This window comes from Pseudomonas poae RE*1-1-14 (genome assembly GCF_000336465.1).
Lineage (GTDB): Bacteria > Pseudomonadota > Gammaproteobacteria > Pseudomonadales > Pseudomonadaceae > Aquipseudomonas > Aquipseudomonas poae.
Window position 1 is genome coordinate 3,957,195 of the sequence record NC_020209.1, and the last position, 56,545, is coordinate 4,013,739.

The 56,545-nt window shown below is 62.6% G+C and carries 53 protein-coding genes and 1 pseudogene (2 of these 54 only partly in view); 26 read left to right on the forward strand and 28 right to left on the reverse strand.

The features are described from left to right. Both H045_RS17230 and quiC read right to left on the reverse strand, forming a co-directional pair. A protein-coding gene (locus H045_RS17230) for a TetR/AcrR family transcriptional regulator (protein ID WP_003236928.1) crosses the window boundary here: on the reverse strand, window positions 1-376 show its 5' portion. It extends 290 nt beyond the left edge of the window; only the first 376 of its 666 coding nucleotides appear in the window; it begins with the start codon at window positions 374-376; the stop codon falls past the left edge of the window. A gap of 79 nt (window positions 377-455) precedes the next feature. Continuing rightward, window positions 456-2,357, reverse strand: a complete 1,902-nt coding sequence (gene quiC, locus H045_RS17235) for a 3-dehydroshikimate dehydratase QuiC (protein ID WP_003236930.1) — start codon at window positions 2,355-2,357, stop codon at window positions 456-458. Between the two features lie 213 nt (window positions 2,358-2,570). On the opposite strand from quiC, the gene H045_RS17240 reads away from it, so the two are divergent. Next, the gene (locus tag H045_RS17240) at window positions 2,571-3,905 is read left to right on the forward strand and encodes an MFS transporter (protein WP_015373008.1); all 1,335 of its coding nucleotides are present in this window, start codon (window positions 2,571-2,573) and stop codon (window positions 3,903-3,905) included. A 1-nt stretch (window position 3,906) separates the two neighbouring features. Here the strand turns inward: H045_RS17240 and H045_RS17245 are convergent, their stop codons facing one another. Further along, on the reverse strand, window positions 3,907-4,785 hold the full coding sequence (locus tag H045_RS17245; protein ID WP_003236935.1) for a DMT family transporter: 879 nt from the start codon (window positions 4,783-4,785) through the stop codon (window positions 3,907-3,909). A 185-nt stretch (window positions 4,786-4,970) separates the two neighbouring features. Here H045_RS17245 and H045_RS17250 point away from each other — a divergent pair, with 185 nt between their 5' ends. From H045_RS17250 to H045_RS17260, 3 genes are read left to right on the forward strand one after another with little or no spacing between them, the layout of a single operon-like run. Next, complete coding sequence (locus H045_RS17250; RefSeq protein ID WP_015373009.1) at window positions 4,971-5,387, forward strand: lipoprotein; 417 nt, start codon at window positions 4,971-4,973, stop codon at window positions 5,385-5,387. A 52-nt stretch (window positions 5,388-5,439) separates the two neighbouring features. After that, window positions 5,440-6,327, forward strand: a complete 888-nt coding sequence (ypfJ, locus tag H045_RS17255) for a KPN_02809 family neutral zinc metallopeptidase (protein WP_015373010.1) — start codon at window positions 5,440-5,442, stop codon at window positions 6,325-6,327. Next, window positions 6,328-7,299 carry a hypothetical protein gene (locus tag H045_RS17260; protein WP_015373011.1) on the forward strand — a complete coding sequence of 324 codons (972 nt, stop codon included), beginning with the start codon at window positions 6,328-6,330 and terminating at the stop codon, window positions 7,297-7,299. A gap of 53 nt (window positions 7,300-7,352) precedes the next feature. Here H045_RS17260 and H045_RS17265 read toward each other — a convergent pair whose 3' ends face one another. Genes H045_RS17265 through H045_RS17275 form a run of 3 tightly spaced genes read right to left on the reverse strand, consistent with a single transcriptional unit; the run spans window position 7,353 to window position 9,426 of the window. After that, complete coding sequence (locus H045_RS17265; protein ID WP_015373012.1) at window positions 7,353-7,952, reverse strand: HAD family hydrolase; 600 nt, start codon at window positions 7,950-7,952, stop codon at window positions 7,353-7,355. Further along, entirely contained in the window at window positions 7,949-8,818 is an 870-nt protein-coding gene (gene tesB / locus H045_RS17270; protein ID WP_015373013.1) for an acyl-CoA thioesterase II, read from the reverse strand. Before tesB ends, H045_RS17265 begins: the two co-directional genes overlap by 4 nt. Before the next feature lie 38 nt (window positions 8,819-8,856). Beyond that, on the reverse strand, window positions 8,857-9,426 hold the full coding sequence (locus H045_RS17275) for a GNAT family N-acetyltransferase (protein ID WP_015373014.1): 570 nt from the start codon (window positions 9,424-9,426) through the stop codon (window positions 8,857-8,859). A gap of 91 nt (window positions 9,427-9,517) precedes the next feature. Between H045_RS17275 and H045_RS17280 the strand changes: the two genes are divergently transcribed. Both H045_RS17280 and H045_RS17285 read left to right on the forward strand, forming a co-directional pair. Next, window positions 9,518-10,438 carry a histone deacetylase family protein gene (locus H045_RS17280; RefSeq protein WP_003236948.1) on the forward strand — a complete coding sequence of 307 codons (921 nt, stop codon included), beginning with the start codon at window positions 9,518-9,520 and terminating at the stop codon, window positions 10,436-10,438. A gap of 171 nt (window positions 10,439-10,609) precedes the next feature. After that, window positions 10,610-11,836 carry a TIGR03862 family flavoprotein gene (locus tag H045_RS17285; protein ID WP_003236950.1) on the forward strand — a complete coding sequence of 409 codons (1,227 nt, stop codon included), beginning with the start codon at window positions 10,610-10,612 and terminating at the stop codon, window positions 11,834-11,836. A 119-nt stretch (window positions 11,837-11,955) separates the two neighbouring features. Here the strand turns inward: H045_RS17285 and rhlE1 are convergent, their stop codons facing one another. Together rhlE1 and yedA are read right to left on the reverse strand one after the other, a co-directional pair. Further along, the gene (gene rhlE1 / locus H045_RS17290) at window positions 11,956-13,293 is read right to left on the reverse strand and encodes an RNA helicase RhlE1 (protein WP_015373015.1); all 1,338 of its coding nucleotides are present in this window, start codon (window positions 13,291-13,293) and stop codon (window positions 11,956-11,958) included. A 48-nt stretch (window positions 13,294-13,341) separates the two neighbouring features. Then, window positions 13,342-14,238: a drug/metabolite exporter YedA gene (gene yedA / locus H045_RS17295; protein WP_003236955.1), complete on the reverse strand. Its 897-nt coding sequence runs from the start codon at window positions 14,236-14,238 to the stop codon at window positions 13,342-13,344. Between the two features lie 367 nt (window positions 14,239-14,605). Here yedA and H045_RS25535 point away from each other — a divergent pair. Then, window positions 14,606-14,692, forward strand: a pseudogene (locus H045_RS25535) (DUF3077 domain-containing protein); the annotation flags it as partial. Window positions 14,693-14,940: 248 nt separating this feature from the next. Here H045_RS25535 and H045_RS17300 read toward each other — a convergent pair. The 3 genes from H045_RS17300 to H045_RS17310 all read right to left on the reverse strand — a co-directional run bounded on the left by H045_RS17300 (window position 14,941) and on the right by H045_RS17310 (window position 16,896). Continuing rightward, window positions 14,941-15,552 (reverse strand): 3'-5' exonuclease, encoded by a 612-nt coding sequence (locus H045_RS17300; RefSeq protein ID WP_003236958.1) that lies wholly within the window; start codon window positions 15,550-15,552, stop codon window positions 14,941-14,943. 21 nt (window positions 15,553-15,573) lie between these two features. Beyond that, window positions 15,574-16,050, reverse strand: a complete 477-nt coding sequence (locus H045_RS17305) for a LabA-like NYN domain-containing protein (RefSeq protein ID WP_003236960.1) — start codon at window positions 16,048-16,050, stop codon at window positions 15,574-15,576. A gap of 117 nt (window positions 16,051-16,167) precedes the next feature. After that, window positions 16,168-16,896, reverse strand: a complete 729-nt coding sequence (locus tag H045_RS17310) for a DUF2076 domain-containing protein (protein ID WP_015373016.1) — start codon at window positions 16,894-16,896, stop codon at window positions 16,168-16,170. A 180-nt stretch (window positions 16,897-17,076) separates the two neighbouring features. On the opposite strand from H045_RS17310, the gene H045_RS17315 reads away from it, so the two are divergent. Both H045_RS17315 and H045_RS17320 read left to right on the forward strand, forming a co-directional pair. Beyond that, a complete protein-coding gene (locus tag H045_RS17315; protein ID WP_015373017.1) occupies window positions 17,077-17,736 on the forward strand; it encodes a YciC family protein in 660 nt (219 codons plus the stop codon). 40 nt (window positions 17,737-17,776) lie between these two features. Next, window positions 17,777-18,865, forward strand: coding sequence for an endonuclease/exonuclease/phosphatase family protein (locus H045_RS17320; protein WP_015373018.1), 1,089 nt, complete (start codon window positions 17,777-17,779; stop codon window positions 18,863-18,865). A 65-nt stretch (window positions 18,866-18,930) separates the two neighbouring features. On the opposite strand, the gene hrpB is transcribed toward H045_RS17320, so the two are convergent. Continuing rightward, the gene (gene hrpB / locus H045_RS17325; protein WP_015373019.1) at window positions 18,931-21,441 is read right to left on the reverse strand and encodes an ATP-dependent helicase HrpB; all 2,511 of its coding nucleotides are present in this window, start codon (window positions 21,439-21,441) and stop codon (window positions 18,931-18,933) included. A gap of 191 nt (window positions 21,442-21,632) precedes the next feature. Between hrpB and H045_RS17330 the strand changes: the two genes are divergently transcribed. Both H045_RS17330 and H045_RS17335 read left to right on the forward strand, forming a co-directional pair. Continuing rightward, window positions 21,633-22,052 (forward strand): hypothetical protein, encoded by a 420-nt coding sequence (locus H045_RS17330; RefSeq protein WP_003236969.1) that lies wholly within the window; start codon window positions 21,633-21,635, stop codon window positions 22,050-22,052. A gap of 9 nt (window positions 22,053-22,061) precedes the next feature. Then, window positions 22,062-22,955 (forward strand): cation diffusion facilitator family transporter, encoded by an 894-nt coding sequence (locus H045_RS17335; protein WP_015373020.1) that lies wholly within the window; start codon window positions 22,062-22,064, stop codon window positions 22,953-22,955. Here the strand turns inward: H045_RS17335 and H045_RS17340 are convergent. Continuing rightward, the gene (locus H045_RS17340) at window positions 22,952-23,962 is read right to left on the reverse strand and encodes a DUF6515 family protein (RefSeq protein WP_015373021.1); all 1,011 of its coding nucleotides are present in this window, start codon (window positions 23,960-23,962) and stop codon (window positions 22,952-22,954) included. The genes H045_RS17335 and H045_RS17340 overlap by 4 nt on opposite strands. Window positions 23,963-24,389: 427 nt before the next feature. Between H045_RS17340 and H045_RS17345 the strand changes: the two genes are divergently transcribed. Continuing rightward, a complete protein-coding gene (locus H045_RS17345) occupies window positions 24,390-24,869 on the forward strand; it encodes an Lrp/AsnC family transcriptional regulator (protein ID WP_003194418.1) in 480 nt (159 codons plus the stop codon). Window positions 24,870-25,015: 146 nt separating this feature from the next. Here the strand turns inward: H045_RS17345 and H045_RS17350 are convergent, their stop codons facing one another. From H045_RS17350 to H045_RS17365, 4 genes are all read right to left on the reverse strand, one after another. Continuing rightward, window positions 25,016-25,651, reverse strand: coding sequence for a pseudouridine synthase (locus tag H045_RS17350; protein ID WP_003236977.1), 636 nt, complete (start codon window positions 25,649-25,651; stop codon window positions 25,016-25,018). A gap of 71 nt (window positions 25,652-25,722) precedes the next feature. Next, window positions 25,723-27,195: an AMP nucleosidase gene (gene amn, locus H045_RS17355; RefSeq protein WP_162276120.1), complete on the reverse strand. Its 1,473-nt coding sequence runs from the start codon at window positions 27,193-27,195 to the stop codon at window positions 25,723-25,725. Window positions 27,196-27,377: 182 nt separating this feature from the next. Then, window positions 27,378-29,030 (reverse strand): acyl-CoA dehydrogenase family protein, encoded by a 1,653-nt coding sequence (locus H045_RS17360; RefSeq protein WP_015373022.1) that lies wholly within the window; start codon window positions 29,028-29,030, stop codon window positions 27,378-27,380. Between the two features lie 105 nt (window positions 29,031-29,135). After that, the gene (locus H045_RS17365; protein WP_015373023.1) at window positions 29,136-31,529 is read right to left on the reverse strand and encodes a hybrid sensor histidine kinase/response regulator; all 2,394 of its coding nucleotides are present in this window, start codon (window positions 31,527-31,529) and stop codon (window positions 29,136-29,138) included. Between the two features lie 273 nt (window positions 31,530-31,802). Here H045_RS17365 and H045_RS17370 point away from each other — a divergent pair, with 273 nt between their 5' ends. The 4 genes from H045_RS17370 (at window position 31,803) to H045_RS17385 (ending at window position 35,349) form a co-directional block, all read left to right on the forward strand. After that, window positions 31,803-32,600, forward strand: a complete 798-nt coding sequence (locus tag H045_RS17370) for a hydroxymethylpyrimidine/phosphomethylpyrimidine kinase (protein WP_003236985.1) — start codon at window positions 31,803-31,805, stop codon at window positions 32,598-32,600. 44 nt (window positions 32,601-32,644) lie between these two features. After that, window positions 32,645-33,268 carry a thiamine phosphate synthase gene (gene thiE, locus H045_RS17375; protein ID WP_015373024.1) on the forward strand — a complete coding sequence of 208 codons (624 nt, stop codon included), beginning with the start codon at window positions 32,645-32,647 and terminating at the stop codon, window positions 33,266-33,268. A gap of 17 nt (window positions 33,269-33,285) precedes the next feature. Continuing rightward, a complete protein-coding gene (hemL, locus tag H045_RS17380; RefSeq protein ID WP_015373025.1) occupies window positions 33,286-34,569 on the forward strand; it encodes a glutamate-1-semialdehyde 2,1-aminomutase in 1,284 nt (427 codons plus the stop codon). Between the two features lie 225 nt (window positions 34,570-34,794). After that, window positions 34,795-35,349 carry a tetratricopeptide repeat protein gene (locus H045_RS17385; protein ID WP_015373026.1) on the forward strand — a complete coding sequence of 185 codons (555 nt, stop codon included), beginning with the start codon at window positions 34,795-34,797 and terminating at the stop codon, window positions 35,347-35,349. 128 nt (window positions 35,350-35,477) lie between these two features. On the opposite strand, the gene H045_RS17390 is transcribed toward H045_RS17385, so the two are convergent. Beyond that, window positions 35,478-35,804: a DUF1820 family protein gene (locus H045_RS17390; RefSeq protein ID WP_003236992.1), complete on the reverse strand. Its 327-nt coding sequence runs from the start codon at window positions 35,802-35,804 to the stop codon at window positions 35,478-35,480. Between the two features lie 131 nt (window positions 35,805-35,935). Here H045_RS17390 and miaB point away from each other — a divergent pair, with 131 nt between their 5' ends. From miaB to lnt, 5 genes are all read left to right on the forward strand, one after another. Continuing rightward, the gene (miaB, locus tag H045_RS17395; protein ID WP_003236994.1) at window positions 35,936-37,264 is read left to right on the forward strand and encodes a tRNA (N6-isopentenyl adenosine(37)-C2)-methylthiotransferase MiaB; all 1,329 of its coding nucleotides are present in this window, start codon (window positions 35,936-35,938) and stop codon (window positions 37,262-37,264) included. Window positions 37,265-37,493: 229 nt separating this feature from the next. Beyond that, complete coding sequence (locus tag H045_RS17400; RefSeq protein ID WP_003236996.1) at window positions 37,494-38,498, forward strand: PhoH family protein; 1,005 nt, start codon at window positions 37,494-37,496, stop codon at window positions 38,496-38,498. Continuing rightward, a complete protein-coding gene (gene ybeY, locus H045_RS17405) occupies window positions 38,491-38,949 on the forward strand; it encodes an rRNA maturation RNase YbeY (RefSeq protein WP_003236998.1) in 459 nt (152 codons plus the stop codon). The genes H045_RS17400 and ybeY overlap by 8 nt, the downstream gene beginning before the upstream one ends. A 45-nt stretch (window positions 38,950-38,994) precedes the next feature. Then, window positions 38,995-39,834: an HlyC/CorC family transporter gene (locus tag H045_RS17410; RefSeq protein ID WP_015373027.1), complete on the forward strand. Its 840-nt coding sequence runs from the start codon at window positions 38,995-38,997 to the stop codon at window positions 39,832-39,834. A gap of 8 nt (window positions 39,835-39,842) precedes the next feature. Then, the gene (gene lnt, locus H045_RS17415) at window positions 39,843-41,366 is read left to right on the forward strand and encodes an apolipoprotein N-acyltransferase (protein ID WP_015373028.1); all 1,524 of its coding nucleotides are present in this window, start codon (window positions 39,843-39,845) and stop codon (window positions 41,364-41,366) included. Between the two features lie 63 nt (window positions 41,367-41,429). Here the strand turns inward: lnt and H045_RS17420 are convergent, their stop codons facing one another. Both H045_RS17420 and H045_RS17425 read right to left on the reverse strand, forming a co-directional pair. After that, the gene (locus H045_RS17420; RefSeq protein ID WP_003237007.1) at window positions 41,430-42,191 is read right to left on the reverse strand and encodes a YdcF family protein; all 762 of its coding nucleotides are present in this window, start codon (window positions 42,189-42,191) and stop codon (window positions 41,430-41,432) included. 72 nt (window positions 42,192-42,263) lie between these two features. After that, entirely contained in the window at window positions 42,264-42,581 is a 318-nt protein-coding gene (locus H045_RS17425; RefSeq protein WP_003237009.1) for a hypothetical protein, read from the reverse strand. A 262-nt stretch (window positions 42,582-42,843) separates the two neighbouring features. Here H045_RS17425 and leuS point away from each other — a divergent pair, with 262 nt between their 5' ends. The 5 genes from leuS (at window position 42,844) to H045_RS17450 (ending at window position 48,876) form a co-directional block, all read left to right on the forward strand. Beyond that, window positions 42,844-45,450 carry a leucine--tRNA ligase gene (gene leuS / locus H045_RS17430; RefSeq protein ID WP_015373029.1) on the forward strand — a complete coding sequence of 869 codons (2,607 nt, stop codon included), beginning with the start codon at window positions 42,844-42,846 and terminating at the stop codon, window positions 45,448-45,450. 90 nt (window positions 45,451-45,540) lie between these two features. Beyond that, a complete protein-coding gene (locus tag H045_RS17435) occupies window positions 45,541-46,146 on the forward strand; it encodes an LPS-assembly lipoprotein LptE (RefSeq protein ID WP_003237012.1) in 606 nt (201 codons plus the stop codon). 39 nt (window positions 46,147-46,185) lie between these two features. Beyond that, the gene (holA, locus tag H045_RS17440) at window positions 46,186-47,223 is read left to right on the forward strand and encodes a DNA polymerase III subunit delta (RefSeq protein ID WP_003237014.1); all 1,038 of its coding nucleotides are present in this window, start codon (window positions 46,186-46,188) and stop codon (window positions 47,221-47,223) included. A 101-nt stretch (window positions 47,224-47,324) separates the two neighbouring features. Further along, the gene (gene arfA, locus H045_RS17445) at window positions 47,325-47,489 is read left to right on the forward strand and encodes an alternative ribosome rescue factor ArfA (RefSeq protein WP_003237016.1); all 165 of its coding nucleotides are present in this window, start codon (window positions 47,325-47,327) and stop codon (window positions 47,487-47,489) included. Window positions 47,490-47,550: 61 nt separating this feature from the next. Beyond that, window positions 47,551-48,876: a lytic murein transglycosylase gene (locus tag H045_RS17450; RefSeq protein WP_003237018.1), complete on the forward strand. Its 1,326-nt coding sequence runs from the start codon at window positions 47,551-47,553 to the stop codon at window positions 48,874-48,876. A 110-nt stretch (window positions 48,877-48,986) separates the two neighbouring features. Here the strand turns inward: H045_RS17450 and H045_RS17455 are convergent, their stop codons facing one another. From H045_RS17455 to rodA, 8 genes are all read right to left on the reverse strand, one after another. Continuing rightward, a complete protein-coding gene (locus H045_RS17455; RefSeq protein WP_015373030.1) occupies window positions 48,987-49,904 on the reverse strand; it encodes a S66 peptidase family protein in 918 nt (305 codons plus the stop codon). A gap of 152 nt (window positions 49,905-50,056) precedes the next feature. Next, a complete protein-coding gene (gene lipA, locus H045_RS17460) occupies window positions 50,057-51,061 on the reverse strand; it encodes a lipoyl synthase (protein ID WP_015373031.1) in 1,005 nt (334 codons plus the stop codon). Between the two features lie 26 nt (window positions 51,062-51,087). Then, a complete protein-coding gene (gene lipB / locus H045_RS17465) occupies window positions 51,088-51,735 on the reverse strand; it encodes a lipoyl(octanoyl) transferase LipB (protein WP_003237025.1) in 648 nt (215 codons plus the stop codon). Then, on the reverse strand, window positions 51,735-52,010 hold the full coding sequence (locus H045_RS17470) for a DUF493 domain-containing protein (protein WP_003237028.1): 276 nt from the start codon (window positions 52,008-52,010) through the stop codon (window positions 51,735-51,737). Before H045_RS17470 ends, lipB begins: the two co-directional genes overlap by 1 nt. 85 nt (window positions 52,011-52,095) lie before the next feature. Then, window positions 52,096-53,253, reverse strand: coding sequence for a D-alanyl-D-alanine carboxypeptidase family protein (locus H045_RS17475; RefSeq protein ID WP_003237030.1), 1,158 nt, complete (start codon window positions 53,251-53,253; stop codon window positions 52,096-52,098). 177 nt (window positions 53,254-53,430) lie between these two features. Then, window positions 53,431-54,441, reverse strand: coding sequence for a septal ring lytic transglycosylase RlpA family protein (locus H045_RS17480; protein ID WP_003237032.1), 1,011 nt, complete (start codon window positions 54,439-54,441; stop codon window positions 53,431-53,433). Continuing rightward, the gene (mltB, locus tag H045_RS17485) at window positions 54,441-55,451 is read right to left on the reverse strand and encodes a lytic murein transglycosylase B (protein WP_003237033.1); all 1,011 of its coding nucleotides are present in this window, start codon (window positions 55,449-55,451) and stop codon (window positions 54,441-54,443) included. The genes H045_RS17480 and mltB overlap by 1 nt, the downstream gene beginning before the upstream one ends. A gap of 17 nt (window positions 55,452-55,468) precedes the next feature. Further along, window positions 55,469-56,545, reverse strand: partial view of a rod shape-determining protein RodA gene (rodA, locus tag H045_RS17490; protein WP_049818608.1) — the 3' portion only. It continues 27 nt past the right edge of the window; only the last 1,077 of its 1,104 coding nucleotides appear in the window; the start codon falls outside the window, past its right edge — the gene reads right to left on this strand; it ends in the stop codon at window positions 55,469-55,471.

A 56,545-nucleotide genomic window follows, 5' to 3' on the forward strand; every position in this document is an offset into this window, starting at 1 on the left:
TTTCGATGCTCACAATGCGCACAAAATCCACATTCTGATCATGGTGATCAAAGGTGAACTCCACCAGCCGCCGGATCGCTTCGCGCGGCTCCAGGGCGGTGAGGTTCATGCGGGTTTCGGTGTTGCGGATGTCGCCGTAGAGTTTTTCAAGCACCTCGACGTACAACTGCTCCTTGCTGCCGAAGTAGTAATAGATCATGCGTTTGGAGGTGTGGATGCGCTCGGCGATGGCGTCCACGCGGGCGCCGGACAGGCCCTGCTGAACAAACTCGACGATGGCTTCCTGGAGAATATTCTCGCGGGTCTTTTCCGGATTGTTCTTGCGACTCTTGCGCGGTGCGTCTGACACGGCGGAGAGATCGGGAGTCAGGGTCATGGTGCGCTCATGGCGGAGTGTTATGCAGGCTGCGATTATGGGGCGCGGCGCCTCCCGAAGGAAGCACCGCCCCCGTGTATCACAAGCGCGCCTGACGAACCGCGCCGCTGCGCGACTTGGCCATCGCCGCCAGGCGCACTGCCACATTTGCCGCGCCATAACCGGCATAGCCGTTCTTGCGCTGCAAAATCTCGAAGAAAAACCGGCCCTCGAACGCTTCGGTGTACACGTGAAACAGCTCACCGCCCTGGGCGTCGCGGTCGTACAGCACGTTGTAATACGCCAACTCGCTGAGAAACTCGTCGTCGAAATCAAAACGGGCGGCGAGGTCGTCGTAGTAATTGAGCGGGATATCCAGCAGCGGCACCCCGGCGTCCTTGGCTCGGCGCACCTCTGCGAAAATATCTGCGCAGTCGAAGGCAATGTGGTGCACGCCCGAGCCGCGATAGCTCGACAGCGCGTGGGAAATGGCCGTGTTGCGGTTCTCGGAGATATTCAGCGGCAGGCGAATCGAGCTGCAACGGCTGCGCAGCGCCCGGCTTTTCACCAAGCCATAAGGGTCAGGCAGCACCACTTCATCATCGGCTTCGAAATCCAGCAGGCTCTTGTAGAACAGCACCCAGCTGTCGAGACTGTCGGCCGGCAACGCCATGGCCATATGGTCGATGCGCAGCAGCCCGCCACTGGCGGACGGCGCCGATTGCAGGTTGAAATCAGTGTCGTACAGGCCGCCTTCGCTCGGGTCCACCAAGTAGATAAGGCTGCCATCCGGGGCACGCACGGCCGCCAGTTCCAGTTCATTGGGCCCGACCAGGCCGCGATAGGGCTGGCCCTTGTAGGCCACTGCCCGTTGCAGTGCCTTGGCGCTGTCCTTGACCCGAATCGCCGTGGCACACAACGACGGCCCATGGGCCTCGAAGAAGTTGTGGGCGAAAGAATAGGGTTCGCAATTAAGGATCAGGTTGATATCGCCCTGGCGCAGCAGGCTCACATTTTTCGAGCGGTGCTGCCCGGCCTTGGCAAAACCCAGGCGTTCCAGCCAGTGGGTGAGCTTGGCACCAAGGCTTTCATCCACGGCGAATTCGAGGAACTCAATGCCGTCGTACTCGCTGGCGGCAGGCGTTTCAAAGAGGATATCGACTGGCGCCGCAGGCGCTTGCTCAGCCAGACGCTGGCGGGTTTTCTCTTCCAGGTACAGCAACGAGCGCAGGCCATCGGCCGCATTCGCGCGCGTGGGGGCGGCGCGAAAACCATCGTTGAAAATTTCCAGGGACAACGGCCCGCTGTAGCCGCTTTGGATGATCGGCGCGAGAAACCCCGCCAGGTCGAACTCGCCCTGGCCCGGGAAACAGCGAAAATGCCGGCTCCACTCCAGCACGTCCATGGCCAGGATCGGCGCGTCGGCCATTTGCACAAAGAAAATCTTGTCGCCGGGTATCTGGGCGATGCCACTCGGGTCGCCCTTGAGCGACAGCGTGTGGAAACTGTCGAGCAGCACACCCAGGGCAGGATGATCGACCTGGCGCACCAGGTTCCACACCTGCTGCCAGGTGTTCACATGCTTGCCCCAGGCCAGCGCTTCATAGCCGATGCGCAAGCCACGACGACCGGCGTGTTCGGCCAAAAGGCTGAGGTCATCGAGCAGGATGCGTTCATCGCCCACGCAATCGGCGGACGCGTTGCTGCACACCAGCACCAGGTCGGTGCCCAGCTCCTGCATCAGGTCAAACTTGCGTTCGGCGCGCTCCAGGTTGCGCGCCAGACGGTCGCGGCGGCAGCCTTCAAAGTCGCGGAATGGCTGGAACAAGGTGATGGCAATCCCCAGGTCGGCACACATTTGCCTAACTTCGCGCGGGCTGCCGTCGTAATACAACAGGTCGTTCTCGAAGATCTCAACCCCATCAAAACCGGCGGCGGCAATGGCTTCGAGCTTTTCCGGCAGGGTGCCGCTCAAGGAAACGGTAGCGATGGATCGTTGCATGGAGTTCTCCCGGCACGTGTTGTTTGTGGCAAATTATTCGCCCCCAGCCAACACGCAGCAATCATAATGTACGAACCGGTTAGTTTTTGGTGCGATTATCGAACACTAGCCGATTTGGCGAATTGACGATTTTTTAACCGCTGCGCACCATCGATCTCGTAAGAAAAGACCCAGAACACACCATAAAAATTTCAAAAAAACGGGTACGACCTCATGCCTTTGCAAAACCCTACCCTGGCCACGCGCCCGGGCACCCCGCACGCCGGCATCGGCGACAAGATCCGCGGCGCCCTGGCCGTGGGTAAAACTCGCTGGGGCATGTTGGCCCTGGTATTCTTCGCCACCACCCTCAACTACATCGACCGCGCCGCCCTGGGCGTGATGCAACCGATCCTCGCCAAGGAAATGAGCTGGACGGCGATGGACTACGCCAACATCAACTTCTGGTTTCAGGTGGGCTACGCCGTCGGCTTCGTGCTGCAGGGCCGCCTGATCGACCGGGTGGGTGTCAAACGCGTGTTCTTCTGCGCCGTGCTGTTGTGGAGCCTGGCCACCGGCGCCCATGGCCTGGCCACCTCGGCAGTGGGCTTTATGGTGTGCCGCTTTATCCTGGGCCTGACCGAAGCCGCCAACTACCCGGCCTGCGTCAAGACCACCCGCCTGTGGTTCCCGGCCGGTGAGCGCGCCGTGGCCACCGGCATTTTCAACGCCGGCACCAACGTCGGGGCAATGATGACGCCGATGCTGCTGCCGTTGATCCTGCACGTGTGGGGCTGGCAGGCGGCGTTCCTGTGCATGGCATCACTCGGCGCAATCTGGCTGGTGTTCTGGGGTTTGAAGTACTACAACCCGGAAGACCATCCGAGCGTTAAACAATCGGAACTGGACTACGTGCAACGGGAAGTCGAGCCGGAACAACCCGGCGTACCGTTCAGCCGCATCCTGCGCATGCGCGGCACCTGGGCCTTCGCCATCGCCTATGCCCTGACCGCCCCGGTGTTCTGGTTCTACCTGTACTGGCCGCCACCGTTCCTGAACCAGCAATACAGTCTGGGCATCAACGTGACGCAGATGGGCATCCCGCTGATCATCATCTACCTCACCGCCGACTTCGGCAGCGTGGGCGGTGGCATCCTGTCGTCATTCCTGATCGGCCGTGGCATGAACTCGATCAAGGCGCGGCTGCTGTCGATGCTGCTGTTCGCCTGCTGCATCGTTGGCGTGATCATGGCCGCCGGCTCCAGCCAGCTGTGGGTCGCAGTGTTTGCCATCTCCCTGGCCATCGGCGCGCACCAGGCCTGGACCGCCAACATCTGGAGCCTGGTGATGGACTACACGCCCAAGCACATGATGAGCACAGTGTTCGGGTTCGGCGGAATGTGCGCGGCCATCGGCGGCATGTTCATGACTCAGATCGTCGGCCACATCCTCACGGTGACCAACAACAACTACACGGTGCTGTTCACCCTGATCCCGGCGATGTACTTCATTGCGCTGACCTGGATGTACTTCATGGCCCCGCGCAAGATCCCGACGGTAGACGTGTAACTCAACGACGCCGCTGCTGCCAGGCAGCGGCCAGCCCACTCATGCAGATCACCCCGATGCCGACCACCGTGGTCATGTCGGGGGTATGACTGAACACCAGCCAGCCCAACAACCCCGCAAACACGATCTGGCAATAGCCGAACGGCGCCAGCAATGCCGGCGCCGCGAAGCGGAACGCCTGGGTCAGCATCAGGTGGGCGGTCATGCCGCAAGTGCCAAGCGCCAGCATCATCACCCCATGCCACAGGCTCGGCACATGCCAGAAGAACGGCACCATCGCACTCATCACCAGGGTGTTGCACAGCCCGGCGAAAAAATTGCTGGTGGTGGGCGTGTCGTATTGGCTGAGGATGCGCGTGAGCAACTGGTAGAAGCAGAAGAACAGCGCCGAGCACAACGGCAGCAGCACCGCCGGGGTAAACAGTTCACCGCCGGGGTGGATGATGATCACCACGCCGATAAACCCGCAGATCACCGCCAGCCACTGGCCCCGCGTAACGTGCTCGCCCAGCAGCGGCACCGACAGCGCGGTCACCAGGATGGGCGCGAGGAAGTTCACCGCCGTGGCTTCTGCCAGCGGGATGTAATGCAGCGCCGTGGTGAAAAACAGGCTGGTGCCCAACAGGCACAATGCCCGCACCACCTGCATGCCGGGGCGTTTGCTGCGCAGTACGCGCAGGCCCGACTGCGGGAGGAAGATCCCGGCCATCAGCAAGGTGTGCACCAGGTAGCGCGCCCACACCACCATCACGATCGGGTAGAACCCGGCCAGGTATTTGGACAGCGCGTCGTGGCTGGAGAACAGGAACGTCGCCACCACGATCAACAGGATGCCTTTGAACGGATGGTTGACGCCGGAAAGCGGGGTACTGACAGTCATTGAATTCTCTTGTGTGGCGAGTCAAATGCGATGGCACTCAACCAAATAATCTAGCAGCCGGGCAGGCGTCTGCCCCACGAGCATAACCAAACACCGGGCGAACAGCGCACTAAATCACCGGCTTTGGGTCCAACCCTGCACGTTCACGCCCGTATTGCGCATTTTTTAACCAAGGCCTGCCTGCCATGAAAAAAACCTTGTTTCTACTCTCCACCCTGGCCTTGCTCGCCGCCTGTAACCAGGAACACAAGGCACCCACCAAACCCGCGCCGCCATCGGTGCAAGCGACCCTGGTGCCACCAACCCCGCCCACCGACCAATGGGTGGGCAAATGGATCGGCGTCGAGGGCCTGAACCTCACCATCGCCAAAGACGACGCCGTTGGCCGCGGGCACTACCTGTTGACCATGCAATATGGTCTGGATGCCGAGGACGCCGGCACCTTCAAGGGTGAAGAAGCCGACAACGGTATCGCCTTCACCCGTCCGGACGGCCTGCAGATGCTGCGCGCCGGTGACGGTGAGGCCACTGGCCTTAAATGGCTGGCGGATAAAAAAGACTGCCTGATCGTCGCCACCGGCGAAGGGTATTGCCGCCAATAAGGCCATACTCCATCAATATTTTTGTAGGACCTTTCATCAAGAGGATTGCACCATGCTATGGAAAAAAGGCCGACGCAGCGACAACGTGGTGGATGCCCGGGATGACAGTGGCGGCGGTGGTGGCGGCATGCGCTTCGGCGGTGGCAAGGGCCTGAGCCTCACGGCGATTGTGCTGATCGTCGGCATTGGCTGGCTGACCGGCCAGAACCCGATGGAGATCCTCGGCCAGTTGACCGGCCAGGCCGAGCAGGCGCCTTCGGTGAGCCCGCAAACGCGCCAGGCACCACCGGCCAATGATCAGCAGGCTGACTTCGTGCGTGCCGTGCTGGGCGACACCGAAGACACCTGGGGCCAAGTGTTCCAGGAGAACGGCCTGACCTACACCAACCCGAAACTGATTCTGTTCCGTGGCCGGGTGAATTCCGCCTGCGGTGGCGCCACCTCGGCCAGCGGCCCGTTCTATTGCCCGGCCGACCAGCAGGTGTACCTGGACCTGGATTTCTTCCGCGAAATGTCGCAACGTTTCCAGGCCGCCGGCGACTTCGCCCAGGCCTACGTGATCGCCCATGAAGTCGGGCATCACGTGCAGACGCTGCTCGGCATCTCGGCCAAGATTCAGACCGCTCGTCAACAGGGCCGTCCGATGGAAGGCGACGGCGGCCTGCTGGTGCGCCAGGAGCTACAAGCCGACTGCTTCGCCGGGGTATGGGCCAACCGCGCGCAAAAGCGCCTGAACTGGCTGGAACCGGGCGATATCGAAGAAGCGTTGAATGCGGCCAATGCGATTGGCGACGATCGCTTGCAGCAACAGGGTCAAGGCCGCGTGGTGCCTGACTCGTTTACGCACGGCACCTCGGCGCAAAGGGTTCGCTGGTTCAAGACCGGCTTTGCAGGGGGCCAGATCACTCAATGCGACACCTTTGCCGCCAAGAGTCTTTGAATGAATAAACGATGGGGTGTGCTACTGGGTTTACTGGTGTGCTGTTCAACCCTGGCGGCCGAACACGGCGTCAAGGAGGTCAGCCCTGAGCGCTTTCACCTGCAGGCCGGCGACCTGAGTGTGGGCTTGAGCCAGGACTGGCGCCAGCCGATGCCCCAGGTCACGCGCGCGCTGATCATCGTGCATGGTCGCCTGCGCAACGCGCAGACCTACCTGCACAGCGGGGTCGACGCTGCCCGCCAGGCCGGCGTCGGCGCTGAAACGCTGGTGATCGCGCCGCAGTTTCTCAACCAGGCGGACGTGAAACGCAACCACTTGAGCGATCAGGTGCTGCGCTGGCATGGCAATGACTGGATGGGCGGCGCATCATCCACCGGCCCAGGCCAGATCAGCTCGTTTGGCGCACTGGATCAGATCATCAAGCACCTGAGCGACCGTAAACTGTTCCCGGCGCTGAAACAGATCGTGGTCGCTGGCCACTCCGGCGGCGGCCAAGTGGTGCAGCGCTTCGCCCTCACCGGCCATGCTCATCCGACCCTGCAAACCGAAGGCATCAGCCTGCGTTACGTGGTGGCCAACCCCTCGTCCTACGCGTACTTCAGCCCGCAACGCCCGGTGAAGTTCGACGCTGCCCGCTGCCCGGACTTCAACGACTGGAAATACGGCATGCAAAACCTGCCCGACTACGCCAAGGGCCAGGGCCCCCAGCAGTTGGAACAGGCCTATGTGTCGCGGGATATCACCTACTTGCTGGGCCAGCAGGACACCGACCCCAACCACCCGGCGCTGGATAAAAGCTGCGAAGCTGAAACCCAGGGCGCGTATCGGTTGATTCGTGGACACAACTACTTTGACTACCTCAAGCTGCGCCATCCGCAGTTGAGCCACAGGCTGGTGGAAGTACCCGGCGTGGGGCATGACGGCGACAAGATGTTTACCTCGCCTGAGGGCCAGAAAGCCCTGTTCAACTGACGAAACCGGATAAAAAAGGTGGGAGGGGCTTACCCCCTCCCACCTGTTGATTTCTATTGACTGGCCTGGATCATCCGGCGCAAAGCCGTGCAATCCTGGGCATGCCAATCCGCCAGCTCCGGCCACGGATTCTGCGGCAGGTTCACCAATACCGTGCGCGTCCCCGCCGCCCGTCCGCAGTCCAGGTCGAAGCGGTAATCCCCCACCATCACCATCTCGCTCGGCGCCACGCCCCAGGCGGCCGCCAGCTTCAACAACCCACCCGGCTCGGGCTTGGGCGGTGCGTCTTCACGGCCCAGCACATCCGCTACCGCAAAGCAGTCCGCCAGGCCAATCGCCGCCAACGTGACATGGGCCAACTCCCGCGCGTTGCGGGTGAGAATGCCCAGGCGATAGCCGCGCGCAGCCAGTTCGCGCACCAGCGCCACGGCACCCTCCGCTGCCGTCGAGCCCAGCGCCAGATCGCGCTCGTGCTCCAACAGCCAGGCATGTTTGGCCGCCGCGATATCGGCCGGCAACGCGGCCAGATGGGTAAGGATGTCGTCTTCGGGCGGTATGTCCAGGGCCACGCGGATGGCCGCAAAGTCGTGCACTGCCACGGTGAGGGTGCCGTCCATATCGAACACCCAGTGCTTAACCTCTGCCAGGCTCATGCCCAATCCTTGCGATGGCGAATCAGGCCTTCCTGGGTCACCGACGCCACCAGTTGCCCGGCGCGGTTGTACACGCTGCCCCGCGAAAACCCACGGGAATTGCCGGCCCACGGGCTGTCCATGGCGTAGAGCAGCCAATCGTCGGCGCGCAGATCGGCGTGGAACCACAGCGCGTGATCGAGGCTTGCGACCTGCATATCTTTTTGCCACACGGTCTTGCCATGAGGCAGCAACGAGGTGGTCAGCAGGCCGAAGTCCGAGGCGTAGGCCAACAGGTACTTGTGCAGCGCCGGCGCATCCGCCAGGGCACCATCGGCGCGAAACCACACGTATTTGACCGGGTCGGACGGCTGCGGATTGAACGGGTCCCGCTCGGTGACCGGGCGCACTTCGATGGGCTTGGGGCACAGCAGCTTGTCGCGCATGTGCTCGGGGATCAGGTGCGCGCGCTGCTGGGTCAGCTCCAGCTCCGACGGCAGGTTTTCCGGCCCCACCACAACGGGCATGGTGGTCTGGTGTTCGAAGCCTTGCTCGTCATACTGGAATGACGCGCTGCAGGTGAAAATCGGGTTGCCTTTCTGGATCGCCGTCACGCGACGCGTGCTGAAACTGCCGCCGTCACGCACGCGGTCCACCGAATACACCACCGGCAGGGCCGCGTCGCCGGGGCGCAGGAAATAGCCGTGCAGGGAATGCACATGGCGCGCTTCTTCAACGGTCTGGCTCGCGGCAGACAACGACTGGCCGAGCACCTGGCCGCCGAACAACTGGCGAAAACCCAGGTCCTGGCTGCGGCCGCGAAAGAGGTTTTCCTCAATCGGCTCCAGGGTCAGCAAGTCCACCAGATCTTCCAATACTTGGCTCATAGAGCAACTCCTACAATCTTAGGGGCATTCCGGGCTGCTTATCCGTGCAGCGTGTCCAACCATTGGGCGCGGGTGATGCGATACAAAACATGTGGCCGCAGCGGATCATCGGCTGCGACCTTGGGGTGTTCAAAATCTGCCTGGGGATCGTAATGCATACCGATGGCCTGCATGACTTTTTGTGATGGCAGATTGGCCTCGGTGGTGAAGGCGACGATGTCATCCAGCTGCAAGCGGTCGAACCCACAGCGCAGCGCGGTCCAGGCCGCCTCACTGGCATAGCCCAGGCCCCAATGTTCACGGGCCAGGCGCCAGCCGATTTCCACCGCAGGGGTAAAGCCCGCCGCAAAGCTGACAGGCTGCAACCCGGTGAGGCCGATGAACTCGCCGCTGTCCTTGCGTTGCAGCGCCCACAGGCCAAAGCCGTATTCAGCGAAATGGCCGCGAATACGGCCGATCAACGCGGCGCTTTCGAGGTGGCTCAAGGTCGCCGGGAAATAGCGCATCACCTGTGGGTCGGCGCACATGCGCGCAAATTCCGGCAGGTCGCTGTCACGCCATTGGCGCATGATCAGGCGTGCGCTGTGCAGTTCGAGTATCGGCTCCATGGGTCCCCTTCCCTTGCCATGTGCGTGAGGCATGTGTTTGTGAGTGTACAGCGCTGGTAAGATCCTTCGCAGGTTCCCGTCAGAAAATCCCATGCCTTTGCCACTGATCTACCACGATGACTACAGCCCTGAGTTCCCGGCAGACCATCGGTTTCCCATGGACAAGTTTCGCCTGCTGCGCGACCACCTGGTGTCCACCGGGCTGACCGAAGACAGCCGCCTGCTGCGCCCGGAGTTGTGCCCGCCGCAGATTCTGGCCCTGGCCCACGAACCTGGCTATATCGCACGCTACATGAGCGGCGAACTGTCCCGCGAAGACCAGCGCCGTCTGGGCCTGCCCTGGAGCGAAGCCCTGGCCAGGCGCACCGTGCGGGCGGTTGGCGGTTCCCTGCTCGCCGCCGAGCAAGCCCTCGAACACGGCCTGGCTTGCCACCTGGCCGGCGGCACCCACCATGCCCACTACGATTACCCGGCAGGCTTCTGCATCTTCAACGACCTGGCCGTGATCAGCCATTACCTGCTGGCCAGCGGGCGCGTCAACCGCGTACTGATCTTCGACTGCGACGTGCACCAGGGCGACGGCACCGCACGCATCCTCCACGACACGCCGGACGCCATCACCGTGTCGCTGCACTGCGAAAAGAACTTTCCCGCGCGCAAGGCCCAAAGCGACTGGGACATTGCGCTGCCCATGGGCATGGGCGACGCCGATTACCTCAAGGTCGTCGACGATGCCCTCAACTATCTGCTGCCGCTGTACCAGCCCGACCTGGTGCTGTACGACGCCGGCGTGGATGTGCACAAGGACGACGCGCTCGGCTACCTCAAGCTGACAGACTCAGGCGTCGCCGCCCGCGATGAAGCCGTGATGCGCCACTGCCTGGGCCGCGACATTCCAGTGATGGGCGTGATCGGCGGCGGCTACAGCAAGGACCGCCCTGCCCTCGCGCGCCGCCACGGCATCCTGCACCACAGCGCGCAGCGGGTGTGGACGTCATCAGGGTGTCACTGAATGCTGGGCGTTACCCACAATGGCTGTGGAACGGCCTGTGGATAACTTGAGCGTAAGCGCCTGTAGGCATTTATCCATAAGGCCTACAGGAAAGTGTACGTTTTTTGATCAGGCAGCCGGCGTCGCGTCCGGTAGAATGCCAGGCTTATTCACAGCACCGTAGCCCTGCCCATGCCTCAGACCCCACCTCACCACGTCACCCTCATCGGCGGCGGCCCAGCCGGGCTGATGGCCGCCGAAGTTCTGAGCCAGGCCGGCGTGCGCGTGGACCTGTACGACGGCATGCCTTCAGTGGGGCGCAAATTCCTGTTGGCAGGCGTGGGCGGCATGAACATCACCCATTCCGAAGCGTACCCGGCCTTCGTGGCACGCTATGCCGAACGCGCGCCGCACCTGGCGCCGTTGCTGCGTGAATTTGGTGCCCAGGCGTTGTGCGAATGGATCCATGGCCTGGGCATCCAGACCTTTATCGGCACCTCCGGCCGGGTATTTCCTACCGACATGAAAGCCGCGCCGTTGCTGCGCGCCTGGCTCAAGCGCCTGCGTGAGCAGGGCGTGGTTATCCACACCCGGCACCGTTGGCTGGGCTGGAACAGTGAGGGCGATTTACTTATCCACAGCCCGGACGGCGAGAAAACCGTGCGCAGCGATGCCGTGCTGCTGGCACTGGGCGGCGGCAGCTGGTCGCGCCTGGGCTCCGATGGCGCCTGGCTCAACGTGCTGGAAGACATGGGCGTGCCCTATGTTCGTCTGCAACCGAGCAACTGTGGGTTTGAGGTGTCGGCCTGGAGCGACTTGATGGTCAACAAATTCGCTGGCGCGCCGTTGAAGAATATCGCCATCGGGCTGGGCGACGACAAACCCCGGCTGGGCGAATGCGTGATCACCGCCACGGGCATCGAGGGCAGCCTGATCTACGCGCTGTCGGCGCCGATTCGTGAGGCCATCAACCGTGACGGCGCGGCCACCGTGCATATTGATCTGCTGCCGAGCAGGCCGCTGCACACCGTACAGGCGGCACTGGCCAAGCCGCGCGGTTCGCGCTCGATGAGCAAGCATTTGCACAGTCAACTGGGAATCGACGGCGTCAAGGCGGCGCTGTTGCGCGAGTTGACCCCGACTGAGCACTTCAATGACCCCGCGCAGTTGGCCGTGGATATCAAGGCGTTGCCGTTGACCCTGGTGAGGACGCGCCCACTCGATGAGGCCATCAGCACCGCAGGCGGTGTGCCGTTTGAGGCGCTGGATGAGCGCTTGATGCTCAAGCAATTGCCGGGCGTGTTTTGTGCCGGGGAGATGCTGGATTGGGAGGCGCCGACCGGAGGGTATTTGCTGACCGGATGTTTCGCCAGTGGCAGAGCGGCTGGGTTTGGCCTGTTGGAATGGCTTAAGCGCTGAGATTTGTGGTGAATTCAGGCCGCCTTCGCAGGCAAGCCAGCTCCCACATTTTGATGGGTGAACACCGTCAATGTGGGAGCTGGCTTGCCTGCGATGAGGCCATCAGCAGCGCCACAAAATCACTTCTTCTTGCGCGGCCCGGTATTGAACACCGGCACCTTGCGCACGGGCTTGATCGACGGCTCAACCGGCGCCGAGTCTCCGCTCTCCACCCACTTGCCCAAATTGCGCTTGCCACCACCACCGCCGGAAGCCTTGGGCTTCTTCGGTTTTTTCGGTTTCTTCACCACCTGCCCGCTGGCATCGGTGTCCGGCACGCGGTGCTCGGGTTCGAAATCCGGCTCCATCGTGCGGGTCAGCGTCTGACGCGTGAGCATCTCGATGGCTGACAGCATGTTCACCTCATCGGCGCACACCAGGGAAATCGCTTCCCCGGTATTGCCCGCACGCCCGGTACGGCCGATGCGGTGAATGTAGTCTTCGGCAACGATCGGCAGGTCGAAATTGACCACCAGTGGCAAGTCTTCGATGTCCAGGCCACGGGCCGCCACGTCGGTGGCCACCAGGATCTGCACGTCGCTGCTCTTGAAGCGGTCCAGCGCACGCTGGCGCGTGGCCTGGGGTTTGTCGCCATGAATGCCGTCGGCGTTGATGCCCAACCCTTGCAGCTTGTCCACCAGCGCATCCACGCCGTTGCGGGTCTTGGCGAACACCAGTACCTGCTTCCAGCGGCCCTTGCGCATCAGGTGCACAAACAGTTCCGGCTTGCGCTTTTTGTCCACCGGCACCACCCACTGCTTGACGGTGTTGGCGGCGACGTTGCGTGGGCTGACCTCGATACTCAGCGGGTCGTTGAGCATCTGCCCGGCCAGCGTGCGAATCTCATCGGAGAAGGTCGCGGAGAACAGCAGGGTCTGACGCTTTTTCGGCAGCATGCGGTAGATATTCGCCAGCTCTTCGGAGAAGCCCAGGTCGAGCATGCGGTCGGCTTCATCCAGCACGAGGGTTTGCAACTGGTTGAGTTTCAGCGCGTTCTGGCGGAACAGATCGATCAGGCGGCCGGGCGTGGCGACCAGAATGTCGACGCCCTTGCGCAGCTTCATCATCTGCGGGTTGATGCTCACGCCGCCGTACACCGCGTAGGTGGTGAGCGGCAGGTTCTGCGCGTACTCGGCAACGCTGGCGTGAACCTGCTCGGCCAGCTCGCGGGTTGGGCACAGGATCAGCGCGCGCGCCGAGTTGGCAGCGACTTTCGGCCCCTCCATCATCAGCAGTTGCAACAGCGGCAGGGCGAACCCTGCGGTCTTGCCGGTGCCGGTCTGGGCGGCTGCCATCAGGTCGCGGCCGGCCAGCACCGCTGGAATGGCTTGCGCCTGCACCGGCGTCGGGGTCTGGTAGCCAAGCGTCTCAAGGGCGCGCAGCAAGGGTTCGATCAGGCCAAGGGTGGCGAAAGTCATGTAGTTACCGTAGGAAAAATTCAGCGCAAGGGCGTAATGCGCGGCAGTTTACCTTATTTCCGGTTTGGGCTTGCGCCATTGGGGCAGGCTGATCAGCAACACGGCGCTGATGATCACCAGCATCGCAAAGGCCTCTTCCAGGCCGATGGTTTCACCCACGAAGACAATCCCCAGCAGCACGGCGACGGCCGGGTTCACATAGGCATAGCTGGTGGCTGCCGCCGGGCGCACGTTCTTGAGCAGGTACATATAGGCATTGAAGGCGATGATCGAACCGAACACAGTCAGGTAAGCCAGGGCCAGCCAACCTTCCAGAGGCGGCAGGGCGTTGAGGTGCTCGCCGGACAGCGCGCTGACGAGCAACAGCGCCACACCCGCCACCAGCATTTCCGCCGCACTGGCCATGGCACCCTGGGGCAGCGACAGTTGCCGGCTCCACACCGAGCCAAACGCCCAGGAGGCCGCTGCCATCAGCAGCAGCACTGCGCCCATGGGGCTTGATTGCAGCGTGCTGCCCATGTTGAGCATGGCAATGCCGATAATCCCCAGAATCACCCCTGCCCACTCCAGCCGGGTATTGCGCGCGCCCCAGAAGTAGCCGCACAGCAAGGTGAACAGCGGCACCGTCGCCACCGCCAGCGCGGCCACCCCGGACGACACGCCCATATGCTCCGCCACACTGACGCCGCCATTGCCCACCGTAAGCAGCAACAGGCCGATCATGCCGGCGGCCTTCCACTGCGGCCAGGTCGGCGCCGGCACGCCACGCCATCTGAGAAAGCCATACATCAACGCGCCCGCCGTGCAGAACCGAATGCCCGCCAGCAGCAACGGCGGCCAGTACTCCACGCCGATGCGAATCACCAGGTAAGTGGAGCCCCAGATAACGTACAGCGCGAAAAAGGCAGCGATCAAGGGCAAGGGAAAGCGACGGGGGCCAGGCATGGGGCGGCTCTATGGCAGGAGAGGGAGGCTTATTTTAGGAAGGCGGATTGTTAAACATAAGTTACAAAACCTGTTTAAACGGGCCGTACACTTTTCGGAAGGGGGGCGGCTGGTCTACTGAATAGCCGAGCGCAGAACGATTAAATCGATAACCTGCCCGATCGTTGTGATGTGATCCCAATCATCCTGAGTCGCGCGCAGCTTTTGCTTGGTGCTTGCCAGTTATGGCAGCTGTGCGTGGGAGACCTTCGGGTCTGCTGGGTTTTACTTCTTGCCCCGGTCTTGCACACCTACGCACAGTTGCCACCCTCTTCGCGTGCAAGCGGACGGTGCCAACTTCTTCCAGCAAGGAGTTTCACCATGGTCAAAGTCACCACAGCGGGCAGTGATGCATTCGGTGGAAATGGCGAAAGGGGTGGTGGATCAGGCGTTGGAGTGTGTGCAACCGCGGTAGGCGCAAGCGCACACATGTGTGATGAAGCGGCTTGTTGTGGCGAGCGGGCTTGCCCCGCGTTGGGGTGCGAAGCGCCCCCAATCAAGGAAAACGCACTGTACCTGATACTCCTCGGAGCCTGGTTTTGGGGCTGCTGCGCAGCCCAGCGCAGGACAAGCCTGCTCGCCACAGGGAATCTGCGCTTAACTGAACGCCATTAGGACAAGCCCGCTCGCCACAGTGTCCTCAGACTAAACAGATTCTCTGGCTCAAAACCCGCGATGTTTCTTCAGGTGCTCATTGATCTTCGCCGCCGGCACTTTCTGCAAGGTGCACAGCAAATCATGGGACAGTTCGCGCAAGCCGTGGGTGCGCCTTAACTCCTGGGCCAGATGCGCCGTGAGGTTCGCCGCCATCTCCGCATCCGCCAGCGCCCGGTGAGCCTTGCCGGTGTGGGGCAGTTGCGCGTAGCTGTTGAGGGTGCCGAGTTTGTGGTTCGGTGCAGCCGGCAGCAGGCGCCGGGCCAGCAGCAGGGAGCAGGCGAATTTTTGCAGGCGGGTGCGGCGTATCAAGCCCAGCTCGAAGTCCCAGAACTTCTGGTCGAACGCGGCGTTGTGGGCCAGCAGCGGCGTGGTGCCGACGAATTCGTTGACTTCATTCATCACGCGCTCGGCCGGCGGTGCGCTGCGCAGCATGGCATTGCTGATGCCGGTGAGTTGTTCGATAAAGCCGGGCACGCGCACGCCGGCGTTCATCAGGCTCTGATAACGGTCGACGATTTGCCCACGTTCAAGAATGACCACGCCGATTTCCGTCGCGCGGCAATGGCTGCTCGGCGTGATGCCGGTGGTTTCAAAGTCGATGACCGCTATACGTTCCAAACCTGTTTGCACTCCGTCTATTTATTTGAGCAGCAACGCGCCTTCAATCGGCACGTAGCGGCTGGCGGCGCGTATCAGCGAATTGGCGGTCAGGCCGGGTACGCCGTAGGCCACGGCCTCAACGCCATGTTTATTGATGACGCGGTCGAGCAGCATGTCGAAGTCGCCGTCACCGGAGGCCAGCACGATTTCGTCGACGTGGTCGGCGGCGTCCATGATATCGAGGGTAATACCCACGTCCCAGTCGCCCTTGGCCGAGCCGTCGCTGCGCTGGATGTAGGGTTTGAGTTTTACCGTAAAGCCCAGGTTGCGCAGGATCTGCTGGAATTGCTGCTGCTTGCTGTCGCCACGGTCGATGGCATACGCATACGCCTCGACGATCTGCCCGCGCGCGCTGATGTCAGCCCACAGCGCGGCATAGTTGAAATGGCAACCATAGGCCTGGCGCACGGTGTAGTAGAGGTTTTGTACATCGGCGAACACTGCAATTTTCTTCACCGCACTTCCTCATGGCAGCCAGGCGTCAGGGCCCGGAAAGGGTGCCAGTATGCCAGCCACAGGAAAATTTCCGGAAAAAATCAGACCGGGGCGACAGCGCGCCCCGGCTCCGGCGTGTCAGACGAAGGTATCGTCGTCGCCAAAGGAAGAGGAGTCGTCGACATAATCGTTGTCGGCGAAGCTGTCCGCGTTGTTGCCACCCCAGCTGTCATTGCCGGCGAATTTCTGGTCGTCGTTGCCCCAGTTGCCTTGATCGCCGGCCGGCGCCGGTTGTTCGATGATTTCTTCCACCACCTGCGGCTGCTGGTTGTGGTGGAACAGGCTGCTGATGCCTTCGGCCAGCAATACACCACCGGCCACGCCAGCGGCGGTTTTCATCGCGCCGCCCAGAAAACCGCTGCCCACGGGTGCGGCAGCCGCCGCCTGGGGCGGTTGCTGGTAGTTCTGCTGTGGCGCAGGTTGGCCGAACGCAGGCCGCGCCGGTTCACGCCAGCCACCGCCGGTGCTGGACGGCGCAGGCTGGGTATCCCGCGAGCTGCCGCCAAAGATGCTCGACAGGAAACCGCCGCCGCTCGCCGGCGCCGGTTGCGCGGATTTGGCCCGCTGCAACTCGTCCTGCAGTTGCTGGATCTGCTGCGCCTGTTGCTTGTTCTGCGCATCCAGGCTTTTCAGCGCCTGCTCCTGCACCAGGATCGACTGGGTCATGTAGTACCCGGCGGCCGGTTGGCGAGTCATGTGCTCCTTGATCCGCGCTTCGGCCTGGGCGTCGCGGGGGGCTGAGTCCGTTTCGGCTTGTTGCAACCGTGAAAACAGTCCATCGATCAGGGTTTGCTCTTCGCTGTTCATGGCGACCTCGTTAGATTGCCGGTAGAAATCAGGGTCCTGCCTGTGATCAGGCCAGGTGCGTGCTAGTTATGGGGGTGTTACGAGTTGTTTCAATGGTCTTTACGCAAGGTTTACGTTTGCGTCGCTGCGAGTCTGATCGGTTAAAGTGTTGCCTTTATTTACAGGCCTGCGATAAACCTGATGAATCCGTTAGACGTACTGCGCGACTCTTTCCGCTTTACCCGGCATAACCTCGGCGCCATCGTGCAATTGTGTTTGCCGCTGGTGATCCTCGAAGCCTTGCTGCAACAGATACTCGACCACACACTGGGCGCGGATGCGTTTGCCGGTTACAGCGTGGTGGTGGGTTTATTGGTGTACCCGCTGTACACCGGGGCGCTGATCCTGTTTCTCGACGCCCGCACCCGTGGCGAGTCGCCGCGCACCCGCGATGTGTGGGCCATGGCCCTGGCCTTGTGGCCGCGTTTCGCCCTGCTGACCGCCATGAGCACGCTGCTGATACTGGCGGGGCTGTCGTTGTATTTCCTGCCGGGGCTGTGGCTGATGGTGGTGCTGGCATTCGCGGAATACCTGCTGGTGTTGCGCGGAATGTCGGCACTGGAGGCGATGAAGGAAAGCCTGCGCCTGACCCGTGGGCATTTCTGGCGGATCCTGGTGTGCCTGCTGTGCGTGATGACGCCGCTGTGGCTGCTCAAGGGCGCAAGCGTGGCGGCCTACCCTGAGCCGGCGCCGCTGCTGGGGCTGTTGATGGACAGCGCGCACAGCTTTCTGCAGCTGTTTACCAGTGTGGTGCTGTTCCGTTTATTCATGTTGATCGGTGGCGATGCCGACGCGCGGTGATATGCTCACGGCCACTTCTGAAACGCCATAAGCCGAGCCGATGACCCGTTTATTGCGCATCACCCTGCTGGGCCTGCTGATCGTTGCCGGCCTGCTCACCGCCCTGATCTACCACCTCACCTGGCGCCCGGCCGCCAGGCAGACCCTGCCCGTCAGTTGCGTCGCGCCCCGTGCGCCGACCCTGCTGCCTGGGCAGGCGCTCAAGGTGATGACCTGGAACGTGCAATACCTGGCCGGCAAGAACTACGTGTTCTGGTACGACCGCAGCGACGGCAACGGCCCGGACGAGCGCCCCACCGTCGAAGACATGGCCTTCAGCCTCGACGAAGTGGCACGGGTCATCCGCGACGAACAACCCGACCTTCTGCTGTTGCAGGAAATCGACGAAAACGCCAAGCCCTCCCATTACCAGGACCAACTGGCCCTGCTACAGGAACGTCTGGCCGATCTCTACCCCTGCAGCGCCCAGGCCTTCGACTGGAAGGCCGACTTCGTCCCCAGCCTGCACGTCTTTGGCAGCGTTGGCCGCAAGCTCGCCACCCTCAGCCGCTACCAGATCGAACACGCCGAACGTCTGCAGCTGCCCACCTCGGACGCCAACTTCATCAGCCGCCAGTTCCAGCCCAGGCCCGCCTTGCTGCTGACCTACCTGCCCCTGAGCGACGGCGGCCAACTGGCGGTGCTCAACACCCGTCTGGACGGCGATACACCCGGGCAGAGTGCGGTGCAGGCGCAGGCCAAGGCCACCGTGAAGTTGCTGGATAAATTTGAAGGCCGGGGCACACCCTGGTTGATCGGCGGGGATTTCAACCTGTTGCCGCTGGGGCAATACCTGCGTCTGGACGCGGGCAAACGCGGGCAGTATTCGCCAGACAGCGAGCTGCATCTGCTGTGGGACAAATACCCGATGATCCCGAGCAACAGCGAATCCAGCGGCATCGACCGTGAAAAATGGCTGACGCACTTCCCCAACGACCCAGGCATCGACGGCCCGGACCGTACACTCGATTACCTGTTTTACAGCCCACGGATCAAGCGAGTGGAGGCGAAGGTACGACAGGCGGATACGTTGCGTATCTCCAATCATTTACCGGTGATTGCCCGCTTTCTACTGCCCGCCTCGCCATAACAACCCCAACAAAACCCAATGTGGGAGGGAGCAAGCCTCCTCCCACATTTTTTTGATCCTCAGCGTTAAGGCTTGCGAGGCTTGATGCGGGCCGTAGCCTCAGCCACCAACGGATCATCCGGCCAGTAATGCTTCGGATACCGCCCCTTCAAATCCTTCTTCACCTCGGCGTACGTACTGCGCCAGAAGTTTGCCAGGTCCTGGGTCACCTGCACCGGACGCCGCGCGGGGGACAGCAGGTGCAGCTTGACCGCCTGGCGCCCGCCGGCAATGCGCGGTGTGTCCGCCAACCCGAACAACTCCTGTAAGCGCACCGCCAGAATCGGCGGCTGTTCGCTGTAGTCCAGGCGCACCGACGACCCCGAGGGCACCTTTACATGCTGCGGCGCCAGCTCGTCCAGGCGTTGCGGCAGCGGCCAGGGCAACAGGTTGTGCAGGTAGCTGGAGATGTCCAGATGGGCGAAATGGCTCAGCCGCGAGACTTTGCCCAGATAGGGCATCAGCCAGTGTTCCAGGCTGGCGAGCAAGGCCTTGTCGCTGATGTCCGGCCATTCGCTGGGCGCTCCCTTGTCCAGCTCGCGCAGCAGCATGACGCGGGCCTGCCACTGGCGCAGCTCCGGGGTAAAGGGCAACAACTCCAGGCCTTTGCGCCGCACCAGATTGACCAGCGCCTGGCTGCGCGCGCCTTCATCCAGGCCGGTGAGCGGCTCGCGGCTGAGCACCAGCTCGCCGACCTTGCGCTGGCGTTCGGCGCGCAGCACGCCTTCGCGTTCGTCCCAGTCCAGTTGATCGAACGTGCGCACCTGCTCGGCGAGCACCGTGTCGAACAGCGCCGGATCGAAGTCCGCCGCCAGGTAGATGCGTTCCTCGCGCTGGCCCTGACGGCTGCCCAGGTCGGCGATCACCAGCCAGGGCTGTTTCATCAGGCTGTCGGCCTCGGCGAACAGCGCAGCACGGCCATTGGCCAGGCGGTATTCGGCGCCACCGGCACGGCGTTGCTGGGCGACACGGTCCGGGTAGGCCAGCGCCAGCAAGGCGCCGAGCCAGCGCGGATGGTCGGGATCGGCCACGGCGTGGGTCGCCTTGCCCCTTAAGTAGCCACGATACTGCCGCGCCAGTTGCCGGGCCCGTTGCACGCCGCCCTGGGTGCCACGGGCGCGTTCTTCGCCAGACAGCAGCGCCAGGCGGCTGTGCAGGTCCGCACCGGCGCCGCGCAGGATATCGCGCTCGCCCAGCAGCGCGGCGACATGGCAGGCGGTATCCGCCAGCCCCAGGTCCTGCCCGCGCAACAGCAGGTGGGCGATGCGCGGATGAGCCGGCAGCTCAGCCATTTTCTGGCCATGGGCGGTCAATTTATCTTCATTCAAGGCACCCAGGCGCACCAGCAGGTCCTGGGCCTGGGCATACGCAGCGCTTGGCGGCACGTCCAGCCATACCAACTGCGCAGGCGTCACGCCCCAGCGCGCCAGTTGCAAGGCCAGGCCGGCAAGGTCGGCGGCGAGAATTTCCGCGCTGCCATAGGCTGCCAGGCCTTCGTGCTGATCCTCGGACCAAAGCCGGTAACACACGCCAGGTTCGAGGCGCCCTGCCCGGCCAGCGCGCTGGGTGGCACTGGCACGGGAGATGCGCTGGGTATCGAGGCGGGTCATGCCGCTGCCGGGGTCGAAACGCGGCACCCGCGCCAGCCCGGCGTCGACCACCACGCGTACGCCATTGATGGTCAGGCTGGTCTCGGCGATGTTGGTGGCAAGCACCACTTTGCGCTTGCCGGCGGGCGCCGGGTCGATGGCGGCGCGCTGGGCGTTGAGGTCCAGCTCGCCGTGCAGCGGGCACAGCAGGATATCGACGCGATCGCCCAGCGCGTCGGCCAGTTGCTGGTTCACGCGGCGAATCTCGGCCTGCCCCGGCAAGAACACCAACACGCTGCCGGTCTCGTCATGCACGGCGTCGAGGACGGTCTGCACCACACGCGGCTCAATGAATTCACCGGCCTGGTACGGCCGCCCCCAACGCATCCGCACCGGGAACATGCGCCCCTGGCTGCGCAGGATCGGTGCATCATCCAGCAGGCTGGCCAGGCGCTCGCCCTCGAGGGTGGCGGACATCAGCAGGATTTTCAGCGGCTGCTCGTCGCGAAACAGCTCACGCCCGTTGAGGCTCAGGGCCAGGGCCAGGTCGGCGTCGAGGCTGCGTTCGTGGAATTCATCGAAAATCAACAGCCCCACGCCCTCCAGCGCCGGGTCGTCCTGCAAGCGCCGCGTGAGGATGCCTTCGGTAACCACTTCGATGCGTGTGTTGGGGCCGACCTTGCTGTCGAGGCGGATGCGGTAACCGACCGTTTCGCCGACCTTTTCACCCAACTCGCTGGCCAGGCGTTCGGCCGCCGCACGGGCGGCGAGGCGCCGGGGCTCGAGCATCAGGATGGTTTGCCCGGCCAGCCAGGGTTCGTTCAACAAGGCCAGCGGCACACGGGTGGTTTTACCGGCGCCGGGCGGCGCTTCCAGCACGGCCTCATGGCGAATCGCCAAGGCGTCACGCAGGGCGGGTAAAACATCATCGATGGGCAACGAATTCATACTGGCTCCAAAGCAGAGCGGCGAGTATAACGGCGAACGGCCCACTGCCGACGCTGGTCTGAGAAACGCCACTGGCCTTGCCTGGGAACACGGTCAAAGGTGGGAGCTGGCTTGCCTGCTCCCACATTGGTCGGCGTCGTTCAACAGAATGGGCTTAAAGTCACTTTCAAATGTGTTGAGGAGATTTTTCCATGCGTATTGCTTCCCGTGTCATCGGCGGTGTTCTGGCCGTCACCCTGTTGAGCCAACTCACCGCCTGCGGGTCGATCATTTACCCGGATCGCCGTGGTCAGCTCGACGGCAAGATCGACCCGACCATCGCCGTGCTCGATGCCATCGGTCTGTTGTTCTATGTGATCCCCGGCCTGATCGCCTTTGGCGTCGACTTCGCCACCGGCGCGATTTACTTCGAACCAGGCAAGACCGCCCAGGTCGACCCGCAGAAACTCCACGAAGCCATAGGGGCCGATGGCAAGGTCGACAACCTCAAGCTGCAATCGATCATTGAGAAGGAAACCGGCCGCAACCTGCCGCTGGATGACCCGCGCCTGATCCAGTTCAAGGGCAGCGTGCAGCAACTGGCCTCCCTGGGCCTGCAACCTGCCGCCTGAGGATCGCCCATGACCAGCAGTCCCGAACACGCCAGGCTCCTGCGTCTGGCCACTCGCGCCTCGGTGGCGGTGGCCTGTGCGCTGATCGTCACCAAGGCCATCGCCTGGTGGTTCAGCGGTTCGGTGAGCATGCTCGCCGGGTTGACCGATTCGCTGCTCGACGGTGTGACGTCGCTGCTCAATTTGCTGGCGGTGCATTACGCCCTGCGCCCGGCCGATGACGACCACCGTTATGGCCATGGCAAGGCGGAATCCCTGTCGGGCATGGCTCAGGCGCTGTTTATCGCAGGCAGTGCGGTGTTGATCGCGTTCCAGGCCTACCACCGCCTGCAGCACCCGGAACCGGTCGGCGCTCCCTGGCTGAGCATCGGCGTGATCGTGTTTTCCCTGGTGCTGACCGTGGCGTTGCTGATGCTGCAACACCGGGTGGTCCGCGAAACCGGCTCCAACGCGGTGCGCGCCGATTCACTGCATTACCGCTCCGACCTGATGCTCAACGGCAGCATTCTGGTGGCGCTGGTGCTGGCAGGCATGGGCTTGCATCAGGTGGATGCGTGGTTCGGTCTGGGCATCGCGGCTTATATCCTGTGGAGTGCCATTCAGATCGCGCGGGAAAGCTTCGCGGTGCTGATGGATGAGGAACTGCCCATCGACGTCAGCCAGCACATGCTCGAGCTGGCTCGTGGCGTGCCGGGAGTGCTGGGGGCCCATGATTTGCGCACGCGGGTGTCGGGTAACCACTGGTTTGTGCAACTGCACCTGGAGTTGCCGGGGGAGCTGACCCTGTCAGTGGCCCATGGCATCAGCGATCAGGCCGCCGATGCCATTCACCAGGCCTACCCACGCGCCGAAGTGCTGGTGCACGCCGACCCGCAGGAAGTGGTCACCGGCGCCAAGGCCTAGTACTGCACCTGATAGCCGCGACTGCTCAAGCAGTTGCCCTGGGCCTGACGGTAGGCTTGTACCACCGCAGGGTCCGGGGCGTAGGTGACGGTGCGCGGGTCAAAGCCGCTCTGCTGCACCGCCCAGCGATAGCAGTCGTAGCCGTCCTGTTGCACCTGAGCCGGTGACTGGCCGTTGGCCGGGTAGGCCACCACGTCATAGCCCTCGCCCTGAGGCGGCGGCGGCGGTGGGGGCGCCTCTGCCGGCGGTTGCACCACCACGTATTGCCGGGTGCTTTCCTCGTAGGCGTAATAAGCGCCGGCGGCAAGGAACAACAGCGAACCGCCTACCCGCACTTCGCGCGCGTAGTCCGGCAAATATTGCACACGGATGCCGTAAGGCGGCGTCACCACCACATAGCGCGGGCCCTGGGGGCGATACCAGTAGCCGCCGGAGAAGAAATAATCCTGCCCGCGGTAAGGCACACGGTAATTGCGGTCGGGGAAACGGTCGATAACGTAACCCGGACGATGTTGCGGGCCGGGGCCCCAACCGTTGCCGTGGCCGTCAGGGCGGCCTGGCCAGCGATTGTCGTCGGGACGGCCGTTGAAGCCGGGACGCGAGCCGGGGCCGCCGGCCTCCCAATGCCGGTTGTCGTCATTGCGCCGGGGGATGTCACGGTAGTAGCCCTGGCGCGGTTCCTCGGTCTGGCGCACGGTATCCGGGCGTCCCTGAATCGGCAGCTGGGTGGACGGCGGCGCAGGCCGACCCGGCTCGTTGCCCGGCGCACGCCCCTGCCATTGGCCGTCACCGTTCGGGCCGCCGCGCTCGATGCGCTGATTTTCCGGGCGCGGCTGATTGTTCTCCGGCCGCCCGCCGCCTTGTGGCCCGCGCTCATGCTGCCCGCCGCCCTGAGGCCTTGGCCCGGGACCAGGCCCCGGCGCGCCATCGCGCTCATCGGCCAGCACCTGCGCGCCGACGCTTGCCACCAGCAAACCAACACCTGCCATACGCCAGATGCGCTTCATGCTATTCCTCACTGCGGATTAGGGCTTGAACATGAGACTGGGAAAGCCTCGCCCGGTTCTGGCACAGGTTATCAGTCACAAGAAGTTTCATCGCAGGTAAAAACCCAGGCAAAAGAAAAGGGGCGACCCGTCGGCCACCCCTTGAGAATTTCGTCCTAGCGCAACGCTTTTGGCGTTGGCTCACCTCACGCCGTCGTGTCGACAGTGTGCAGCCTGGAGGCCGGCTCAACCCTGCTGGGGTGGCGGCCGCGGCACGCCTGATTGGGCGAGCCGCTGTGGACTGTTGTCCAGGCGGTGATTCTGTTGATAACGATACCCGCCCAGGCCCGATGGATGATTGCGAAGATTGCGTCAATAAACAGTGCTTGCGCAATTTTTAACCCTTCATGGATAATTCACCGCAATAGTTACGACAAAGGCTAACCCGATGAGCAAGCTTGACCGATACGACCTGAGTATTCTGGCGGAATTGCAGCGCGATGCGAGGATCTCCAACCAGGAGCTGGCCGAGCGTATTGGCCTGTCGCCGTCGCCCTGCTCGCGCCGGGTCAAGCAACTGGAAGACGACGGCTATATCGCCCGCCAGGTCGCCCTGCTCGATCGCAAGATGCTCGGCTTGAGCCTGACCGCCTATGTATTGATCGGCATGGACAGGCACACGCCCGAGCGTTTCGAGAATTTTGAAGCCGCCATCCGCACCCTGCCCCAGGTGCTGGAATGCAGCCTGGTGACCGGGATGGATGCGGACTATCAGCTCAAAGTGGTGGTGCCGGACATGGATCACTATCAAAAATTGCTGCTGGGCCATCTGACCCGCATCGAAGGCGTGACCAGCGTGCGCTCAAGCTTTGTACTCAACCAAGTGCTCAACAGCACCGAACTGCCGCTGACGCACCTGCGTACCTGAGATCACAGAGGATCGAAGGTGGGGGCTGGCTTGCCTGCGATAGCATCCCCCGGGTGTTACTGACACACCGAGTTGACTGCATCGCAGACAAACCAGCTCCCACACCTGCAACCTCGGGAACGCTCGGCCTGGTCGAGTCCGGCGCCTTATAAACGCGCCGGCACCGCCTTCCACTGGCCCTGATCCAGCCCTTCGATAGACCACTCCCCAATCCGCACGCGCACCAGGCGCAAGGTCGGCAACCCCACCGCCGCCGTCATGCGCCGTACCTGGCGGTTACGCCCTTCGCGAATCACCAGTTCCAGCCAGTGAGTGGGCACACTTTTGCGAAACCGCACCGGCGGGTTGCGCGGCCACAGCTCTGGCTCGTCCAATTGCCGGGCTTCGGCGGGCAAGGTCATGCCGTCATTGAGTTCCACACCGTCGCGCAGGCGTTGCAGTTGCGCGTCAGTCGGCTCGCCTTCCACCTGCACCCAATAGGTTTTCGCCAGCTTGTGCCTGGGGTCGGCAATGCGCGCCTGCAACTGGCCATCATTGGTCAGCAGCAGCAGGCCTTCGCTGTCACGGTCCAGGCGGCCCGCCGGGTAGATGCCGGGGATATTGATAAAATCCTTGAGGGTCGCGCGCCCGCCCTCGTCGCTGAACTGGGTCAGCACATCGAAGGGTTTGTTGAACAGGATCAGTTTCGGCTCGGCCGGCGGCGCCTTGGCGACACGACGAGGGGCAGCCTGCGAAGGTTTCACGCCAGGGCGGCGCGAATCGGGACGGGTGGGACGGGACATGGCGAAGGAACATCTAACGGTCAGGGCCGACAATGCTAGTGGCCTGACCGCCAAATGACCATCCCAACCGCTTAGCGGAACGGCGGCTCGTCGAAGCTGCGCAGTTTGCGCGAATGCAGCGAGTTGAGCTCGGTACGCAGCAGGTCGACCGCCTCGATGCCGATTTTCAAATGCTGGCTGACCGCGCGCTCATAGAACGCGTTGGCCGAACCCGGCAATTTGATTTCGCTGTGCAACGGCTTGTCCGACACGCACAGCAAGGTGCCGTAGGGCACACGCAGCCGATAGCCTTGCGCGGCGATGGTGCCGCTTTCCATGTCCACGGCCACGGCGCGGGACAAATTGATCAGCGGCCGCTCCTGCGCCCAGCGCAGCTCCCAGTTACGGTCGTCATAAGTCAGCACCGTGCCGGTGCGCAGGCGTTTTTTCAGCTCTTCGCCTTGTTCGCCGGTGACGCTGGCGGCCGCCTGCTGCAAGGCCATCTGCACTTCGGCCAGGGCCGGAATCGGGATATTCGGCGGCACTACCCGGTCAAGGATCCCGTCGCGGCGCATATAGGCGTGAGCCAGTACATAGTCGCCGATGGTCTGGGATTGGCGCAGACCGCCACAGTGCCCGATCATCAGCCAGCAGTGCGGGCGCAGCACCGCCAGGTGATCGGTGATGTTCTTGGCGTTGGACGGGCCGACGCCGATGTTCACCAGGGTCACGCCGTGGCCGTCGGTGGCCTGCAGGTGATAAGCCGGCATCTGGTAGCGGTGCCACACCACGCCTGCGGCAATCGCCGACGCTTCGCCGTGGTCCATGTTCTTGTCGATGATCACGTTGCCCGGCAGCACCATGCGCACAAAGCGCGGGTCGCTGCGCAGTTGTTCCAGGCCATGCAGGATGAACTGGTCAACGTAGCGGTGGTAGTTGGTCAGCAGGATCCACGGCTGCACATGGCGCCAGTCGCTGCCGGTGTAATGCACCAGACGGCGCAGGGAAAAGTCCACGCGGGCCGCATCGAACAGCGCCAGCGGCAGCGGGTCGGTGTTTTCCCAGTCGTAGAGGCCGTCAGCGATGCCATCGGTGGCGGCCGACAGGTCGGTGCTGGGGAACACGCGCGCCAGGGTCGCGGCGGTCACGCCGGAGCCGGCCAGCTCGTCACCCTGCTCCACCACGTACGGGTACGGGATGTTCTGCTGGCTGACGCCCACTTCCACCGTCACGGTGAAGTCATGCATCAGCGGCACGAGCTGTTCCAGCAGGTATTTGCGGAAGGCTGCGGGGTGGGTGACGGTCACGCTGTAGGTGCCGGGCAACTGTACCTTGGCGTAGGCGCGGGTGGTTTGTGGGACTTCGCCGTGGCAGTGGTAGGTCAGGCGCAATTCCGGGTAGCGAAACAGCGCGCGCTGGTCGGCATCGGGCTCGACGCGGTCCTTGAGGTATTGCTTGAGGGCCTGGTTGAGCGCGCCGGTCGCACGCTCATGCAGAGCGGCCAGCCGGTCCACGGCTTCTTCGGCGGTTTGAACGACAACAAAAGCTTCGGTCACGGTAAGCATCCTGTGTGCTGACTTGCAGGCCTTTATCTTGCCTGTAACCCGGCTGCACTGAAACACCGGAATTGGAATGCTGTAAATGTGGGAGGGGGCTTGCTCCCGATTGCAGTGTGTCAGCCAGCCTGGCTGCAGCTGATGCAACGCTATCGGGAGCAAGCCCCCTCCCTTACTTTGACCGCCTGCCGTCAGGCCGATTGGGGGGTTGAGCGCGCAACAATCGCTTCTACGTCCACCCCGCGCGGCAATGTGCCATACACCCGCCCGGAGGACTCACCCAAGCGGCTAACGATAAACCCGTCACTCACCGCCGAATTCCCCGCCTCCAGCAGCAACTTGGCCTGCAACGCCACGGCAATGTCTTCGGTCAATTGCCGCGCGCGGTACTGAATGTCCTGAGTATCCATAAACGCGGTCTTCAATTGGTGGATGTGCCGCGCCAACTGCCTGTCGCCATGCCCGTCGCCCAGTTCGACAAATAGCGTCTCCAGCACACCCGGCTCTTTGGAGAGTGCGCGCAGTACGTCAAGGCATTGCACGTTGCCGGAACCTTCCCACGTCGAATTCACCGGTGCCTCACGGTAAAGACGCGGCAGGATGCTGTCCTCCACATAGCCGGCACCGCCCATGCATTCCGCCGCTTCGTTGATCATCGCCGGCGCGCGTTTGCAGATCCAATACTTGCCCACCGCCGTTACCAGCCGGGCGAAGCGGGCTTCGTGTTCATCGCCCAGGTGATCCAGGGCGCGGCCCATGCGCAGGCTCAGGGCCAGGGCCGCCTCGCTTTCCAGGGCGAGGTCGGCCAGCACGTTCTGCATCAGGGGTTGCTCACTGAGTACGCGGCCGCCCACTCGGCGATGAGCGCAATGATGGCTGGCCTGGGTCAGCGCCTGGCGCATCAGGGCGCTGGAGCCGACCATGCAGTCGAAGCGGGTCATGGCGACCATCTCGATGATGGTCGGCACGCCGCGCCCCTCCTCGCCGACCATCCACGCCAGCGCGCCGCGAAACTCCACTTCGCTGGATGCATTGGAGCAATTGCCCAGCTTGTTTTTCAGGCGCTGGATATAGAACGCGTTGCGCGTGTCGTCCGGACGGTGGCGTGGCAGCAAAAAACAGCTGAGGCCTTTGTCGGTCTGGGCCAGGGTGAGGAAGGCATCGCACATCGGCGCCGAGCAGAACCACTTGTGGCCCACCAGCTCATAGGCTTGCCCGGGACCGCCGGCGCCCACCGGATAGGCGTGGGTGGTGTTGGCGCGCACGTCGGTGCCGCCCTGTTTTTCGGTCATGGCCATGCCGAGGGTGACGCCGGCCTTGTGGGCCATGCCGACGTTGCGCCCGTCGTATTCGGTGCTGAGGATTTTCGGCAACCAGGACTGCGCCAGTTCCGGCTGCAGGCGCAGAGCCGGGACGCTGGCGAAGGTCATGGTCAGCGGGCAACCGGTGCCGGCCTCCGCCTGGGTGTGCAGGTAGGTCATCGCCGCGCGGGCCACGTGGGCGCCATCCTGCGGGTGGGCCCACGGAAGCGACGGCAGGCCGTGTTCAACGGCGGTGCGCATCAATTGGTGATAGGCCGGATGAAACTCCACCAGGTCAATGCGATGGCCATAGCGATCATGGCTGTTAAACACTGGTTTGTTCTGGTTCGCCAGGAACCCGGCCTCCATCAACGGCCCGCCAGCCAACGCGCCGTAGGCATCGATGCGCGGCTGAGCCCAGCCAGCGCCAAAGCGGCGCGACCAGTCTTGCAAGGGCAGGTCGATGCGGTACAGGTTGATGCCGTCCAGAGACGGTGGCTGGTTGGTGACGTCGTGGGTTTCGGCAAACTGATGCAGGTTCATGACGGGCCTCCTGGAAAAAAAGGCCGATGTCGAGTGCAGCCCTCCGGCAATTCAAGAGGCAGCTCGATGAGGCCGAGTGCTTTCAGTTAAGCATCGTCACTGCGCTTAAAAAAGTGGCATACCCGCCGATTGCACGGCGCCTTCGCCCTCTTGCACGCGCAGCACGCGGCGCTCCAGTACCGTCTGCAACACGTCGAAACGCACCGGTTTGACCAGTCGCTCAGTGATACCGACGCCATGACAATGCTCGCGCTCAGGGGCATTCGATGCACTGCCCAGGGCAATCACCGGCAGCTCGCCGCAGCCTGGCAGTGCGCGGATCTGACAGCACAACGAGAAACCGCCTTCAGGCACGTCCAGCAATACCGCGTCAAAACGCTCGGCCTGCAAGGCCGCCAGCGCCGTCGGCCCACTGTCCACGGTTTTCACCCGATAACCCAACTTGAGCAACATGCCGCGCACGGCCAGTTGGCCGACGCTGTTGTCGTCCACCAGCAACACCGCGCACTCATTGGCGGAGCGCTCCTTGCCCGAGCGCACGGCGTGGGGGTCGGGCCTCACGCTGTCCATTTCCACGTCCAGCTGGAAGCGACTGCCTTTGCGCGGCTCGGAATGGTGGGTCAGGCGCCCGCCCTGCAATTCGATCAGTTGCCGGCAGATCGCCAGGCCGATGCCCAGGCCGCCGTACTCACGGGTCATCGAGCCGTCGAGCTGGAAGAAGCGCTGGTACAGGGTGGCCTCTTCGAGAAAGGCGAAACCGATGCCGGTGTCGGTGACGATAAAGCTCAGGCGCAGGCGGCCGTCGCTGAGGGGCACGCCCACTACGCGCAGGCGCACAGAGCCGTGGTGAGTGAACTTGAACGCGTTGTCCAGCAGGCAATCGAGGCACTGCATCAGTTTGTCGGGGTCGCCGATCAGCCGGTCCGCCAGTTCATCGGCCACGTCGATGGTAAACGCCAGGCCCCGGCTCTGCGCACTGGCGCTGAACTGCTGGCGCAAGGTGTCGAGCGTGCCACGCAGGCTGAATGCCCGGGGCTGCGGGCTGAGACGCCCGGCCTGCAGCTCGGTGAGGGTGAGGATGCCATTGACCATACGCATCATGTCCCGCGCCGATCCGGCGGCGGTTTGATGGTAGTGCGCCAGTTCATCCGTCAGCGGCTGGGTATGCATCAGTTCCAGTGAGCCGATCACGCCGTTCATCGGGGTGCGCAGTTCGTGGGTCAAGGTGGCGAGGAATTCATCCTTGAGCCGGTTGCTGCGGGCCAATTGCTGGTTGAGCCCTTCGAGTGTCTGGCTGGCGTCCAGCAGAATCTGCGCCTGTTGTTCGCGCATGGCGTTGATGCGGTCAGCCAGGGCCAGGGACAACAAGGCCACTTCAATGGCCGAGCCGATCTGGCTGGCGTACATCGTGAGGAACACATTGGGCAGATAGCCCAGCACCATCAACGTATTGACCACACCGCCCAGCAGGAACGCCGACCAGGCGATGATGAAATAGCGCGCCACGCGCTGGCCGCAGTACCAGGCCTTGATGGCCGCGACAAAGATGGTCACGGTGAACACCAGCGCCAGGCCAGTGGCCAGGCGCAGCGCGAGGGCGTAGCTGGTCATCAGCGACAGCAGCATGACCACCGCGCCACAGCCCACCAGGGCCAGCAACAGGCGATTGATCCAGCGGCTATGCTCGGCGGTGCTGAGGAAACTGCGCGTGAACAGGCTGCCGAACAATGCCGCGCAGCCGATCAGAAACGGCGTCGCCGCATTGGCCCACCACGGACTGTTCGGCCAGAAATATTCGACCGCTGCGCCGTTCACCGACAGCTGATACATGCCGAACGAGGCGATATAGAGGATGTAATAGAGGTAGCTGGTGTCGCGCACACTCAGGTAGATGAACAGGTTGTACACCAGCATGCCCAGCAGCACGCCGTAGATCAGGCCCAGCACATACAAGCGCAGCGGCTGTTGCTCGAGGTACGCGGTGCTGGACCACAGCGTCAGCGGCGCCTGGATCGAGCCTTCGCTTTGCAGGCGCAGGTAGACGGTCTTCTGCTCGCCAGGGGTGAAGTCAAGTTTGAACAGGTAGTTGTTCTGGCGAATTTCGCGGTTGGAAAACGGCAACGCGTCGCCCGTGCGGCCCGCCAAACGATAGTGCCCGGTGCGGTCGGGCAGGTAGAGGTCAAGGTGATCCAGGGGCGGATAGGCCAGTTCCAGCAGCCAGGTGCGCTGGGCATCGGCGAGCCAGGGCATGTAGTGCAGGTCGACCTTGAGCCAGAACACCGAACGCGAATAGCCGGCGTTCAGCGTGTCCTGGTCATGGGGCTTGAACCGCAGGGCTGCAGATGGCGCGCTGACATCGGCGATGGTCAGGGCGTCGGTGGGGTCCTCGAGTACCTGCATGGCCCTGCCCAGCGGCAGACTGCGCGTGTCCTGAGTGAACTCGATGGCGCTGGCGAGCATCGGCAGCCCGCATAACAATACAATCAGCAAATAGCGCATAGAGCCCCAGCGTGGCCTGTCCGGTCAGGTCAATAAGCCCCCCATCCCTTTGAGTAGACGCATACCGGCAATACAGTAAGTTGTTTGAATCCACTCTAGCATAGCCGCTAAAGGCCATTGGACACTATTGGAAGGTTATTTTGAAAGGCTCTGGGACGGGCTTTTCAGCCATTTTTCAGGCGCATTAAGCGCCAGAAAAACGACGCTCTCGCGCAAAATTCAGCCCTCGCCGAGCAGCCACGCAAAAAGCGTTTGGTGGTAAGCTCGCGCACCATGAATATCTACAGCTCTCGCCCCGTTGTTCTCTGTCTCTCCGGCCATGATCCCAGTGGTGGCGCCGGCCTGCAGGCAGATATCGAAGCCCTGCTCGCCCAGGGTTGCCATGCGGCGCCGGCCGTCACGGCCCTGACCGTGCAGAACACGGTCAACGTCAGCGATTTCCGCGTGCTCGACCGCGAGTGGGTATTGGCCCAGGCCAACGCCGTGCTCAGCGACTCCGAAGTGGCGGCGGTGAAGCTGGGCATGCTCGGCTCCACTGCGATGGTCGACACGGTCGTCGAGCTGCTGCAGGCGCACCCGCACCTGCCGGTGGTCTGCGACCCGGTGTTGCGGGCTGGCGGCGGCGGTAGCCTGGGCAAGGACGAAGTCGGCTATGCGATGCGCGAGCGCCTGTTACCGCTGTCGCTGATCGCCACGCCCAACCTGCCCGAAGCGCGCATCCTCGCCGAACTGCCGGATGGCAGCGCCGACGACTGCGCCGAGAAGCTGCTGCCGTTTATCCGGCACCTGCTGATCACCGGCGGCCATGGCGACGAGCATGAGGTACACAACCGCCTGTACAGCCGGGACGGCACACGCCGGACCTTTACCTGCCAGCGCCTGCCCGGCAGCTATCACGGTTCGGGCTGCACGCTGGCCAGCGCCCTCAGCGGTCGGCTGGCCCACGGCGAAGGCCTGGTCAGCGCCGTGCAGTCGGCCCTCAACTACACTTGGCGCACCCTGCGGGACGCCGAACAACTCGGCCAAGGCCAGTTCGTACCGCGCCGGTTGCCGCTGGATTTCTGTTCGTAACCTCAACGCGCAACATCAACTCGCAACACCGAGAGGCCTGATCGATGAAACTACGTGGCCTTTATGCCATCACCGACAGCCAATTGCTGGCCGGTAAATTCCTCGCCTACGTCGAAGCGGCGCTGGAGGGCGGTGTGACCCTGTTGCAGTACCGCGACAAAAGCAGCGACGAGGCCCGGCGCCTGCGCGAAGCGGAGAAACTCCACGAGCTCTGCTCGCGCTACAAGACCCGCCTGATCATCAATGACGACGCCGAACTGGCCGCACGCTTGAGCGTGGGCGTGCACCTGGGCCAGACCGACGGCCCATTGGCCCCGGTGCGCGCCCTGCTCGGCTCCAAAGCGATCATCGGCGCCACCTGCCACAGCCAGATCGAACTGGCCGAGCAGGCCGCCAAAGAAGGCGCCAGTTATGTCGCCTTTGGCCGCTTCTTCAATTCCAGCACCAAGCCCGGCGCCCCGTCCGCCAGCGTCGACATGCTCGCCCAGGCGCGCAAGCGTCTGCAGTTGCCGATCTGCGTGATCGGCGGCGTGACCCTCGACAACGCCGAACCGCTGGTGGCCCTTGGGGCCGACCTGCTGGCCGTGGTCCATGGCCTGTTTGGCGCCGACAGCACCCAGGAAGTCACGCGCCGCGCCCGTGCGTTCAACGCCCTTCTCAAGATTTGATTGCAGAGAGACTCACCATGTCCCGTTCCGAAACCCTGTTTGCCAATGCCCAGAAACACATCCCCGGTGGTGTGAACTCCCCCGTGCGTGCGTTCAAGAGCGTGGGCGGCACGCCGTTGTTCTTCAAGCACGCCGAAGGTGCCTACGTCACCGACGAAGATGACAAGCGCTACGTCGACTACGTGGGTTCGTGGGGTCCGATGATCCTCGGCCACAGTCACCCCGATGTGCTTGACGCGGTGCGCCAGCAGTTGCAACACGGTTTGTCCTACGGCGCGCCGACCGCCATGGAAACCGAGATGGCCGATCTGGTCTGCTCCATCGTGCCGTCGATGGAAATGGTGCGCATGGTCAGCTCCGGCACAGAGGCCACCATGAGTGCGATCCGCCTGGCCCGTGGTTTCACTGGCCGCGACAGCATCATCAAGTTCGAAGGCTGCTACCACGGCCACTCCGACAGCCTGCTGGTCAAGGCCGGCTCCGGGGCATTGACCCAGGGCGTGCCCAGTTCGGCCGGTGTGCCGGCGGCGTTTGCCAAACACACCCTGACCCTGCCGTTCAACGACATCGGCGCTGTCGAGCAGATGCTCAGCGAAGTCGGCCAGGAAGTGGCGTGCATCATCGTCGAGCCGGTGGCCGGCAACATGAACTGCGTGCCGCCGGCGCCGGGCTTTCTCGAAGGCCTGCGCGAGCAATGCGACAAGCACGGCGTGGTGCTGATTTTCGACGAAGTGATGACCGGTTTCCGCGTGGCCCTCGGCGGTGCCCAGGCCCATTACGGCGTGACGCCCGACCTGAGCACGTTCGGCAAGATCATCGGCGGCGGCATGCCGGTGGGCTGCTTTGGCGGCAAGCGCGCCATCATGCAGCACATCGCGCCGCTGGGCCCGGTGTACCAGGCCGGTACGCTGTCGGGTAACCCGCTGGCCATGGCCGCCGGCCTGACCACCCTGCGCCTGATCAGCCGTCCGGGCTTCCACGCCGAGCTGACCGACTACACCACTCGCCTGCTCGACGGCCTGCAAGTACGCGCCGATGCCGCTGGCATTCCATTCGTCACCACCCAGGCCGGCGGCATGTTCGGCCTGTATTTCAGCGGCGCCGACGATATCGTCACCTTTGATGACGTCATGGGCAGCGACGCCGATCTGTTCAAGCGCTTCTTCCACCTGATGCTCGAAGGTGGCGTGTACCTGGCGCCGAGCGCCTTCGAAGCGGGCTTCACCTCGATTGCCCACGGTGACGCGGAGTTGAAACTCACCCTGGATGCTGCCGAGCGCGCCTTCGCGGCACTGAAATAAATCCGCACAGCCGTCTGACGTTGCCCACAGCGGCGTCGGATTGCTACTTTGCCTACAGAGATTTCTTACTTTTTTCGAGATTTAACCTGCAATCCGGCAGATAACTTGCCCAAGCAGCAGAAAAACGAGTAAAGACTTTGTAAGCAGAGGCCTGCTTATTTCATAATGCGCGCTTATTGGATCCCACGAGGGTCCGCGCGCCCCGTCAGAGGTAAGTCGATTCCCATGAAACGCACCGGCCGCACCCTGGTTCTGGGCTGCCTGTTGCTCCTTCAGCCGCTGCTGGCACATGCCCAGGCAGGCGGCAACTCGTTGTTAATTCCAGCGATGGGTCGTTGCACCCTCAATACCCAGCCAGACGGCCAGGCCGAAGCCCTGAGCGCGTGCCAAAAACAGGCTGAGGACGGGGACGCGCAAGCGCAATACGAGTTGGGCGAGTTTTACCACGACAGCAAAAACCCTGCCGTGGACCTCAACAAAGCCTTGAGCTACTTCGAGAAAGCCTCGCTGCAAGGCCACGCCCAGGCGCAGTTTCAGCTCGGCAACATGTTCTTCAAGGGTGAAGGCGTGCCGGCCAATAACATTCAGGCGTATATCGTGCTGAAGATGGCGGCGGTCAACGGCGCCGAAGATGCGCTGGACACCGCCGACGAGGTGGCCGAGCACATGCAGCGCGATGAACTGGAAGTGGCGACCCAGGTGCTGGGGCAGATTTTCCGCAACTATTTGCAGGAACTGCAGAATGCCGATGGGCGTTCGCCGTTTTCACCGCTGCCCTGATTTTTGCTGAACCCTTATACCGCTATCGCAGGCAAGCCAGCTCCCACAGTTGACCGAGTTCCAGCCCTGGAATGCAGTCACTTGTGGGAGCTGGCTTGCCTGCGATAGGCACCACTGGATTTAAAGCCCTACTTCTCAGGCATCGGCATCGGAAACGGCATCACATTGCTCACGCCTCGCGCCTCGCTGATCTTCGGCGTACCCAGGCGCTCGACTTCATCGATGCGCACGATCGAATGCATTGGCACAAAACTGCGCACCACGCCTTCGAACTGAGCCTTGAGCTTTTCTTCGCCCGGGTCGACGACCAACTGCGTGCGCTCGCCAAAGACGAACTCTTCCACCTCCAGAAAACCCCACAGATCACTTTGATAGATCTGCTTGGCGTACATTTCGAACACCTGGCCCTGGTTGAGAAAAATCACCTTGTAGATTGGAGCTTCACGTTTGGTCATGGTGGGCGAGCAACACATCGCGGATATAAAAGAGGGCGCGAACTATAGCATGGCACCCGATGCACAACGCTAGGAACCAATGGACATGCCCCCTATAATGCGCGGTTCTTTACCACCAGTTGACGATTCCCATGGCCAAGAAGCTTTATATCGAAACCCACGGTTGCCAGATGAACGAGTACGACAGCTCGCGCATGGTCGACCTGCTGGGCGAACACCAGGCCCTGGAAGTCACCGCCCGCGCCGAAGATGCCGACGTGATCCTGCTCAATACCTGCTCGATCCGCGAAAGGGCCCAGGACCGTGTGTACTCGCAACTGGGCCGCTGGCGCGAACTGAAACTGGCCAACCCGGACATGGTGATCGCCGTCGGCGGTTGCGTGGCCAGCCAGGAAGGCGCGGCGATCCGCGACCGCGCGCCCTATGTCGACGTGGTGTTCGGCCCGCAGACCTTGCACCGCCTGCCGGAAATGATCGACGCGGCACGCATCACCAAATTGCCGCAGGTGGACGTGTCGTTTCCCGAAATCGAAAAATTCGACCACCTGCCCGAGCCGCGCATCGACGGGCCGAGCGCCTATGTGTCGGTGATGGAAGGCTGCAGCAAGTACTGCACCTTCTGCGTGGTGCCCTACACCCGCGGTGAAGAAGTCAGCCGGCCCTTTGACGACGTGCTGGCGGAAATCATCCACCTGGCGGAAAACGGCGTGCGCGAAGTGACCCTGCTGGGCCAGAACGTCAACGGCTATCGCGGCCACACTCAAGACGGACGCCTGGCCGACCTTGCCGAACTGATCCGCGTTGTGGCGGCGGTGGATGGCATCGAGCGCATTCGCTACACCACCTCGCACCCGCTGGAGTTCTCCGACAGCCTGATCCAGGCTCACGCCGAGGTGCCGGAACTGGTCAAGCACCTGCACCTGCCGGTGCAATCGGGCTCGGACCGCATCCTGTCGGCGATGAAACGCAACCACACCGCTCTGGAATACAAATCCAAACTGCGCAAACTGCGCGCGGCGGTGCCAGGCATCTGCATCAGCTCGGACTTTATCGTGGGCTTTCCCGGCGAAACCGAGAAAGACTTCCAGCAGACCATGAAGCTGATCGAGGACGTGGGTTTTGACTTCTCCTACTCGTTCGTCTACAGCCAGCGCCCCGGCACCCCGGCCGCCGACCTGCTCGACGAAACCCCGGAAGCGCTGAAAAAGGAACGCCTGAATGCGCTGCAACATCGGCTCAACCAGCAGGGCTTCGAGATCAGCCGACAAATGGTCGGCTCCACCCAACGGATTCTGGTCACCGATTACTCGAAAAAAGACCCGGGCGAATTGCAGGGCCGCACCGAGAACAACCGGATCGTCAACTTCCGTTGCGATAACCCGATGCTGATCGGCCAGTTCGCCGATGTGCACATTGATGCGGCGCAACCACACTCGTTGCGCGGATCGCTGGTGAACTGATTGCCCTGACCTGATGAAGATCAAAATGTGGGAGCTGGCTTGCCTGCGATAGCGGTGGGCCAGTTAACACTATTGGCACTGACACACCGCAATCGCAGGCAAGCCAGCTCCCACAGTGGATTTTCATGGTTCTTGAGATTAAGCCAGCCTATATAAGTGCTTTCGCACGCCGAGCACTGGCGCTATCCTCTCCTTCACCTCAACAGCCAAAGGGCGGCTAAAAGCGACCTTGAACGCACCTACAGTAGAACCCCATCGTTTTATCCTCGAGCCGTTTGAGGCTCGCCGCTTCGCCAATCTGTGCGGACAGTTCGACGAGCACCTGCGCCTGATCGAACAACGCATGAGCATCGAGATCCGCAATCGCGGCAATCAGTTCGAGCTCATTGGTGAACCCCAGCACACCACCTCGGCAGAAAACCTGCTGCGCCGTCTCTACCGCGAGACCAAAGGCAGCGAGCTGTCGCCGGAAACCGTGCACCTGTACCTGCAGGAGTCGGCGGTGGAAGACCTGGCCAACAATCCGGTGGCCGAAGCCAGCGTGGCCCTGCGTACCAAAAAAGGCATGATTCGCCCGCGCGGCTTGAATCAGCAGAAGTACGTCAAGGAAATCCTCGGCAACGACATCAACTTCGGCATCGGCCCGGCCGGCACCGGCAAGACCTACCTGGCCGTGGCCTGCGCCGTCGACGCCCTGGAGCGCGAGCAAGTGCGCCGCATCCTGCTGGTGCGCCCGGCGGTCGAGGCCGGCGAGAAGCTCGGGTTCCTGCCCGGTGACCTCGCACAGAAGATCGACCCGTACCTGCGCCCGCTCTACGACGCGCTTTACGAAATGCTCGGCTTTGAATACGTGGCCAAGCTGATCGAACGCCAGGTGATCGAGATCGCCCCGCTCGCCTACATGCGCGGGCGCACCCTTAACAACAGCTTCATCATCCTCGACGAAAGCCAGAACACCACCGTTGAACAGATGAAGATGTTCCTCACCCGTATCGGTTTCGGCTCCACCGCCGTGATCACCGGCGACATCACCCAGGTCGACCTGCCCAAGGGCACCAAGTCGGGCCTGGGTCAGGTGATCGAAGTGCTCAAGGACGTGCCCGGCATCAGCTTCACGCATTTCATGCCCAAGGACGTGGTGCGTCACCCGCTGGTGCAGCGCATCGTCGAGGCCTACGAGCGCTTCGAACACCGCGACGACGGCCTGACCAGGGACGTGCGCCGCGATGCTTGAGCTGGACCTGCAACTGGCGACCGACGCGCCCGCCCCCAGCGAAGCGCAATTTCGCACCTGGTGCGCCCTGGCCCTGCGCCAGCGCACCGCTGATTCGGAACTGACCATCCGTCTGGTGGACGAGGCCGAAGGCCGCGAGCTGAATCACACCTGGCGACACAAGGACTACGCGACCAACGTGCTGTCCTTCCCCGCCGACGTGCCCGACGAACTGCTGGATATCCCATTGCTGGGCGATCTGGTGATTTGCGTCGCGGTGGTCGAGCGTGAGGCGCAGGAACAAGGCAAGGAACTTGAGGCCCACTGGGCCCATCTAGTCATTCATGGCTGCTTGCATCTGTTGGGTTACGACCATATAGACGATGACGAAGCCGAAGAAATGGAAGCACTGGAACGAACGTTGCTTGCAGAGTTGGGTCATCCTGACCCCTATGCAGATGACGAAGCTTGAACATCACCTACTAACTGTAACGATAAAGGATTCAGAGTAATCGCTATGAGCGAAGACCGATCGAGCAACGGGCAGAAGTCATGGCTGGGTAAATTGACCCAGGCTTTTGCCCACGAGCCGAAAAACCGCCAGGAGCTGCTGGAGCTGCTGCGCGAGGCCCACCAGAACAAGTTGCTGGACAGCGAAGCGCTGGCCATCGTCGAAGGCGCCATCCAGGTGGCTGACCTGCAGGTTCGCGACATCATGGTGCCGCGCTCGCAGATGATCAGCATCAAGGCGACCCAGACCCCACGGGAATTCCTCCCGGCCGTGATCGACTCGGCGCACTCGCGCTACCCGGTGATCGGTGAAAGCCATGACGACGTCATGGGTGTCCTGCTGGCCAAGGACCTGCTGCCGCTGATCCTCAAGGAGAACGGCGACAACTTCAACATCAAGGACCTGCTGCGCCCGGCCACCTTCGTGCCTGAATCCAAGCGCCTGAATGTGCTGTTGCGCGAGTTTCGCGCCAACCACAATCACATGGCCATTGTGATCGACGAATACGGCGGCGTGGCGGGCCTGGTGACCATCGAAGACGTGCTCGAACAGATCGTCGGCGACATCGAAGACGAACACGACGTCGAAGAAGACAGCTACATCAAGCCGCTGCCCAGCGGCGATTTCCTGGTCAAGGCGCTGACGCCCATCGAGAACTTCAATGAGTTCTTCGACAGCGAGTTCTCCGACGATGAATTCGACACCGTTGGCGGCCTGGTGATGAGCGCGTTCGGGCACCTGCCCAAGCGTAACGAAACCACCGAGATTGGCGCGTACCGCTTTCGCATCCTGAATGCCGACAGCCGCCGTATCCACTTGATTCGCCTGACACCTATTGCCCGCTAAGGACTGACATGCGCCGTCTCACCGCTCCCGGCTGGCCCGGTAATCTGCTGGCCGTGGTGGCCGGCGCCATCACCACCCTGGCGCTGGCGCCGTTCGACATCTGGCCGCTGGCGCTGGTGGCGGTTGGATTGTTCTATGTCGGCCTGCGGGAATTAACGCCTCGTCAGGCCCTGGGCCGAGGCTGGTGCTTCGGTTTCGGCCTGTTTGGCGCCGGCACCAGCTGGATCTACTACAGCATCCACCACTTCGGCGGCGCGTCAGTGCTGCTGGCGGGCTTTTTGATGCTGCTGTTCACCGCCGCAATCGCCTGGTTCTTCGCCCTGCCCGCCTGGCTGTGGGCACGCTGGCTGCGTCGCAATGAGGCGCCCCTGGCGGATGCGCTGACGTTTGCCGCGTTATGGGTCGGCCAGGAAGCGTTTCGTGGCTGGTTCCTCACCGGCTTCCCGTGGCTTTACTCCGGCTACAGTCAACTGGACGGCCCGCTGACCGGCCTGGCACCCATGGGTGGAATGTGGCTGATTTCGTTTGCGCTGGCGCTGACCGCAGCGCTGCTGTGCAACCTGCCGCGCCTGCTGGCGACCAAGCGCAACGCCTTCATCGGCGCGGGCCTGGCGTTGCTGGTCGCGCCCTGGGCGATCGGCCTGGCACTCAAACATCACGCCTGGACCACGCCCTCCGGTGCGCCGCTGAGCGTGGCCGCGATCCAGGGCAACATCGAACAAAGCATGAAGTGGGATCCGCAGCAGCTGACCGCCCAGCTCGCGCTGTACCGCGACATGAGCTTGAGCTCCAAGCCGGTTGATTTGCTGGTATGGCCGGAGACGGCGGTGCCAGTGCTCAAGGAATCCGTCGAAGGCTATCTGGACATGATGGGCAAGTTCGCCGCCGATCGGCACACCGCGCTGATCACCGGGGTGCCGATTCGCCAGGAAGTGCGTCACGAGAAGCGCTATTTCAATGGCATCACCGTGGTGGGCGAAGGCGACGGTACTTATCTCAAACAGAAACTGGTGCCCTTCGGCGAGTACGTGCCGCTGCAGGACATGCTACGCGGGCTGATTGCCTTCTTCGACCTGCCGATGTCGGATTTCGCCCGTGGCCCGGCGGACCAGCCGCTGTTGCAGGCCAAGGGCTACCAGATTGCGCCGTTCATTTGCTACGAAGTGGTGTACCCGGAATTTGCCGCCGGCCTGTCGGCCCGCAGCGACTTACTGCTGACCATCAGCAATGACACCTGGTTTGGCCGTTCCATCGGCCCATTGCAGCACCTGCAAATGGCGCAGATGCGCGCCCTGGAGGCCGGTCGCTGGATGATCCGCGCCACCAACAACGGCGTGACCGCACTGATCAACCCGTTCGGGCAGATTACCGCGCAGATCCCGCAGTTCGAACGCGGCACTCTTTATGGCGAAGTGGTGCCAATGCACCAGCTCACGCCGTATCTGCAATGGCGCTCGTGGCCGTTGATCATTGCGTGCCTGATGCTGTTTGGCTGGGCGTTGCTGGCGGGCCGAATGTCCAAAACCGTCTAATTGACCAACCCGAAACCAATGTGGGAGGGGGATTGCTCCCTCCCACATTTCAGATTGGTGGTGTTACTTGTAAAACAATCGATACCCCACCTGCCCCACTGCCTCATTCAACAAATACCCGCTCTGCCATATCGACTTGAACTCCGGCATCCAGCCACCCAACGGCCGCGCATTGTCCACGCCGAGAAAGCCGACCGGCGCTGGCACCACGGTGAAACCGGCCTTTTCAAAGCTCCACACCGAGCGCGGCATGTGCCAGGCCTGGGTCACCACCACCACGCGCTTGATACCTTGGGGCAATAGAATCTCGGCGCTCATCTGCGCGTTTTCCCAGGTGGTTCGGCTGCGCTCTTCTTTCCAACGCACGTTGACGCCGAAATCATCCTGCATCGACACGGCCATCAGCTCTGCCTCGCTGGGCGGCGTGCCGTAGTGCAGTCCACCGGTGGTCAGCACCGGCAGCCCGGATGCCTTGGCCAATCGCGCCGCATAACGCTGACGCTCCAGCCCGATACCGGTCGGCTGGTCCGAGCCCCAGGCAGGGTCACCGCGTTCGCGGCCCGAACCCAATATCACAATGGCATCTGCACGCTGGGCCAGGGTAGACCAGTCCTCACGGGCCAACGGTGGCACGGTCTCCAGCGCCCGCGCGCTCCACTCCACCACCACCGGCAGGCTCATCAGCCACAACCCGCCCAAGCCCAGGGCAAAACAGCAACCGGCCAGGCGCGGGCGGGTGCGTCGCAACCACCAGCCAAGGGCCAGCAACAGCAAGAGAATGCCGGGCGGCAGCAACAATTGTTTGATGAAATAGCGAATAGGCATCGAGCATCTCCATGGATGCCCGAAGCCTAAGGTGTATCAGGGGTCAGCGCCAAGCTTTACACGGCGCGTGCATCACTTGAACCGTTCGGCCCGATGGGAAGCCGGACCGCGCCCGCGCGCTGCATCCTTGAGCCACACCACGTTGGACGATTGTGTCGGCGCGCTGGGTGGCGGGGAAGCCACACCGCGAGGCGTCGAGCGTTCGTTTTTTTCCAGGTAAGCCTTGATCAGTTCCAGCTCTGCGCGGCTCAAGCCACGCAGCTCCAGCTCGACGGGTCGTTCATCACGCAATCGACCCGCAGTGCTGGCGGCGTCCAACGCACGACCCAGGCGGTCGATCAGTCCCTGGTAGACATCCGGTTTGGTTAACATTCGCTGCGATTTGACCATCCCCTCACCTCATTGAAGATAAGACTCGCTCCCCACTCAACAGCGTAGACCCAGTGGCCGGGCCTGCCTGACGCCGCGACAGACGGCCAGGCCTGCGCAATCAGGGTTTCCCTCGATAGAGTGGGCTCATGTATGCTACGGCGCTTCCTGTAACTCCACTTCCCGCAGGGTTTGGGCACGGACACGCCGCTTTTTGGTGTCGCTCGACTTGAACGCTGCACCGAAGAGGATTAGGCCACCCCTATTCAGTTCAAAAGTAGCCATGCACGAACATTACCAGCCCCGTGAAATCGAAAATGCCGCACAAACCTTCTGGGACGCGCAAAAGTCCTTTGAAGTCAGCGAACAACCAGGCAAGGAGACTTACTACTGCCTGTCGATGTTCCCTTACCCCAGCGGCAAGCTACATATGGGGCACGTGCGTAACTACACCATCGGCGACGTGATCTCGCGCTATCAGCGCATGCTCGGCAAAAACGTCCTGCAACCCATGGGTTGGGACGCCTTCGGCATGCCGGCGGAAAACGCCGCGATGAAGAACAACGTAGCGCCCGCCAAGTGGACCTACGAAAACATCGCCTACATGAAGACCCAGCTGCGCAGCCTGGGCCTGGCGGTAGACTGGTCCCGCGAAGTGACCACCTGCAAGCCGGACTACTACCGCTGGGAACAATGGCTGTTCACTCGCCTGTTCGAAAAAGGCGTGATCTACCGCAAGAACGGCACCGTGAACTGGGACCCGGTCGACCAGACCGTACTGGCCAACGAGCAGGTGATCGACGGTCGCGGCTGGCGTTCCGGCGCGGTCATCGAAAAGCGCCAGATCCCAATGTACTACTTCAAGATCACTGCCTACGCCGATGAGCTGCTGTCGAGCCTCGACGACCTGCCGGGCTGGCCTGAACAGGTCAAGACCATGCAGCGCAACTGGATCGGCAAATCCAAGGGCATGGAAGTGCAGTTCCCGTACCACGTCGAGTCCATCGGCGAAGCGGGCGCGCTCAAGGTTTTCACCACCCGCCCCGACACCCTGATGGGCGCGACCTACGTCGCCGTAGCCGCCGAACACCCGCTGGCCACCCAGGCCGCACAGAACAACCCTGAGCTTTCGGCGTTCATCGCTGAATGCAAAGGCGGCAGCGTGGCCGAGGCCGACGTCGCCACCCAGGAGAAAAAAGGCCTGCCGACCGGGCTGTTCGTCGAACACCCACTCACCGGTGAAAAACTGCCGGTGTGGGTCGCCAACTACGTGCTGATGCACTACGGCGACGGCGCCGTAATGGCCGTACCGGCGCACGACGAGCGTGATTTCGAATTCGCCACCAAGTACGACCTGCCGATCAAATCGGTGGTGCGCAGCAGCTCGGGCGATACCAACCCCGCGCCATGGCAAGACGCCTACGGCGAGCACGGTACCCTGATCAACTCCGGCGAGTTCGACGGCCTGGACTTTGCCGGCGCCTTCGACGCCATTGAAGTCGCGCTGATCAAGAAAAACCTCGGTGCCTCGCGCACCCAGTTCCGCCTGCGCGACTGGGGCATCAGCCGCCAGCGCTACTGGGGCTGCCCGATCCCGATCATCCACTGCGACACCTGCGGCGACGTGCCGGTGCCGGAAGACCAGTTGCCGGTCGTGCTGCCTGAAGACGTGGTGCCCGATGGCGCAGGCTCCCCGCTGGCCCGCATGCCCGAGTTCTACGAGTGCGCCTGCCCCAAATGCGGCGCGCCGGCCAAGCGTGAAACCGACACCATGGACACCTTCGTCGAGTCGTCCTGGTACTACGCCCGCTACGCCTCGCCGCACTATCAAGGCGGCCTGGTGGAAAAATCCGCAGCCGACCATTGGTTGCCAGTGGATCAGTACATCGGCGGTATCGAACACGCCATCCTGCACCTGCTCTATGCGCGCTTCTTCCACAAGTTGATGCGTGACGAAGGCCTGGTGAGTTCCGATGAACCGTTCAAGAACCTGCTGACCCAGGGCATGGTGATCGCCGAGACCTACTATCGCCGCGAAGCCAATGGCGCCTACACCTGGTTCAACCCGGCGGACGTGGAACTCGAGCGCGACAGCAAGGCGAAGGTCATCAGCGCCAAACTGAAATCCGACGGCCTGCCGGTGGAAATCGGCGGCACCGAGAAAATGGCCAAGTCCAAGAACAACGGCGTCGACCCGCAGTCGATGATCGACCAGTTCGGCGCTGACACCTGCCGCCTGTTCATGATGTTCGCCTCGCCGCCCGACATGAGCGCCGAATGGTCCGACTCCGGCGTCGAAGGCTCGCACCGCTTCCTCAAGCGCGTATGGCGCCTGGCCCACGCCCATGTCAGCCAGGGCCTGCCCGGCACGCTGAACGTGGCCGCGCTGAATGACGAGCAGAAAGCCATTCGCCGCAGCACCCACCTGGCCATCAAGCAAGCCGGTCAGGACGTGGGCCAGCACCACAAATTCAACACCGCCATCGCCCAGGTGATGACGCTGATGAACGTGCTGGAAAAAGCCCCGCAAGCCACCGAGCAGGACCGCGCATTGATCCAGGAGGGCCTGGAAACGGTTACCCTGTTGCTCGCCCCGATCACGCCGCACATCAGCCATGAATTGTGGAGCCGGTTGGGCCACAGCGAAGCGGTCATCGATGCGCGCTGGCCGGTGCAGGATGACAGCGCCCTGGTGCAGGACACGTTGCAACTGGTCATCCAGGTCAACGGCAAACTGCGCGGCCAGATCGACATGCCCGCCAGTGCCAGCCGCGAAGAGGTTGAAGCGGCGGCGCGGGTCAACGAGAACGTGCTGCGCTTTACCGAAGGCCTGACGATCCGCAAAGTGATCGTAGTGCCGGGCAAACTGGTCAATATCGTCGCCAGCTAAATCGGATCGGGCGCAAGGCTTGAGCCTTGCGCCGAACTAAACCTTCAGGGCCTCGATAAGGCCCGCCTGGTTTCAAGGGGAGCAACAAAAATGATCAAACGCAATTTGCTGGTGATGGGCCTTGCCGTGCTGCTGAGCGCATGCGGCTTCCAGTTGCGCGGCACCGGCACCAATGAACTGGCGATCAAGGAATGGGACGTCAGCGCCCGCAACGCCTACGGCGAAACCGTGACACAACTGCGTCAGGTGCTGGAAGGCAGCGGCGCGCGCATCTACACCGGCGCGCCCTACAAGCTGTTCCTGGCCGACGAGCGCGACACCCAGCGTAACCTGAGCTACGCCAGCGCCGGCCGTGCCTCGGACATCGAGCTGAGCACCGAGCTGACCTTTGAAATCCAGGGCCGTGACAAGCTGCCGTTGATGAGTGACAAGATCCAGGTGCAGAAGGTCGTCAGCCACGACGGCAATAACCTGGTAGGTTCTGACTCGCAAATCATTCAGGTACGCAAGGAAATGCGGCGTGATCTGGTCCAGCGCATGGTCCTGCGCCTGTCGCTGCTGACTCCGCAACAACTTGAGACATTGCAGCAACGCGCTGACGACAAGGCCAAGGCTGACGCCGATGCGCTGAAAGCGGCGCAAGAGTACGAAAACAACACGCCGAAACAATCGCCTGTTGAAGTCCCTGTCGAGTAAGCCAGACGGGGCGCCCCAGGCGCCCCGTTCGCCCCGCCTATGAAACTCGCCCCCGCCCAACTCGCCAAACACCTGCAAGGCGGCCTCGCGCCTGTGTACATCGTCAGCGGCGACGACCCGCTGCTGTGCCAGGAAGCGGCGGACGCCATTCGCAGCGCCGCACGCCAGCAAGGTTTCGATGAGCGCCAGGTGTTCAGCGCCGATGCCAGTTTCGACTGGGGCACGCTGCTGCAAGCCGGCGCCAGCATGTCGCTGTTTGCCGAAAAGCGCCTGCTGGAACTGCGCCTGCCCTCGGGCAAGCCCGGCGACAAGGGTGCGGCGGCGTTGATGGAATACTGTGCACGGCCTGCCGAAGACACGGTGTTGCTGATCAGCCTGCCCAAGCTCGACGGCAGTGCGCAGAAAACCAAGTGGGGCAAGGCGCTGGTCGAGGGTGCACAAACCCAGTTCATTCAGATCTGGCCGGTGGACAGCAATCAGCTACCGCAATGGATTCGTCAACGCCTGTCCCAATCAGGGCTGTCGGCGACGCAGGACGCTGTGGAGCTGATCGCAGCGCGGGTGGAGGGCAACCTGCTGGCTGCCGCCCAGGAGATCGAAAAGCTCAAGTTGATGGCTGAAGACGGGCAAATTACCGTCGAAACCGTGCAAGGTGCGGTGGCCGACAGCGCGCGCTTTGACGTGTTCGGGCTGGTGGACGCGATCCTCAACGGCGAGCCGGCCCATGCCCTGCGCATGCTCGAAGGCTTGCGCGGCGAAGGGGTGGAGCCGCCGGTGATTCTATGGGCCCTGGCCCGGGAGCTGCGGGTATTGGCTAATATCGCCCTGCAATACAGCCAGGGCACGCCGCTGGACAAATGCTTCAGCCAGGCCCGCCCACCGGTGTGGGACAAGCGCAAGCCCCTGATGAGCAAAGCCCTGCAACGGCACACGGCGCAACGCTGGGCGCAGTTGTTGCTGGAGGCGCAGCGTATCGATGCGCAGATCAAAGGCCAGGCGGCAGGCTCGCCCTGGATGAGCTTGAGCCGTTTGTCGCTGTTGATGGCCGGCCAGCGCCTCACACTGCCCGCCGAATAACCCCTCGCATTTGATCTGTATTTACAATTCTCAGGCTTTACAGCCCCGCCGATTCGGCCGATTATTTGCGCCGTTCCACCCGTCCATTGAGAGTACTCATCATGAGCAAAAAGCCATCCAAGCATGGCCCCAACAAGGCCAAATCCATCATCGCCCAGCCATTGTTCCGCAGCCGACAGGAACGCGCCGGCAAGGGCAAAGGCAGCTACCGCCGCGAAGCCTTCCAGTCTGACAGCTGGGAGGCTTCTTACTTTCTGGCTGCCTGAAGGCAAGCGCCCCTCCGGCATGATAAGGTCTGCACTTGATTTGTAACCCCTGGACCTGTGCATGCCCTCTAGCCTTTCCCGTCGTTGGCACCTGCGCCAATTGATTGCTGCCTCCAGCCTTGTTCTGCTTGTCGCCTGCGCCGAGAAACCCACCGCCGCCGACGCCCAGCCTTTGCCGAAAATCCAGAGCGTGCCGGCCGTTGCGCCTGCCGTGGTTGCACCTTTGGCGGTGGACAATCTTGATATCCAGCCCACCCAGACCTTTGCCGAATGGCAGGCCGGGTTCCGCGTGGACGCGCTGAAAGCCGGGATCACCCCCGCCGTCTTTGATAATGCCTTCGCCAACGTCACCCCCGACATGGCGGTGATTCGCGCCGACCGCAGCCAGCCGGAGTTTTCCCGGCCAGTCTGGGAATACCTCGACGGCGCCCTGTCGGCAGTGCGCGTGCGCAATGGTCAGGCGCTGCTGATCAAGTACGCCGATATCCTGCAGAGCATCGAGCAACGCTATGGCGTGGACCGTCAGGCGCTGGTCTCGGTATGGGGCATGGAGAGTAATTTCGGCGCGTTCCAGGGTAATAACTCGGTCATCCGCTCCCTGGCCACGCTGGCCTATGAGGGCCGTCGCCCGGCATTTGCCCAGGCGCAATTGCTCGCCGCGCTGCAGATCATCCAGCATGGCGATATCCAGGCCGACCAGATGAAAGGCTCCTGGGCCGGCGCCATGGGCCAGACCCAATTTATCCCGACCACCTACAACACCCATGCCGTGGACTTCGATGGCGACGGTCGCCGCGATATCTGGAACAGCCCGGCCGATGCCCTCGCCTCCACCGCGCATTACCTGCAGAGCTCCGGCTGGCAGAAAGGCCAGCCATGGGGTTTCGAGGTAAAACAACTGCCGGTCAACTTCGATTACGCCCTGGCCGACGGCAGCGTGCGCAAAAGCGTGGCCGAATGGTTGAAACTTGGCATTCAATTACCGCCGGGGGCGAGCATGCCGCCCAACGTCGACCAACTGTCCGCCGCCCTGCTGCTGCCGGCCGGTTACCGTGGCCCGGCCTTCCTGGTGCTGGATAACTTCCGCGCGATCCTCAAGTACAACAACTCCTCTTCCTACGCGCTCGCGGTGGGTCTGCTGTCGGAGCGGTTCGGTGGCGCAGGGGTGATTCGCGGAGAGTGGCCCAAGGACGAATTGCCGTTGAGCCGTTCCCAGCGCATCGACCTGCAGGCGGCGCTGACCGCCAAGGGCTATGACGCAGGCAACCCGGACGGGATCATCGGTGCGAATACACGCAAGGCAATTCGCGCGGCGCAGCAGGCGCTGGGCTGGCCGGCGGATGGCTATGCGACGGTGAAGTTGCTGGAATCGTTGCAAAACAGGTAGATCTGTCTCAAGGCGACTATCGCTATCGCAGTTCAAGCCAGCTCCCACAGGGGAATGCATTTCAACTGTGGGAGCTGGCTTGCCCGCGATGAAGGCCTCACAGGTGACGACTATTTAAAGACCACCTCCTGCTCCAGCACCACCCGCTGCTCCCCCGCATCCAGGCGAACCAATGCGCCCAGCGGCAAGGTCAGATTCGGATCGCAGTGCCCACTGCGCCAGCCGGACAGTACCGGAACGCCCAGCGGCGCGAAGGTTTGCTTCAACAGCCGCTCCAACGCCATGCTGTCCACCCCTGCCACATCCCCTACCAATACGCCTGCCACCTGCGCCAGCTTGCCGGCCAGGCGCAAGTGCGTCAGCAGACGGTCGATGCGGTAGATCGGCTCGTTGACGTCCTCGATAAACAGGATGATGCCTTGCGCGTCGATCTCGAATGGCGTGCCCATCACTGCGGCGATCATCGACAGGTTTCCGCCCTGCAAGCGCCCACGGGCGATGCCAGGCTCCAGGGTGGTCAGCGGGAAGGCCACCGGGTGCGCCAACTCACTGCCAGCGCCCAGCTGGCCGCGCAGCAGGCTGAACAACGATGATTCGGTGGGCGGCTGCTTGTCGCCCAGCAGATCGGCATTGAGCATCGGCCCGTGGAAGGTCACGAAGCCCGCATACCGGTTGATCGCCAGGTGCAAGGCGGTGATGTCGCTGTAGCCGACAAAGGGTTTGGGGTTGGCGCGCAGCAGGCCGAAGTCCAGGCTGTCAAGCAGGCGCGGCGTACCGTAGCCGCCGCGCAGGCAGAAGATGGCGTCGATATCGGGATCGGCGAAGGCGGCGTGGAGGTCAGCGAGGCGGGTTTTATCGCTGCCGGCGAGGTAGCCGTCACGCTCGTACACACCCGGGTAGGTGCGCAGACCATAGCCGCGATTGCGCATCCACTGTTCGGCTTTTTCGACGTGCAGCGCGGCAGGCCCGGCCGGAGCGATCAGGGCGATGGTGCCTTCGGGGCGCAATGCGGGTACGGCGGCGTTCATCCATGTTCTCCATGCAAAAAGTGGGAGGGGGCTTGCTCCCGATAGCGGTGTGACAGTCAATACATCAGGTGACTGAAACACCGCTATCGGAAGCAAGCCCCCTCCCACATTGGCCCTTCCTGCACTTCGGGCCTGCGGTGCTACTCAGCGCTCTAGGCGGAAACCAGGCTGGCCTTGACCAGTTTGGCCTGCTCGTCGGCGTGGTACGACGAACGTACCAACGGGCCCGATGCCACGTTCTTGAAGCCCATCTTGTAGCCTTCCTCGGCGAACCAGGCGAAAACGTCCGGGTGCACGAAACGCTGCACCGGCAAGTGGCTGCGCGACGGTTGCAGGTACTGGCCGAGGGTCAGCATGTCGATGTCGTGTTCGCGCATGCGCTTCATAACTTCGATCACTTCTTCATCGGTTTCGCCCAGGCCCAGCATCAGGCCGGATTTGGTCGGGATATGCGGCATAATCTGCTTGAACTTCTGCAGCAGGGTCAGCGACCACTGGTAGTCCGAACCCGGACGCGCGGCCTTGTACAGGCGCGGCACGGTTTCCAGGTTGTGGTTGAACACATCCGGTGGCTCGGCGGCGGTGATTTCCAGCGCCACGTCCATGCGGCCACGGTAGTCCGGCACCAGGGTTTCAAGCATCACGTTCGGCGACAGCTTGCGGATTTCGCGGATGCAGTCGGCGAAGTGCTGGGCACCGCCGTCACGCAGGTCGTCGCGGTCCACCGAGGTGATCACCACGTATTTGAGCTTGAGGTCGGCGATGGCGATGGCCAGGCTTTCCGGCTCGTTCACGTCCAGCGGCTTCGGACGGCCATGGCCCACGTCGCAGAACGGGCAGCGGCGGGTGCAGATGTCACCCATGATCATAAAGGTGGCAGTGCCGCCGGAGAAGCATTCACCCAGGTTCGGGCAGGACGCCTCTTCGCACACGCTGTGCAGCTTGTGTTTGCGCAGCAGCGCCTTGATACGGTCGACTTCCGGCGAGACCGGGATGCGCACGCGGATCCAGTCGGGTTTCTTCGGAAGTTCGGTGGTGGGAATGATCTTGACCGGGATGCGTGCAACCTTTTCGGCGCCACGCAGCTTGACGCCGGCTTCCACCTTGGCACGCGGGGCCGGGGCCGGACGCTCGGTGATGTCCAGCGTCGGGATCATGGTTTGCACTGCATCAGTAGTCATAATCAGTCGATTCCGCCCGTGAGGGTCGTCTGCTCAGCATAGTCGAGGTGTTTGACGAGCTGCGCGCGCAGCCGGGCACTTACCTCGGCAAATTTAATCGGTGTGGCGTGCTCGCTCAGTTGCGTCATCGCAAGCCCCGCATAACCACAGGGGTTGATGCGACGAAATGGCGCCAGGTCCATGTCCACATTCAGCGCCAGGCCATGAAAGGAACAACCATGGCGAATGCGCAACCCCAGCGAGGCGATTTTTGCGCCGTTCACATACACGCCGGGGGCATCGGGCTTGGCGGCGGCGCTCACGCCATAACTGGCCAGCAGCTCGATCAGGCACGCCTCCATGCGGCTGACCAGATCGCGCACGCCAAAGCCCAGCTTGCGCACATCCAGCAGCAGGTAAGCCACCAGTTGGCCGGGACCATGGTAAGTCACTTGACCACCTCGGTCGACCTGCACCACTGGAATATCACCTGGCACCAGCAAGTGCTCGGCTTTGCCGGCCTGCCCCTGGGTGAACACCGGCGGGTGTTCCACCAGCCAGATCTCGTCCGGTGCCGAGGTGCCGCGCTCGTTGGTGAAACGCTGCATGGCATGCCATACGGGCTCATAGGCCATCTGGCCAAGCTCGCGAAAGCCCAGTACGGCGGGCATCACAACACCATGTGCACGAAGCCGGTGGCCCGCAGTTCACTGTTGATGTCGTAGAGTTGTTCCTGACCGGTCGCAACGATGTGCAACTGGATCGTGGTGTATTTACCGTTGGTGCTCGAACGCTCGTCCACCCGGTTGTCGTTGATCGTCGCGTGTTTACGCACGATCTCGAGGATCTTGTCCTTGTTGCCTGCACCGGTATCGCTGATCACCTTGACGGGGTAGTCCGTCACCGGGAATTCGATCTTTGGCGCCTTTACTTCTTTATCGGTCATGGCAGAACAGCCTCGTAAGCGGTAAGCCGTGGCGACGGGCAAAGCCCCGCGTCGGATCAACGCGGGGCTTTGCAGGTGCGCACAATCAGTTGAACAAGCCGTAGAAGAACAGACGGATGCTATCCCACACGCGGCGGAAGATTCCACCTTCGTCGACGGCGTCCAGCGCGATCAGGTCGGCGCTGTGCACCACCTTGTCGTCCAGCTTCACTTCGACTTTACCGATCACATCGCCCTTGGCGATAGGCGCAACCAGTTGCGGGTTCATGGTCATGCTGGCAGCGAGCTTCTTCAACTGGCCTTTAGGCATGGTCAGGGTCAGGTCGTCAGCCAGGCCGGCCTTGACCTGCGAGGTCGCGCCCTTCCACACCGGTGCAGTCGCAAGCTCGGTGCCCTTCTGGTAGAAGGTCTGGGTTTCGAAGAAACGGAAGCCGTAGGTCAGCAGCTTTTGCGTTTCGGCCGCACGGGCCTGCTCGCTGTTGGTGCCGAATACCACGGCGATCAGGCGCTGGCCATCACGTACGGCGGACGACACCATGCAGTAACCGGCTTCGTCGGTGTGGCCGGTTTTCAGGCCATCGACGGTCTTGTCACGCCACAGCAACAGGTTGCGGTTGGGCTGCTTGATGTTGTTCCAGAAGAATTCCTTCTGGGAGTAGATCGCGTAGTGCACCGGGTCGACGCGGATGATTGCGCGCGCCAGGATCGCCATGTCGTGAGCCGACGAGTAGTGCTCCGGGTTCGGCAGGCCGGTTGGGTTCATGAAGTGGCTGTTGGTCATGCCCAGGTCGCCGGCGGTCTTGTTCATCATGTCGGCGAACGCGTCTTCGCTGCCGGCGATGTGTTCGGCCAGGGCCACGCTGGCGTCGTTACCCGACTGGATGATGATGCCGTGCAGCAGGTCGCTCACGGTGACTTGTGAGCCGACCTTGATGAACATCCGCGAACCGCCGGTACGCCAGGCGTTTTCGCTGACGGTAACCGGATCGTTCTCGCCGATCTGGCCGCGACGGATTTCCAGGGTCGCGATGTAGGCGGTCATCAGCTTGGTCAGGCTGGCGGGCGGCAGGCGCACGTCACCGCCGTTCTCGACCAGCACGTTGCCGCTGGCGGCATCCATGAGGACCCAGGCCTTGGCGGCCAGTTGCGGGGAAGCCGGCACCATTTCAACCGCCCAGGCGGCCGGGGTGATGATCAGCGAGATAAGCAGACACGTGCGTTTGGCTAAGGTGGTGATGTTCATCCGTCTCTCGAAATTGCGTATGGAAACTTGCCCTCGCGGGCAAAACTTATTCAGACAGCCCGTTGCCAGACTGTCGCGTGTTCGATTGCCCGCTCACCCCTTGCCCCTGGGTTTTGTTGTTCAACGAGCCAGCAACCAGGGTTCGAGCCCCGCAGGAGCCTGAACCTTCAATCGGGTTTATTCGGCGGTAACCAGCTTGGGCTGCCCCAGGTTGGCCAGGCGTACGCTGTTCTGCACCTGCGCGACCTCGCTCGGCGAGCCGATCGGCCCCATGCGTACACGGTGCAGGGTCTGCTGGTTACGCACAATGGAACTGATGAAAACCGGTGCGTTGACCATGCCGCTGAGTTTGGACCTTAACAGTTCTGCCGCATCCGGGTTGGCGAAAGCGCCCACCTGCAGGAATTGCCCGCCAGCCATGGACGCGCCAGGTGCGGCATGGGGCACGACCACGGTGTCCGGCGCATGCTGCGCGGGCGGTGGCGTCCACTGTTCGATCTTGCCGGTGGAGGCAGTCACTGGCGGCTGCGCGGTGCGCGGCTCGTTGAGCATCAATGGCGCTGGCTTGCCGCGCTGAGCCCAGTACTGCGCAGGGTCGATGCCTTCGACCTTGACCCGCGCGGTGCCGGTTTCGGCATAGCCGAGTTTCTTCGCGGCAGCGTAGGACAAGTCGATGATACGGTCGGAATAGAACGGCCCACGGTCGTTAACCCGCAGGATTACCGTGCGGTTGTTGTCCAGGTTGGTCACCCGCACATAGCTGGGCAGCGGCAATGTCTTGTGGGCCGCGCTCATGCCATAGAGGTCATAGACCTCGCCATTGGCGGTGTTCTGGCCGTGGAACTTGGTGCCGTACCAGGACGCCGTGCCCGACTGGACGTAGGTTCTGGATTCCTGCAGCGGGAAGTAATTCTTGCCCAGCACGGTGTAGGGGTTGGCCTTGTAGGGACCGGTGTGCAGGGTCGGCGTGGCATCCGGGATCTTCGACACATCCACGTCCCACCACGGCGCGCCGTCCTTGTGCGCGCGGTTGATGTCCAGGCCCGGCTGGGCGCGCACAATGGCGCCACCGGCCTTGGGCACCGGCCCGCGGCTGGTGGGGGTGGACGTGGAACAACTGACAACCAGCAAGGACAACGCGGCAAACGCCACCAGCTTGAGCGGTTTATGAAACGGCGATGCCCGCATTACTTGGTGCCCCGTGCTTGGACCAGCATGTCTGACAGCTGATGCACGGCCATGGCGTACATCACACTGCGGTTATAACGCGTGATTGCGTAAAAATTCTGCAGCCCCATCCAGTATTCAGGGCCGTTTTCGCCTTCCAGGCGGAACGCCGTCACCGGCAGCTCGTCTCCCGGCGCATTCTGACTCGACCAGCCCAGCGCCCGCAACTCCCCGACGGTCTTGGCCGGTTCGATGCCCTGGGTCAAGCCTTCGTCGGCGCGTTCGCCGCTGACAGTGGCGCGCACCACCACCGGTTCGCCGGCTACCCAGCCATGCTGCTTGAAGTAGCTGGCCACGCTGCCGATGGCATCGTCCGGGTTGCTCCAGATATTGATGTGGCCGTCGCCGTCAAAGTCCACTGCGTAGGCGCGAAAGCTGCTCGGCATGAACTGCGGCAGCCCCATGGCACCGGCGTAGGAGCCCTTGAGGGTTAGCGGGTCGACCTGCTCTTCGCGGGCCAACAGCAGGAACTCGCGCAGTTCCTTGCGGAAGAAGTCGGCGCGCGGCGGGTAATCGAAGCCCAAGGTGGACAAGGCATCGATCACCCGATAATTGCCGGTATTGCGCCCATAGAAGGTTTCGATGCCAATGATCGAGACAATCACCTGGGCCGGCACGCCATACTCCTGCTCGGCGCGGGCGAGTGTCGCCTCGTGCTGACGCCAGAAGTCCACGCCCCGGGCCACGCGTGCATCGGTGAGGAACATCGGTCGATATTCCTTCCACTGCTTCACGCGTTCGGCCGGGCGCGAGATGGCGTCGAGGATCGCCTGCTTCTTCTGCGCCTCACGGAACACGCCCATCAGCTGTTCACCGGCGAAACCGTAGTCGCGGGTCATTTCGCCGACAAATTCGGCGACCTGGGGAGAGCCATCGTAGTCACCGGCCTGCGTGTCCTGCGATGCACCCAGCAGCCCGATCAGGCCCATCCAGGACGCATGCCGAGTCGCCCAGCCGCGCATTACTTGCATTGACATCTTCACCTTATTCAAACCTGTGCGATCCATTTGCGATGCGTATGAATCGACATCAAAACCCCAAACGCTGACAGCAATGTCACCAGCGAAGTTCCGCCGTAGCTAATGAACGGCAACGGCACCCCTACCACCGGCAGCAGGCCACTGACCATACCGATGTTGACGAAAACGTAAACAAAAAAAGTCATGGTCAGGGCGCCGGCGAGCAATTTGCCGAACAGCGTCTGCGCCTGCGCGGTGATGACCAGGCCCCGCCCGATCAGCAGCAAATAGATCAGCAGCAGCGCACAGATGCCCACCAGGCCGAACTCTTCGCCCAGCACCGCGATGATGAAGTCGGTGTGGCTTTCGGGCAAAAAGTCCAGATGCGACTGGGTGCCCAGCAACCAGCCCTTGCCGAACACGCCACCGGAACCGATGGCAGCCTTGGACTGGATGATGTTCCAGCCGGTGCCCAACGGGTCGCTTTCCGGGTCGAGGAAAGTGAGGATCCGCTGCTTCTGATAGTCGTGCATGAAAAAGAACCACATTGCGACCGCCACCGGCACCGCAGCCGCCAGCACGCTGAGGATCCAGCGCCAGCGCAGGCCGCCCATGAACAGCACGAAGGCGCCGCCGGCAAGGATCAGCAACGAAGTACCGAGGTCGGGTTGACGCACGATCAGGATGAACGGGATACCGATCAGAATCAGGCTGATGCCCACGTGCTTGAGCTGTGGCGGCAACGTGCGCTTGGACAGATACCAGGCAATGGTGGCCGGCATCAGGATCTTCATGAATTCCGACGGTTGGAAGCGAATCACCCCGGGAATGTTGATCCAGCGCGTCGCGCCCATGGCGTTGTGGCCCATCACGTCCACCACCACCAGCAGCAACACCCCGGTGACATACCCCAGCGGCACCCAACGCGCCATGAAGCGTGGCTCCAACTGCGCGATCACCACCATCGACAGCAGGCCCAGGCCGAAAGACGACGCCTGCTTGATCAGCAGGTCCCAGTCCTTGCCACTGGCCGAATACAGCACGAACAGGCTGCCGGCCGCCAAGGTCAATAGCAGGATCAGCAGCGGGCCATCAATGTGCATGCG

Bases quoted from the DNA above. Each gene is read 5' to 3' on its own strand.
- quiC (WP_003236930.1), bottom strand. From the start codon at position 2,357: ATGCAACGATCCATCGCTACCGTTTCCTTGAGCGGCACCCTGCCGGAA.
- H045_RS17240 (WP_015373008.1), top strand. From the start codon at position 2,571: ATGCCTTTGCAAAACCCTACCCTGGCCACGCGCCCGGGCACCCCGCAC.
- H045_RS17245 (WP_003236935.1), bottom strand. From the start codon at position 4,785: ATGACTGTCAGTACCCCGCTTTCCGGCGTCAACCATCCGTTCAAAGGC.
- H045_RS17250 (WP_015373009.1), top strand. From the start codon at position 4,971: ATGAAAAAAACCTTGTTTCTACTCTCCACCCTGGCCTTGCTCGCCGCC.
- ypfJ (WP_015373010.1), top strand. From the start codon at position 5,440: ATGCTATGGAAAAAAGGCCGACGCAGCGACAACGTGGTGGATGCCCGG.
- H045_RS17260 (WP_015373011.1), top strand. From the start codon at position 6,328: ATGAATAAACGATGGGGTGTGCTACTGGGTTTACTGGTGTGCTGTTCA.
- H045_RS17265 (WP_015373012.1), bottom strand. From the start codon at position 7,952: ATGAGCCTGGCAGAGGTTAAGCACTGGGTGTTCGATATGGACGGCACC.
- tesB (WP_015373013.1), bottom strand. From the start codon at position 8,818: ATGAGCCAAGTATTGGAAGATCTGGTGGACTTGCTGACCCTGGAGCCG.
- H045_RS17275 (WP_015373014.1), bottom strand. From the start codon at position 9,426: ATGGAGCCGATACTCGAACTGCACAGCGCACGCCTGATCATGCGCCAA.
- H045_RS17280 (WP_003236948.1), top strand. From the start codon at position 9,518: ATGCCTTTGCCACTGATCTACCACGATGACTACAGCCCTGAGTTCCCG.
- H045_RS17285 (WP_003236950.1), top strand. From the start codon at position 10,610: ATGCCTCAGACCCCACCTCACCACGTCACCCTCATCGGCGGCGGCCCA.
- rhlE1 (WP_015373015.1), bottom strand. From the start codon at position 13,293: ATGACTTTCGCCACCCTTGGCCTGATCGAACCCTTGCTGCGCGCCCTT.
- yedA (WP_003236955.1), bottom strand. From the start codon at position 14,238: ATGCCTGGCCCCCGTCGCTTTCCCTTGCCCTTGATCGCTGCCTTTTTC.
- H045_RS17310 (WP_015373016.1), bottom strand. From the start codon at position 16,896: ATGAACAGCGAAGAGCAAACCCTGATCGATGGACTGTTTTCACGGTTG.
- H045_RS17315 (WP_015373017.1), top strand. From the start codon at position 17,077: ATGAATCCGTTAGACGTACTGCGCGACTCTTTCCGCTTTACCCGGCAT.
- H045_RS17320 (WP_015373018.1), top strand. From the start codon at position 17,777: ATGACCCGTTTATTGCGCATCACCCTGCTGGGCCTGCTGATCGTTGCC.
- hrpB (WP_015373019.1), bottom strand. From the start codon at position 21,441: ATGAATTCGTTGCCCATCGATGATGTTTTACCCGCCCTGCGTGACGCC.
- H045_RS17330 (WP_003236969.1), top strand. From the start codon at position 21,633: ATGCGTATTGCTTCCCGTGTCATCGGCGGTGTTCTGGCCGTCACCCTG.
- H045_RS17335 (WP_015373020.1), top strand. From the start codon at position 22,062: ATGACCAGCAGTCCCGAACACGCCAGGCTCCTGCGTCTGGCCACTCGC.
- H045_RS17340 (WP_015373021.1), bottom strand. From the start codon at position 23,962: ATGAAGCGCATCTGGCGTATGGCAGGTGTTGGTTTGCTGGTGGCAAGC.
- H045_RS17345 (WP_003194418.1), top strand. From the start codon at position 24,390: ATGAGCAAGCTTGACCGATACGACCTGAGTATTCTGGCGGAATTGCAG.
- H045_RS17350 (WP_003236977.1), bottom strand. From the start codon at position 25,651: ATGTCCCGTCCCACCCGTCCCGATTCGCGCCGCCCTGGCGTGAAACCT.
- amn (WP_162276120.1), bottom strand. From the start codon at position 27,195: ATGCTTACCGTGACCGAAGCTTTTGTTGTCGTTCAAACCGCCGAAGAA.
- H045_RS17360 (WP_015373022.1), bottom strand. From the start codon at position 29,030: ATGAACCTGCATCAGTTTGCCGAAACCCACGACGTCACCAACCAGCCA.
- H045_RS17365 (WP_015373023.1), bottom strand. From the start codon at position 31,529: ATGCGCTATTTGCTGATTGTATTGTTATGCGGGCTGCCGATGCTCGCC.
- H045_RS17370 (WP_003236985.1), top strand. From the start codon at position 31,803: ATGAATATCTACAGCTCTCGCCCCGTTGTTCTCTGTCTCTCCGGCCAT.
- thiE (WP_015373024.1), top strand. From the start codon at position 32,645: ATGAAACTACGTGGCCTTTATGCCATCACCGACAGCCAATTGCTGGCC.
- hemL (WP_015373025.1), top strand. From the start codon at position 33,286: ATGTCCCGTTCCGAAACCCTGTTTGCCAATGCCCAGAAACACATCCCC.
- H045_RS17385 (WP_015373026.1), top strand. From the start codon at position 34,795: ATGAAACGCACCGGCCGCACCCTGGTTCTGGGCTGCCTGTTGCTCCTT.
- H045_RS17390 (WP_003236992.1), bottom strand. From the start codon at position 35,804: ATGACCAAACGTGAAGCTCCAATCTACAAGGTGATTTTTCTCAACCAG.
- miaB (WP_003236994.1), top strand. From the start codon at position 35,936: ATGGCCAAGAAGCTTTATATCGAAACCCACGGTTGCCAGATGAACGAG.
- ybeY (WP_003236998.1), top strand. From the start codon at position 38,491: ATGCTTGAGCTGGACCTGCAACTGGCGACCGACGCGCCCGCCCCCAGC.
- H045_RS17410 (WP_015373027.1), top strand. From the start codon at position 38,995: ATGAGCGAAGACCGATCGAGCAACGGGCAGAAGTCATGGCTGGGTAAA.
- lnt (WP_015373028.1), top strand. From the start codon at position 39,843: ATGCGCCGTCTCACCGCTCCCGGCTGGCCCGGTAATCTGCTGGCCGTG.
- H045_RS17420 (WP_003237007.1), bottom strand. From the start codon at position 42,191: ATGCCTATTCGCTATTTCATCAAACAATTGTTGCTGCCGCCCGGCATT.
- H045_RS17425 (WP_003237009.1), bottom strand. From the start codon at position 42,581: ATGGTCAAATCGCAGCGAATGTTAACCAAACCGGATGTCTACCAGGGA.
- leuS (WP_015373029.1), top strand. From the start codon at position 42,844: ATGCACGAACATTACCAGCCCCGTGAAATCGAAAATGCCGCACAAACC.
- H045_RS17435 (WP_003237012.1), top strand. From the start codon at position 45,541: ATGATCAAACGCAATTTGCTGGTGATGGGCCTTGCCGTGCTGCTGAGC.
- holA (WP_003237014.1), top strand. From the start codon at position 46,186: ATGAAACTCGCCCCCGCCCAACTCGCCAAACACCTGCAAGGCGGCCTC.
- arfA (WP_003237016.1), top strand. From the start codon at position 47,325: ATGAGCAAAAAGCCATCCAAGCATGGCCCCAACAAGGCCAAATCCATC.
- H045_RS17450 (WP_003237018.1), top strand. From the start codon at position 47,551: ATGCCCTCTAGCCTTTCCCGTCGTTGGCACCTGCGCCAATTGATTGCT.
- H045_RS17455 (WP_015373030.1), bottom strand. From the start codon at position 49,904: ATGAACGCCGCCGTACCCGCATTGCGCCCCGAAGGCACCATCGCCCTG.
- lipA (WP_015373031.1), bottom strand. From the start codon at position 51,061: ATGATCCCGACGCTGGACATCACCGAGCGTCCGGCCCCGGCCCCGCGT.
- lipB (WP_003237025.1), bottom strand. From the start codon at position 51,735: ATGCCCGCCGTACTGGGCTTTCGCGAGCTTGGCCAGATGGCCTATGAG.
- H045_RS17470 (WP_003237028.1), bottom strand. From the start codon at position 52,010: ATGACCGATAAAGAAGTAAAGGCGCCAAAGATCGAATTCCCGGTGACG.
- H045_RS17475 (WP_003237030.1), bottom strand. From the start codon at position 53,253: ATGAACATCACCACCTTAGCCAAACGCACGTGTCTGCTTATCTCGCTG.
- H045_RS17480 (WP_003237032.1), bottom strand. From the start codon at position 54,441: ATGCGGGCATCGCCGTTTCATAAACCGCTCAAGCTGGTGGCGTTTGCC.
- mltB (WP_003237033.1), bottom strand. From the start codon at position 55,451: ATGCAAGTAATGCGCGGCTGGGCGACTCGGCATGCGTCCTGGATGGGC.